Below are 48707 nucleotides of genomic sequence, written 5' to 3'. Positions count from 1 at the left end.
TTGGGTGCCGCGACGACCACGCCCGCCCCCGACGACTTTGAGGACCTCGAGGCGAGCCAGATCGAAGGCGAGCTGCAGCGCACGGCAGGCTCCTACAGTTACCGCGTCGCTGCAGGTCCGAGCGATGCCGGCTTCTATCCGGCGACATTTAACGGCGACACCTTCCTGACGTCGACGATGGCAAGCGATGTGCTCACTTTCCGCGAATTTGCGCCGAATGTCTTCGGCTTCGGGGGCAGCTTCTTTGCAACCGACGCCTACGGTGCGTTCGTGCCCGGCCGCACCATCGAGCTTACAGCCGCCAGCGGCGCCGATAGGATCGCTTACACCCTCGACGGCTCGGCCCTGAGCGCGTTCTTCGGATTCATTTCGACCACGGCGCTCACCGAAATCACACTGCGTACGATCAGCGAGCAAGGCAACGTCTACTGGGCGACGGCAAACAATGTCGTCCTGGCGACCCGTGACAGTGTCGTGCCAGTCCCCGAACCATCCTCCCACGCGATCCTGCTGACAGGTTTGGCTGCAGCAGCGTTTGCGCGCCGGGCGCGGCGGTACCGCGCATGAGCAAGACCCCGATAGACCACTTCACCACTATCAAGGAGCATGACATGAAAGCACAGACCCTGAAACTGAACCGTTTTTCCTTTACGGCACAATCGCGTGCCCTGGCTCGCCGCGTCGCGCTCGGCCTGGGTATTCTTGCCGTCTCGGCCGGCACGGCACATGCGGATGGCCCTGGCAGGGGCAACACCGCCCAGTTCGAGAAGAACTACCTCGTCTTCATCGTCAACCACCATTACTCGGCGCTTCGCATCACCGAGCTTGCCGCAGGCACGGATCCGATGCGCGATCCGCCGGTCGTCGCGCCGCAGGAAGGGACATCGGCCACACCGGGCTTTGGGGCAACGCCGGCGAAGGCGAGCGACGACGAGATCAGGTCGATGGCCCGGATGGGCAACCGGGAGCAGCGCGAAGAAATCGGCCGCGCTCTGCGCATGCTCAGGGAGTGGTACGGTATCCAATACCAGCCCCAGCTAACGCCGGACGGGCGGCGCATGATCGCCATGCTCGAGGCTACCCCGGCAGGAGCCCAATTCAATCAGGTATTCCTGCGCACGTTCAGCAATCACCATCTGAGCGCCCTTGCGCCCAGCCTGCATTGCACGGTCAAGAGCGATCTCAACCATGACGGCTTGCAGCGCTACTGCGAAAACATCGTGATTGTCCAGAAGAACGGCATCAACGATATGCGCGAGATGTTGTGCAAGAAATATTCGGACTGCGGCTTCATTCCGATGACGGGTGACAAGCGGAAGGACTACGAGTTCTAAGCGACGGTCCTTACGTTGATGACTTTCCAGCGCCGCCGCATCGCCAAGCCGTGCGGCGGCAATGAAGGTCTGGCGAAAACGACCGACGATCGCCGCTCATGGCGCTTGACCTTCCGATGATGGGAAGGTTTACAGTACCTACAGACTTATCAAACAGGAGGTACGCTATGCATACGCTGAAGGTGGAAAAGATGTCATGCGGTGGTTGCGCCGCCCGGGTTACCCGTGCCGTGCAGGCACTGGATCCCGAGGCAAAAGTCGAGGTATTGCTCAAAGACCGCCTGGTTCAGGTGGAAAGTGGGGAATCGGCGGATGCAATCGCAGAAGCCGTCACCGCTGCCGGATATCCGGCGAGTCAAGCCCCGCGGTCCTGAGCAAGAATGTGTGCCGAAGAAATCCCGGCACACACAGACTTCGCGGTAGAAGCAAGTTTCGATGTACGAGACCAGGAAAGATTCCAATATGAACGACCTGTCGCATCACGATCACGAGGGACACAAACATCATCACGACCATGGCTCAGGGCACGGCGCCCACCATGGGAACGGGGGCGACGAGAAGCCATTCACCGACCCGGTCTGCGGAATGAAAGTCGGCGCCGACCCAGCCAAAGAAATCCGGTACGAAGAGGCGACCTATCACTTCTGCAGCACGAAATGCATGGACAAGTTCCGAACGGCGCCCCAGCAGTACACCGGCGGCGCCAAGCCTGAGCCGGCGCCTGCCGCACCGGAAGGTACGATCTACACCTGCCCGATGCACCCGGAAGTCCGGCAGCCCCAGCCCGGCAACTGTCCGATCTGCGGCATGGCGCTCGAGCCTATGCTGCCGTCGCTGGATGAAGAAGAAAACCCGGAGCTGGTGGATTTCAGGCGCCGTTTCTGGTGGACCCTGCCGCTGACAGTCATCGTGACGGTGCTTGCGATGGCCGGACACCGAATCTTCCAGGCTGGCCTGCCGGGACAGAGCTGGATCGAGCTCGTCCTGAGTACGCCGGTCGTGCTGTGGGCCGGGTGGCCGTTCTTCGCTCGGGGCGTGCAGTCGCTGCGCAATCGCAGCCCCAATATGTGGACGCTGATCGGACTCGGCGTCGCAGCAGCCTACGGCTACAGCGTGGTCGCGACCGTGGCACCGGGGCTCTTTCCGCGTACTTTCCTGATGCACGGGCGTATCGGGGTCTACTACGAGGCGGCCGCAGTCATCATTTCGTTGACCCTGCTGGGCCAGATTCTGGAACTGCGTGCGCGCTCCCAGACATCTGCGGCGATCAAATCTCTGCTTGGCCTGGCGCCGAAGACGGCGCGCCGCATTAATGCCGACGGCAGCGAAGAAGACATTCCACTGACCCATGTCCACGTCGGGGACGCGCTGCGCGTGCGTCCCGGGGAAAAGGTCCCTGTCGACGGCGTCGTCCTTGAAGGCGAAAGCGCAGTCGATGAATCCATGCTGACCGGCGAGCCGCTGCCCGTTACCAAGCGACCAGGCGACAAGGCGATCGGCGCCACCATCAATACCAGCGGCAGCCTGGTCATCCGCTCGGAAAAGGTGGGGGCGCAGACGATGCTGTCGCAAATCGTCCAGATGGTGGCGCAGGCACAGCGCTCACGTGCACCAATGCAGCGCCTGGCGGACGTGGTTGCCGGCTACTTCGTGACGATCGTGGTGGCCATCGCCGTGCTGACGCTGCTTGGCTGGGGTTTTTTCGGGCCGGAACCGAGCTGGGTATACGGCTTCGTCAACGCGGTCTCCGTGCTGATCATCGCCTGTCCATGCGCACTCGGGTTGGCGACGCCAATGTCGATCATGGCAGCGACTGGCCGTGGGGCCACGCAGGGCATCCTGTTCCGTGATGCGGCCGCCATCGAGGGCCTGCGCAAGGTCGATACGCTGATCGTCGACAAGACCGGCACGCTCACCGAAGGCAAGCCCGCGTTTCACTCCGCTGCCGCAGCCCCGGGCGTGAACGAGCAGGAAGTTCTGCGGATTGCCGCCAGCATCGACCAGGGCAGCGAACACCCGCTGGCCCACGCGATCGTCACCGAGGCGCGCAACCGCGGACTGGCTCTGGCAAAGCCGGAGACCTTCGAGTCCTCCAGCGGCATCGGCGTGCGCGGAGTGGTCGAAGGTAAGCATATCGCCTTGGGCAACACCGCGCTCATGGATATCGAAAAGGTCGCATGGCAACCGCTCGCAGACCAGGCGGAAAGCTTGCGTCTCGAAGGCGCAAGCGTCATGTACCTGGCGGCGGACCGCCAGCTCCTGGGACTTGTCGCCGTATCCGATCCGATCAAGCAGACTACCCCGGAAGCGCTGGCTACATTGAAGGAGGCCGGGATCACGGTCGTGATGGCGACCGGCGACGGCCTCACTACCGCGAAATCGGTGGGCACAAAACTGGGCATCGCGGAAGTCTATGGCGAGGTCAAGCCGCAGGACAAACTGGCGTTGGTCGAACGCCTGCAGGCGCAAGGCAAGACGGTCGCGATGGCCGGTGACGGCATCAACGACGCCCCGGCGCTGGCCAAGGCCAACGTCGGTATTGCGATGGGGACAGGCACCGACGTTGCCATCAACTCCGCGCACGTCACGCTGGTGAAGGGCGACCTGCGCGGCATCGCGCGGGCGCGCCTGCTGTCGCTACAGACGGTACGCAACATGCGGCAGAACCTGGCCTTCGCATTTGTCTATAACGCGCTCGGGATTCCTCTGGCTGCTGGATTGCTGTATCCGTTTACCGGCCGCCTACTGTCGCCGATGATTGCGGCGCTGGCGATGAGCCTGAGTTCGGTTTCCGTTATCACCAACGCGCTTCGTCTGCGTGGAACAGCGAAGTAACAGGAATCGCGGAGGAGGAGGGAAGATAGGCGTTTAGTGCCGCAGTACAAGGACATGCATCGCGGCATCGCGTTTTTGGGTGCTTGGCTCTGCCAAAGGCCTGCAGCTTGGGACGGCGCAGAATATCAACATCGGTTGGGTTATATCGTCACTCCGAACCTGTTTACTAAGGAGCGGCGACCATGCCGAAAATCACGATCTTGAAGAAGACAAATCTGCAGGAAGACAACTGGCACTCGGTGTTGATCTCACTGTTCAGGGGATTGGCGGCGCTGGTGGTGGCCTGGGCGCACCTGCGTGCCGCGACGTTTCCTGCCTTCGGCGACGTGACGAATCCGTCCTTGCTGTTCCAGGGGCTGGCGTTCAGCTCGGGTTTCGCCTACCTAGCCGTGATGGTGTTCTTCGTCCTCAGTGGCTGGCTCGTCGGCGGAAGTTTCCTCAACAAGATGAACTTGGATCGCGCGTTGCAGCATTACACGGTCGATCGGCTCTCGCGCCTGTGGTTGGTGCTTGTGCCGACCTTCCTGGTCGCGCTGCTTGCCGGCGCCGTGATCGGAGCGATCGATCCGGCCCGTGTCTCATTTTCGGCAGACGATCCGTATTCGGTGACCGCCTTCATCGGCAACATGTTCGGGCTGCAGACCATCCTCGTCCCCTCGTTCGGCGGGAACTTCCCCTTGTGGAGCCTGGCCAACGAGACCTGGTACTACATACTGTTCCCGTTGCTCGTGCTAGTGTTGCGCGGCAGGTCGATCGCGTGGCGGATCGGGGCGCTGCTGGCCATCGGTGCCATCATCCAGCTAATCACGCCTGCCATCGTCCTGTACTTCTCGATCTGGCTGATCGGCACCGCCTTTTCGCGTGTGAAGATCGAGGTGGGGCCAGTCCTGCGCTGGGCATTGCTAATCATCATCGTCGGCACCGCCGTCCTCATCCGCCTCAAGGGCAAGAACGAGATATCTACGGAAAGCTATCCCCAGTTTCTGGTGTTTAGCTTGCTCTTCGCGCTGTTCCTGTCCAGCACGCAATTCAAGCGCCTACCTTCGCCCATGCTGGATCGGCTGGACCGCACCGGGCGATTCTTTTCCAGTTTCTCCTTTACCTTGTATGTGCTGCACGTGCCGCTGATTTTCGTGATGGTGTACCTGATGCCGTCGCTGCTCGGTACCAGCCAGCTCTCGCCCCACATCCTGTCCCATTACCTCATCTTCGTGGGGATGTTCCTGGTGCTCGTGGTCGGCGGCTACTACGTCCATCTGCCGTTCGAGGCCAATACGTGGCGCGTGCGCCGATGGGTGAGGTGGCACCTATTCACGCGGGTCGACACGGTTCGGACTTGATGGCAGGGCGGCCGGGGGGGAGGGATTGAAGCGCTCGCATCGGTGCGCCTACTTGGATTAACCAGTGGGGTGTTACCAAGATTGCTGGAGCTTAGCTCGGTGGCGCGCTGTCGTAGCAGTCACGCACGTTGTACCATTCTTGAGGAATGTCGGAGAAGGTAACGGTCATCGCAGCTAGTTCTTCTGCTGAGACGGACCTAGGTGTTTGCTTCAGAGGGGAGCTGAACTCGACGGCAAACCATGCCAGGGACTGGAACTCGAGCGCAATGCGACCGAACAGGCTTTCGGAAATCCGAAACACTCCTTTCATGAGGTCAGCTGGGTCGTGGCAAATCTGGATCGCGGACATCCCGTCAAGCAGCATGGTTGCGTGAATGCCTTGTTGTGCGAACAGCGTCTTGAGCTGAGCGAGATCGATCAGCACCAGAATAAAAATCTCCTCCCGCAAAAAGCGAAGTAAATGCAAAGAGGTCAGCGAAAGCGTGAAGGGATAGTAATGCAGCCAGGTTTCGTCGGGTACGAGCCGGACGGCCAGCGTCGTTGGCGTGAACACGTGCGACAGTTCGGCGAATCGCTCCGTCTTTCGGCTTGCGATGTAGTGAAGACCTGGTTCGGGAGACGCGATGGCAAGCCCGGTTTGTAAGGCCTCGGCAATGCAGGCATTGGCCACCTCCTGGAACCTGACTTCAGAGTTCAGCAGAGCAACCCGCTCGACGCTTGGTATGCCCCTGAATACTGCCGCGCCGTCGTTGGCGTAGAAGTCGGTGATCGCACGAAGGTTCTCGGCCTGTCGAATGGTACGGGCATTCTGGTTGGTCGAAGACTTGATTTCGAGGGGTAGGGGATCTGGGCCGGCGAGTGCGCACAGGTCGCCGTGACGCACGATATTCGTCAAGTCAGCCATTACGACGGGGACGTTCATGCGGATCCCCATTTTCAGATACTTGTACTCCTGCCGAAAGCCCGGCTTCAGGCGCCCATTTACGGTGAGGAAGCCGGCATCTTCCTTGACCTGATATTGCGCGTCGTAGTACAGGTGCTTCAGGCTGTATTTGTCTTGGTACGTGAACGCGATGCCATCGCCGAAGCAACGCCAGAGGAACATCAAGTGACGCTGCTCGGCGACGGCCCGCTCGCCCCGCGCGATATCGTCCTTGATCGACTTCGCCTGGTCTCTCGTCGGGCGTGGAACTGCAGACAGCCGCTTCTTTCGAGCGGCACCCAGTGCCTTCAGCCGCCGTACCCTGCCTTCCGCCGCAGTAATGCGGCGGATCAGGAACCGCTGCAGCTCGAGGACCAAGTCGAGGCGCTCCTTGTCCTCGTAAATCGTGTGCAGCAAGAGTGTCGCCTGCGTGAGCCTCCAGGTGTAACTTTCCAACATCTTTAGAAATCCTTCTATTGCACGGCGACGAACGGCGGCTTGGCGAGCGAGTCCTTTGACTGCACGAGGACTAGGCAGCGCGACTTTGCGCGGGTCGTCGCGTTGTAGAGGAGCCGTCGTTTGTGTTCCGCATCCCCCTTGACTGCGGCGGGCCACAGTACAATGACATTGTCGAACTCCCTGTTTTTCGCGCCGTGAACAGTCATTGCCCGAAAGCCCCGTGCGTTGTCAAAGGCGTACCGGCGCCGGTTGGCGAACGACTGGCGGATCACGAATTCCATTTCCTGCGCCGCGAACAGGTGGCGTCCCTTTGCGCGGCGCTGCCGGTCCAGGTAGTCGGCCACGTCGCTGAGGATGCGGCCGTCGCCGGCATTGCCGATCATGGCCTTCGCCTCGATCGCCGACAGGTCCCGGTCGAGCTTAAGCTGCTCCAGGTACTCGGTCTGCATTTTGTCTTCCGAACGTTCCCAAGGAATCGTATAGGGGCCATTGTTCTGCTTCGTAGTGCGTTCGGCGACCCAATCGACGACCGCGGTAGCGAACTGCCCGCCCGAAGGCGTGATCACAGCGACGCTCTTGTGGCGTGCATACCAGCCGAGCTCGTTGGCGAGAAAGGTCCCGGCCAGCGCCGTATTGAATGCGGATTTGATCGCAAACACGCCTGCCGAGAGCGGAGCCGCTCCCGCGCGCAGCGCCGCCGCTGCTGCAAGCAGGGCCGGAACGGTCGTGCGTCGAGGCAGCTTAAGCTCGATTTTCTGGTCTGCCTGCGCAAGCCAGGCAGCGGCGGGGCTCGGTCGCAAAGCCTCGTCGAGGCACTGGAACTCGTCGGCGGCGACGAACATGCAGACGTGGGGAGCGAGTGCGCCCAGGATAGCGAGCCGATCCTGGTTCAGGTCCTGGGCCTCGTCGAGAAGAATGACCGGAAAGGACCTGGCGACCCAGCCGGCAACGCCGTCTTGCCCCAACAGGACTGCTGCAGCGGCGCAGATGCCGGCGTAGTCGCCGACGGCGGGAGCGCGGATGCCGAGTGCGCCCAGCAGTGACTGCCAACGGTGCGCGATACGCCAGGCGAAGCTGTCGATCGTCGCGGATTCGTATGCGCGACCCGGTATCGCAGCGGACGCCAGCCGCTCGTCAAGGCGGCGCCGCGATCCGTGCATGAAGGTCAGGGCCAGAACCTTCTGCCCATCGCTTAGCGGGTGCTCGTGAAGGTGCTCCTTCAACCGGGCCATCAGCTGATGGGTTTTCCCGCAGCCAGCAGCGCCGGTAAAAGCGTGAATGCTCATGGCCGGAACACCCAGGTGCCGCCGGCGTCGCGTACGAAGCGGCCTGTCTCGATATCGGCGCAAGCGCAGGCTATAGCGTTGAACAATTCGACCGCGCGGTTCCGGCAGGCCGGAATATTGACGATGGCGTCAGCGACCATCTCATAAGCGACGATATCCATCTTGCGCACCTTGAGCCGCGCCACGACATCGGCTACGCTGGCCGGCACGTTTCCGCCGATGTCGGCCAGCAGCGGAACACATCCCGCCTCGTCGGCAGAAAGAATCCATCCGACTGCATCTTCGACCATTGCGCCGTCGTTCCAACGAATGACCGACGGCGGAGGCGAGGGTAGCGCCTGCAGCCCGGCGATATAACGCAATCCGTCCTGGTCACCGTCGACCAGGCAACATGCGCGCGGATGCACCGGGTACAGGATCTGATAGGTTTCCACCACCTTTGCATCCTCGGTTGGCAAGATACCGACCTCAAGGCCGAACGGTCGGTCCATGTCCGCAACCCATCCCTCTGTGAGCAGAAGCGGGCGCAGGATCGTACGCAATAGGTGGTAGTCTGCTTTCCCCTCCGGAATCAAGAGGGCGGGGTGCATCATCGCCGACAGTACCTCGGCGCGATTTTGCTGGTAAAACTTGCGCTTCCAGTTAGGGGCGTCGCCGGCGAGGGGGGCTGCCAGGAATGGGCTGACGCTCAAGAGGCCGTCCTGATTCTGCAGCACCAGCACCTCGGTCGGATCGGCCAACGCGGCGACCGTAGGCGAATGGGTAGTGATGAACGTCTGCGTGGAGAGTCCCTGTATTCGGTGCACCAGCTGCAGTTGGGTTGCCGGTGACAAGTGCAGTTCAGGATGCTCGAGCGCCATAGCAAATCCCTCGCCCTGTTCGGCTCGAGTCCGCCCAAGCTCAAGCAACAGAAGAATACCCTGCAGTGACACAAGCCCCGCGCCATGGCGGCCTGCTGGTATGGCAACGCCTCTTGTCGTGAAATGCGCGGAAACGGCATCGAGTACGGAACGGCTGTCGGTGCCGGTAATGCGCAGCTGAACCTCTGGCGCACCTGGAATGCAACGTGCGAGCTCGGCATTGACGCGCTGGAGCAGGGGAGCGATACGCGCATCGGATTCGATAGGGTGGCCAGGTACGCGCAGCCGGTCGCGCTCGGCCAGGATCGCATCCGCAGGCTGGGCGGCGGCAACATCGACCGCGCGCCTAAATAACTCGCTGCCCCAGGACAATGTCTTGTCCCATGCTCGGTTCGACCGCACCACGAACAGTCCCAGCTGCTGAATAAGCCTGTTGGGCACGGTGACAGGCGCATCCTCGGCGAATGGATCGATTTGATGATCGTGATCGTGGAAATATCGAGCGATGTCAACCGAAAGCGTATCGCGGTCGAAGTATGCCTGGCACCAATTTGGCAGCACAGCCGCCACGCGGGATCGGTTCGTACCGGGTGTACGAGCCCGGTGTTTTCGTCGAACCACTTCGGTATCGCGCGGCCATCCCTGAACCAATCGATATTTTGCTCGGGATCATCGCCAGGATATCCCGTGATGGTCGCGACGAGCTCGATGCGGTCTTGTGGCTGAGGGTCCGACCCGTAGAAGTCATGTTCGGTCAGCTCGCGCACTAGCCGGTCCCGTCCGAACAGCAAGGTCAAGGCCTCGATGATCGTGCTCTTGCCGAAGTTGCTTCCACCGACGAGCATCGAGTGCTTGCGGAAAAAGATGAAGCCCTCGCGAATCCCGCGGAAATTCTTGATCTTGAGGGTGACGATGTGCATGGCGACGTCGGTTGACAAGAAGCAATCACTTTACTCCATCCAAAGACGAAGTGAAAGGTATGGCAACACGACGCTATTTGACATTATAAGAATAATGTCATATTTCCGGAGTGGGGCGTCATATTCCGTACGTATTACGTAGTAATATTCACTACGAAGGAGGCTGCCATGCTTGAGCACAACGATCTGGATGCTGCATTACAAGTGGATGTCGAAAAGCTGCGGGCAGAGTATCCCCGGACACTCGACCTCTATAGAGAGGTGTGCGTCGTCATGTTTTTTCGGTATGGCATCACGCCAACCGCAAATAAGCTGTATCAGCTAGTCCGTAAAGGCAGCATGTCGGCCCCGACCGAGGCGTTGCGCGCTTTCTGGGCCGACCTACGCCGGTCTGGCAAGGTGAAGGTCGGCCAACCCGACCTGCCTGACAATCTGGCACAGGCTGCCGGCGATCTCGTATCGAAGCTCTGGAACTCGGCTCAGGCCGCGGCGAACAGGTCTCTCGAAGAGTTTCGGCTAACTGCAGGCCAAGAACGTGATGCGGCACTCCAGGAAAAACGAACGGTTCAGGACCTGCTCGAGAATGCGAATCGAGATCTGCAGGTACTAGTCGACAAGCTAGAGGCTGCCTCTCGCGAAAACGCGACTTTGCGTGAACAAGCGGCCGTTAGCGCAGCGACAGCTGCCGAGATGAACGCCAAGCTTACTGATGCTCGCCAAGCCGCCTCAGAGGCGGACCGGCGGCTCGAGGTCATCCGAACCGAACATGCCGCCGAGATCGAGAGAGTCACGGCACGGATTACCCAGGCCGAGGAGCGCTACAGGGCGTCAGAACAACGTGCCCTGGTCGAAATCGATCGAGAACGTACCGCCGTGTCCAAACTAGAAAAGGCTCTCGAGTCAGAGCGGACCGTATCCGCAGCATCGCTGCAAAGACTTCAGTCGGAGTTGACGCATATGCAGATCGAGGCGGCAAAACAGGCAAGAGACTTTGCTGCCCTCGAAGAAGAGTTGAAAAACGCCTTCGAAGAGAGAGGCATCGCCCGAGACAAGGCAGCGCAGTTGCAAGCCATGACGTCAGACTTAACAGGCCAGATCGTAGCCGAGCGGGCCCGCGTGGAGGTGCTTCGAGAACAGCTCCACCGTCGCGCACCCATGCAGACGCGCGTGGCGAAACAAGGTCAACGCGGCAAGACTCTCACCGCACGCCGCTCTAAGACAAAGCCCGCTGAGTGATCACGGGGGAGGACGACAGAAGGTATGGAACTGCAAGCCGCCTTGTTCGCCTGCTTTTCAGAAGGCCAGGCCTGTGGGCCGTCCTAAAATCGACGGATTTTGCGTCACAAAACTGGCCATTTAGCTCTGAGTCAGCGTTATTATATGGTTAAGGTCAAGCAGCACAGGAATCCGCTTCATTTAATCTTCTGAGAGGGAAGGCTATGGCTATTTCGAAGGGTAACAACGGCTGCGGCGCTGCCCAGCCATACTCGTCAGAACCTGGAGCGGGCTCGACAATTCGTCCGGTCGATTTTGATAGTCATCCTGTCGTTCGTCGCACTTACAACTGTTCTACGATACAGTTGGAGGAATTAGCTCGCCGTGTCGCCTCGTGGATTAACGCAGGCGTACAACAAGCGGTCATATTCGCACCAGCAGGCACTGGCAAGACCCAGGGCATCCGGTTCCTGAACATACATCTCTCAACGCAATTCCCAGAAGTCGGATTTGTTGAAATGCCGGCTGGCTCTGTCCTCGGCGCACATGGACGAGACCGCTCCTTCCTTGAAAAACACGTCATGGAGCTTGTGCTGAGGACGGGGCAGCGCTCCGTGGTTCTCTGGATAGATGACTCACAGTTGCTGGATCCGCCTGCGGAAAACAGTTTGCGCCGGCTGCAAGACCAGCTCAAGGGATCGGGGATTCGGCTACTCACGGTACTGCTTGGTCACCCGCGAGTACGAATCCTGAACCAAAAGTGGGTTCCATACGCCAGCGACTCCCCCGCGTTCGTTCCAAGCGTACCAAAGGAAGAGTTCGAGCTACACGGCATACGGTCGGCAACCGAACTCGAACACTGCCTCAAGACTTTCGATAACGACTGCTTTCCGAGTGATAGCGGCTGGTCTTATACCCGGTTTTCCCTACCCAGAGCTTATCTGAACGGCTTGCGCCTGGCGGCACACGCAGGTGACCTCTGGCAGGTGTTCGTCGACGCTGACCGCGCGACTGGTATGGACACGACGACAGAGGTACCAATGTTGTATTTTGCCCGGACAATCGAATATGCCCTGATAGAAGGCTCTACTCGGGATGGCGAAAACATGTCCATGGATCGAGAATTTTGGGAAAGGGCTGTGCTGCAGTCCGGTTGGGTTGAAGGACAGGGGCTGAGAAATTTGACACGCGCCTCCTGTCGCGCAGAGGCACTTTGCTAGAGGCGGCAATTTTTAAGTCGGGGCTCAAAAATCGACGCCCTGCGAACTCGACATTAGGTTTTATATTGTCGAGTTCGGCATTTTCCAAACTTTATTCGGCGTCGGAGCAGTAGCCCCTGCTGGGTAATGATATTTTGGCCACTTGACTGCTTTTGGATTTAGTCACTCACCAAGCAGGTCATCAGAATCACTCGCAAAACATTGCGCATCGCGTATAGCGCTCGCCTTGACCATACAACCGATAGCATCGCAGCCGACCCAATCACACTCCTTTGGTCCGGAGGAAATCATGCTAGAGAGACCGTTAGGTGTGCCCGCTGAGTCAAATTCGGAGCTTGAAGTCGTTGTCGAGCAGAAGATAGTTCGAGGCGATGCTGCGAAAGGCATGCGACCTTACGTATGCATCGATCGGGTCAAATATACTAATGAGTCGCTTGGGCGCAAGCCTGAAGCGATCGGTCAAAAACTGATTGTCCAGATCGACGCGCGTGACATGCGAACGGTGCGCGGACACCTCGAATCTGGCGAAGATGTTGGGATCCTTACAGCGAGCAAGGCGTGGTCGGGGCATTGCCACTCCCGGACGGTAGGAAGGGCAATGAATTCGATACTTGCCGCTCGAGCCCTGGAAATCCCGAAGTCGGAAGATCCAATAGAGGCACTCGTCCTGTACAAGCGAGAGCAACTGGCCAAGTGAGCCACTACGTTTTCACGCGTGGAAGGCCCCACCGCGACCCGCGATTTTACGGAGAACTGCCGCCGCAATTCACTGCTAACTCATGGCCGCAGCTTAGAAGACGCAAGTTTGCGTATCCCGAGTGTCCCTCACATCGAGTGCAGGACGGCCTGAACTGTCCTAGACGCTAACGACTTACTATTGCGCCATGTCTGAATCTGACGTCGTTTACGACCCGATGTCGGTTTCGCTCGTCCTAGTATCCAAATTGCCGGCGCTGCGAGGCGGAAACCTCATGCGCCAACATCCCATGCTCGAGCGACAAAACGCTGAGCCGCACGATCCACACCTTTAGCCGCCAACCACTGGACATTGCAGCGTCCGGGCCCAACGTCGCTTGCGGAGCGCCGTCAGCCTCGATCGTCCTCGTGTCCACGTTGCCAGCGCGCCTGGCTAATACCTTGGCGCGCTGGCAGCGATCCTCAAGCCAGCAGTGCGGGTGACGTCGGCGACTGACCGCCACGTTTTAGTGTATCTTTTCGAACCTGGGGATTTAACACTGGGTTTTGCACGATTTTTCGGGACCCCCATGTCGTTTCTCATAGGGAGAATTGGACCCGGTGTCTCAAATTTACTGTCTCTCATTCGGCGAGTTTCAAATTTACTTCGCTTAAGTGACCACTTTTACTTCGCCGAACGTCCTACACTGCGGAAGAGGCGTGCCAGTTGGCCGGTCCAGAGAGCGCATTTGACATAATATAGATTATGCGCATTCCACAGCCATCAACCGTGCCCTGCGAATCCGGCTATCTGTACTGCGTATCGGCTGCTGTTCAGGCATTTGCACTCAACGTCTTCAGCTAACCTCTTAGGGACGTTCATTGGCGCCGGCATCGCAGCATAATCCTGATGCGCCGGCTGAAGACACGCTCGCACTCTTGCCTGCCTAATCGTCAAGCCGACGCGCCTTATCGCTAGCGTTTGCGCGTTTGAATGCGATCGACTGGGCCTCATTACGTGGCAAGTCCCGTGTTTCAGCGCGCGATTCGACTTATCGGGAAGCTGTGACCGTGTACTGTTCGATCCCCCCGAGGATTCCAACCTCCCGCCCGAGGCGCTCCGCTTCAACCTGCATCTCATCGGTCCAGTCTTCTCCGTCCATGACCTGGTATATACGCGAAACGCGATTGCAGTCGCGATTCGGCAAGCAAATACCGAATACACGCTCAGCCTGCGGAAACTTAGCACGAGCAACCATCATATATTTACATAGTTCGTTATGGATATACGTTTCAAAGATCTCTACCTCTAACTCGTCGGGCGGCTCTGGATATAGCAGCCAGACGTAGTAAACCCGAGGTGAATCAATTGACGCTAGAACAGTACTCCAGAATGTGCCTGTGCTCTCTTGATAGATCCCGTAGAACGCCTCCCCGAGCAGCTGGCGACCTAGACGCGATTCACTAGCCAACAGTCGAAATCCCTGCTCATGGTAGGAAATGCTTTGATCCTGGCCGATCACCATTCGTTCATGAGCATACTCCTCGGCCACGTCTTCGATCAGTTGATCGATGATGTAGGAAAGCTTCCGTGATTGTTGGCGATATTCTTGAGCCGAGGAATCCAAATACAACGACCAATCTCCCGCCCGAACTCTTCGAACGCCTGACTCAACAGGAAACCTTGAAAGCGGAATCGAAAAAGGACGATTTCCAGGTTGACTCATCATATACGCTGCGACAAGGTTCTCTTCGCCTTCAATTACCCAATCTTCACGCAAAAGCGCTTCTTTCTTCCTCTCCAGATAATCGATAAAGTCGCGAGCAGTATCAAAGCAGTGAAAAATTGCATCGAGCGCCGGCGTACTAATTACATGAACGAAATCGCCGTCGTCGGTGGCGGTGCCAACTGAGAATGCTTCGCTACCGTCCCTTTGTCGGGTGTCTATACGCAGGCTCGACCGACCGGACGCTAGGAAGCATGCATCGTGGCAGCCATTAGCTACTGCGATAAGGTGAATCCGCATTCGGTCCACTGGGGGCAAGCGAAGTGGTAACGGAGAAGATACTTGGGCATTGGCGTAAATCTCATTCGGCGCCCTTCTGATATGATTCCGAGCCCCACAAAGCTGACGGACACTGCCTGCGACAGCTTTTTTATACCAGCGATTCCAGTTGATTCGATTATCTGGATGCGTTCCGAACGCATTGAGCTTGTCCGAAATAACAATGACATCATCGCCGAAAATCACAAGGACGTCGCATAGCTCTTTGCCTTGCTCGTAAAACGGGTTTTCATAACTCCACATCGACAGAAACGTTTTGCGTGCTAGCGCACTTAAGCGCTCTTCAGACTGGTTGAGACTCATGGTAAGGTGTCCAGATCAAAAATTACTCAAAAGCAATGGTGACATGAGGACGTCGGTAAATCAACCAACTATTCGGATTCGTCTCAGTAATTAGAACTGCTACGGCACCATCACCGTCCCCTGCCCCGGCGCCAGGATCTGGATCACGCCACCCCAACTGCACATCAATTTGCTGCTATTGTTCAGGGTCGGCATATTCCCGATCAGAACCGTCGGCGCGCCGACGATCCAGGTCCCGGCCGGCACCGGCACGCACGGCATCGGCGTCAATACGCCGAGCGCCGCCGCGGTCGCCGCCGCCACCGCCGGATTCGACGGGCTCATGCACACGCCGAATGGCGGCACATTCACGATCGGCGCGCAATCCATGATGGTCGCCGCCGGCACGCCACCGACCATGGTGCGGTTCGCCGGCAACACGATCAGCGAACTCGGCGCCGCGCCAAAACTGCATTGCAGCGACGCCCCCATGCAGGTGCAAATGCCCATGCGCGTCCTCAGCCCTTGACCGGCCGGCCGCGTTCGTCGAAGCGCTCCGGCGCGCCGGTCATCACGCCGGCGCTGTAGCTGCGCCGTTCCGCCAGCCCACCGCCGGTATGAAAACGCCGCCACAGTCCATCCGGCAGGCCGCGCACATACCGGGTTTCCTCGAACAGCGTCCCGTCGGCATAGAAATCCTGCTGCAGCCCATGTACCAGGCCGCGCCGGTAATGGGTCTTGCGCACCGTGACGCCTTGCAGCGAATAGAACTCGGCCGGCCCGTCGAGCTGGCCGTCCACGAAGAACAGGCGCGCCGAAGGCCGGTGCGGCGCGTGCAGGATCACGCACTCGCCCTGCTGCACGCCGTCCGCGAAACGCATCGCCGCCTGCGGCGCCCCGTCCTGGCGAATCTGCAGCAGCCCTTCCAGTTTGCCGTCGCTTAGCATGCCCTGCATCTGCACGGCGCCGCCCTTGTCGACGATCTCGAACGCCCCGGTTTCCATCGTCTTCCGTTCCCTCCTAATTGATCTTCACCAGGCCGCCCTTCAGGGTCAGCATGCCGCCGCCATCCACCGTCTGGCTGGCGCTGGCCTTGTTCGTCAGGCTCAGGCCCGCGTCGTTGGTCAGCGACGTGCCCGCCTTGTTGGTCAGTTCGGTCCCGGCCTGGCTGGTGAGCGACGTCCCGGCCTTGTTCGTCAGCGCCGTCCCGGCCTCGGCATCGAACGAGGTGCCGGCCTTGATCATTACCGATCCCGTGACGTCGATGCTCAGGTTGCCCTTGATCGTCAGCGTGTAGTTGGCGCCGGCGTCGTGGGTAAAATCGGCCTTGTTGGTGTGGGTCTCGGCGCCGTCCACCGTCACGCCGCGCGTGCCCTTTACCGTCAGGGTCTCGTTGCCGGTGTCGACCGCCGTGTTCAGGTTGCCCTTGGCGACGGTCACCGTGCGATTCCCCTCCTGCACCTCGACCGTCTGGTTCTGCTTCACCTGCAGGCTGGCGTCGTTCAGGACCTCGGTCTTCATGTCCTTCTGGGCGTGCAGGTACAGTTCTTCGGCGTCCTTCTTGTCCTCGAAACGGATCTCGTTGAAGCCGGCGCCGCCCTTCGACGACTCGGTCTTCACGCCGCTTTGGGTCTGCGAGGCCGGCACCGTGTAGGGCAAGGCGTTCGCGCCGTTGTACACGCTGCCCGTGACCAGCGGGCGGTCCGGGTCGCCGTCGAGGAAGCTGACCACCACTTCCTGGCCGACGCGCGGGATGAACTGGGCGCCGAAGCCTTTCCCGGCCCAGGCCTGGGCCACCCGCACCCAGCACGACGAGTTCTCGTCGCTCTTGCCCACGCGATCCCAGTGGAACTGCACCTTGACGCGGCCGTATTCGTCGGTCCAGATCTCTTCGCCGCTCTTTCCCACCACGATCGCCGTCTGGCTGCCGTGGATGCGCGCACGCGGCGTCAGTCGCGCCGGGCGGGTCGTCGCATCTTTCGGAAAAGCGACGAAACGGTTGCCGTAGCGCGTGTGGTCGGCTTCGTGGCTGACTTCCCGCAGCACCCAGTCGGCATTCGCATCGCTGCGTGCATGGCCTGCCAGCGTGAAGCTGTGGCCGGGCGCCAGGCCACGGTGGTCGCTTTCGCCACGCAGGGTGCGCGCGCCCGAGCCGAGTGCGTCGGCGCGGATCTTGGCCAGGGCGTCGCCGGCGCTCTTGGTGCTCCAGCCGCCGGGATACTCCACCATCGCCGGCTGGGCGGCGTCGGCTTCGGCCGTGGCCAGCAGCGAGGTCGCCGGCGTGGCAAAGGCGAAATCGGTACCGGTAAACGCCGCGCTGGCGGCTTCCTGCACCACTTCGCCCGAACGGATCGCCTGCAGCTCGCGCGCGCCCAGGCCGGCCGGAGCAAAGGCGACGCTGGCCGCGCCGGGACAGGCGGCATACGCGTCGCTCGAATCGGCCAGGACCAGGGTGTGGCTGCCCGCCTCGTGCCGGAAGAAATAATGGATGCCTTCTTCTTCCAGCAAGCGCGATACGAAGGCGAAGTCGGTTTCGCCGTACTGCACGCAATAGTCGCGCGCCGTATAGCTGGCGCTCAGCTGCAGTTCATAGTCGGTGTAGCCGCCGCCGTCGAACACGGCTTCCACGATGTCTGGCACGCTCTTGTTCTGGAAGATGCGGTTGTCCGAGGACAGGGTCAGCCACCACAGCCAGGGCCGCAGCTCGACCAGGTAGACGGCGAAGCCGGCCTCGGCCGGGCGCTGGCGGATCCGCGCGCACATGCCATCCAAGGGACGCACCGCGGCGTCGGCGCCCAGCGTCACGGTCAGGTGCTTGCCCAGTGCGGCCTTCAGGTCGAGCGCGTCGTCGTTCGAGCGGCAGGACAGCTCGAAGTGGAACAGCATGTCCATGCCTTCGCTGCCGCACAGGGCCTGGACGAACAGGCCGTCGAGCGGCGCCGCCGCGCTCAGCGCGAGCGTGGTGCTGGTGGAGTCGGCATGGCCGGGCATCGCGTCCTGTCCTCCCTCAGAGCGGCGCCGCGCCGAGGATGTCGTCGGCCAGGCCGACCACCAGTTCGTCCATGATCACGCGGTCGATCTCGCGCGCGCCGCTGGCGCTGCATTGCGCCACCACCCAGTCGACCGTGCTGTCGTCGAAGCCGGGGAAGTCCGGGTCGGCCGCCAGCACGCGCGCGGCGACCTTCTCGAGCTTGAGCTTGGCAATGCGGCGGATGCCCTCGATGCGCAGCGGCAGGTAGGGCGTGACCGCCACCCGGGCCAGCAGGGCCGGCCGGAAGATGTCCGCGAGCAGCGGCTGCAGGCGCGCGGCCACCGCGCGTACCGCCACCGGACTCTCCCCGGCGGCGGCCTCCTCGACCAGCTCGGCCCCGGCGTTCGAGGTGGCGAGGATCACGGTGTTGCGGAAGTCGACCAGCAGGCCGGTGCCGTCTTCCATCATGCCCTTGTCGAACACGTTGTACAGGGCTTCGCGCACGTCGGGATGGGCCTTTTCGAATTCGTCGAGCAGGACCACGCTGTATGGGCGGCGCCGCACGGCCTCGGTCAGCACGCCGCCGCTGCCATAGCCGACGTAGCCGGGCGGTGCGCCCTTCAATTGCGACACCGTGTGCGCCTCCTGGTACTCCGACATGTTGATCGCCACCAGGTTGCGCTCGCCACCGTACAGCGCATCGGCCAGGGCGTAGGCGGTCTCGGTCTTGCCGACGCCGGAGGGGCCGACCAGCAGGAACACGCCGACCGGCTTGCCTGGGTCGAGCAGCCCGGCGCGGTAGGCCTTGATGCGATTCGCGATCAGGGCCAGGGCGCCGTCCTGGCCGATCACGCGCGCGGCCAGGCGCCCCTGCAGCGTGCGCACGGCGTGGCTTTCGTCGGCCAGCATCTTGCCGACCGGGATACCGGTCCAGGCCGCGACCACGGACGCTACGGTCTTCGAGTCGACGCAGACCGGCACCATGGCGTCGTCCTGGCGGATCGCTTCCAGCCCGGCCTCGAGCCGCTGCAGCTGGGCCGCCAGCAGGTCGGGGGCGCCGTCCTCGTCGTCCTCGGCCGGATCGGCAACGGGCGCCCTGCCGGCAATGCGGCCGCGCAGGCGCAGGATTTCCTGCACCGCGCTGCGTTCCTCCTCCCAGCGCGCCTGCAAGCCACCCAGGCCCGTTTCAAGTGCCGCCAGTTCATCCGCCAGGCGCGCGATCGCCTCCGTGTGCGCGGCGCCGGTGGCCTGCTCGGCGCGCAGGCGCGCCAGTTCTTCGGCGCCGGCTGCGATGCGGCGCCGCGCCGCTTCCACTTGCGGCGGCGTGTCGTGCTGGCCCAGGGCCACGCGTGCGCAGGCCGTGTCGAGCACCGAGATCGCCTTGTCCGGCAGCTGGCGCCCGGGCAGGTAGCGGTGGGTCAGCTTGACGGCGTCGTGCACCGCGCTTTCCAGGATGCTCACGCCATGGTGCTGCTCAAGCTTGACCGCGATCCCGCGCAGCATGTCGGCGGCCGCCGCCTCGCCCGGTTCCTCGACCTGCACCAGCTGGAAGCGGCGCGCCAGGGCCGGGTCCTTTTCGATGTATTTCTTGTATTCGAGCCAGGTGGTGGCGGCCAGGGTGCGCAATTCGCCGCGCGCCAGGGCGGGCTTCAGCAGGTTGGCGGCGTCGCCCTGCCCGGCCGCGCCGCCGGCGCCGATCAGGGTGTGGGCTTCGTCGATGAACAGGATCACCGGCGGCGCGGCCTTGCGCACCTCCTCGATCACATCCTTCAGGCGCTGTTCGAACTCGCCCTTGACGCCGGCGCCGGCCTGCAGCAGGGCCAGGTCGAGCACGCGCAGGCCGACCCCGCGCAGCGGCGGCGGCACGTCGCCCTCGGCGATGCGGCGCGCCAGGCCTTCCACCACGGCGGTCTTGCCGACGCCGGGCGCGCCGACCAGGATCGGGTTGTTCTGGCGCCGCCGCAGCAGGATGTCGACCACTTGCCGGATCTCGGCGTCGCGTCCGACGATGGGATCGATGCGGCCGGCGCGGGCATCGGCCGTCAGGTCCTGGGTGAACTGGTCGAGGGCCGGTGTCGGGCCGCCCGGCGCGGCCGACGCCGGAACCTTCGTCCCCGCGCCGCCCGATGCAGGCGGCGTCTCGATCGAGCCGGCCGTCCATTCGGCGATCGAGGCGCGCAGGCTGTCGCGGCCGACCCGCAGCAGCGAGGAGTGCGCGCCGATCAGGGTCGCGCGCGATGGCTCGTGCTCCAGCAGCGCGAGCAGGATCGCCGCCGAACGCACCTGGGCCAGGCCCAGGTCCAGGCTGCACAGCAGCCAGGCCTGCTGCAGCAGCGCGATCAGTCCCATGCCGAAGGCCGGCTCGCGCACGTGGCCGCGCCGGACGCCTTCCAGCACGCGGGCCAGTTCCTGCTCGACCAGCACCGGCTCGACCCCGCAGCGCGCCAGCACCGCGGCAATGTCGTTCGCCGGGCTGCCGAGCAGTTCCAGCAGCAGGTGCTCGATCTCGACATGGTAGTGCTGCTGCGCCATGCAGCGGCCCACGGCGCGCTTCAGGGCGCCCGCGCAATGCGGGTTCAGGGTATTCACCAGCGCGCGGTAGTCGACGCTCATCGTGGTTCTCCGGTTCTATCTCCAGTCGCGCTGCCGGGTTGCAGCGTGGGCAGCGGATCGAGGATCAGGGTGATGCCGCGTTCCTCGCGGTGCGGCCGCTCGCCGACCCAGCTGCTATAGCCGAGCAAGAACGCCTCGCCGCCGAAGGCGATGCCGAGCGTGTCGCGGGTCGCCTCCGGCTCCGGCGCGAGGGTCAATTCGCAGCGCAGGTGCGGCCCCAGGTACCAGGCGCACAGCGCGGCCAGTTCGCCGTGGCGACTGCCGCCCGGCAGCAAGGCGCGGAACAGCGCGGTCGGCACGGCGCCGAAGTCGACCCGCACCAGGCCGCCGGCGTCGAGCACGCGCTCGCCGATCACCGCGCCCGCGACCGCGCCGGGATCGAGCAGGTCGTTGCGCTCGCCCAGCACCGTTTGCAGTTCCGGGTCCAGCTCCAGCCAGCGGCGCCCGCCTTCGCTGCCGGTAGCGGGCACGCCGAAGCGGCTGCGCAGCAAGGCCAGGAAGCCGTGCATGGAATGGCGCTGCTGTACCGCCGCCGGCAGGTTCGGCAGCAGCGCCTGGGCCAGGGCGCGCGCCGGCGCGCTGGCGCCGAGGCCGGTCAGGGCGCGCAGCGCCGGGGCCAGGGGCGCCGCTCCGGGCGCCTGGAACGGCGCCGCGGCGCGCAGCGCATCCGCCGCCCGGTACAGCAGCGACAGCAGGCGATGCTGGAAGATGCCGAGGAAGTCGGCGGCGGCGCTGTCGCGCTCCAGCAGCTGGGTGCGCAGCAGCTCGATGTAGGCGTCGGGCAGCGGACCGTCGGCGCTGGCCAGGCCGAAGAAGTTCACGCGCATCCGCCAGCGGCCGGGGGCGCCGTGCGGATCGTCCGGATCCGGCGCTGCGCCGGGTTCCAGCCGGGCCAGCGGCGCCGTGCGAAAGCCGAAGGCGAATGCCGCAGTCAGGGACAGCGCTTCGCGGCGCGGATCGGTGCCGCGTCCGAGCGGCGCCGGCGCCAGGGCGCCGGTGTGCCGCAAGGCGGCCAGGCGCTCGATCAGGTCGACCGCCTGGACGAAATCGAAGCTGCCGGGCGCGGCCTGCAAGAGCGCCTGCACGCTGGGGGAGTGGACCGCGCCGCTCATCGGCTACAGCTGCAGCTGCGCGCTGGCGCGCGCCGGCCAGGCGTACAGTGCGCGGCCGTCGTCCTGCTCGATGCGCAGCTCGACGAAGGTGTTGATGCCGGCATAGCCGGCGAGGAAGCGCTGCAGCACCGCCCCGAACAGCAGCACGCTGCCGCGCATGCCGGAGGGCTCCACCTGCAGGGTCAGCGCATACCCGCGCCGGTAACCCTGCCAGGGATCGTCGGCGATGTAGCGCGTCACCGCCTGGCAGCGCAGCGCCTGCAGGGCGCCGATCTGGCTGTCGGCGCGCGGACTGCCGGTGAGATTGTTCAGGGCCAGCAGTTCCTTCAGGCTGGCCAGGGCCTCGGCGCCGTCGACCAGCGACAGGTGGTTCAGCGACAGCTGCGACACCAGCTTCCAGCGCGCCGCGCCGTCGGGCGCCGCCATCGACTGGACGCTCGGCTTGTGCAGGGCGCGGATGTCCAATGCGTCGCCGGCGTCTTCCATGTGCAGGGCGGCGCCGGCGTGCAGGCCGGCGGCAGCCGCGCGGCTGGTGCACAGCAGGCGCGCCGTCAGCGTGCGCGCCTCCGGCGTGGCCGGATCGAAGGCCGGGTCGACGAAGGTGAGCAGCAAGTCGCTCCCCGCCAGCCCCGCCTTGAAGGCCGGCCCGCGCCGCGCATGCCAGTACACCTGCGGCCCGGCGCCCGGCAGGCCATGGAAGCCATAATATGGCGCCACCGGCACGGCGCGCTGGCCGGGAGCGCTGCTGGCCACTTCCTCGATGCTGTAGATCTCGGTGGTGCGCTCGCGGTGGCTGTCGGCGACCAGCTTGTATTCGCTGCGCATGCCATTCATGCGCAGCGGTTCCGAGGTGCGCCGGAACAGGTTGACGGCCGGGGTGCAGCCCAGTTCGATGGCGTCCGGTTCCAGTTCCAGCGCGGCGCTGGGCCGGGCGTCGAACACGAATTCCAGCGTGCCCCAGCCGGCTGCCGGGGCGCCGGGATGCGGCGTACGGCCCAGCGCCGACAGATCGAGGTCGAAGAACTGGAACTTCAGCGGGAAGGCGAAGTATTCGAGCAGCAGGCGCAGGCCCGGGTGGGTGTCGCCACGCTCGGGCAACATCGCATCGGCGCCTTCCAGGCCGGCGAAGCGCGGCAGCACGCCCGCCAGCGGGATGCCGGGCCGCCGTTCCCAGCCGGGCGGGCGCCAGCGCACCTCCAGCGTGTGGCCGTACAGCAGGTCGCACAGGCGGGCGGCGTGCTCGCCGGCGCCTTTCACATAACAGCGCAAGGTATCGAGTCCGGCCGCGCCGGGCAGGAACGCGGGATGGTCCGGCGCCGCGCGCAACGTCAGGGCCAGCACGCTGCGCTTGGCCGGATGGCTGCTGTAGCGCTCCAGCTTCTCGGTCTCCAGGCGCGGCGGGCAGACCAGGTCCAGCGGCCACAGGGTGACCGGGTAGCAGGTACGGAAGTACACGCTGTCGCCGCCCGGAAGAGTGCCGTAGAGCGGCGTGTCCGGTGCGATCCGATACCCGCCCGTGAGGTCGACCTTGCCGCCGGCGCCGGCGAAGCGCACCACGGTGGCCGAGGGCAGCGGCCGCGTCGCGTGCGGACAGAGCTGCTCGAGCAGGTTGGCGGCCAGTTCCGACACGCTGTCGTCGATCTTGCGGTGCAGGCGCGCGGCCAGGAAGGCGAAGCTTTCGATCAGGCGCTCGACGTGGGGATCGGCGCTGCCGTCGGCCGACAATTCGATGCGCGCCGCCACCGCCGGGTTGGCGCGCGCGAATTCGGCGCCGGCGCTGCGCAGGTAGCGCAGCTCGCGTTCGTAGTCCTCGCGTTCGCGCTCGGCGGCGTTCATCGGTCGTCCTCGATGGCGACCAGCCTGGCGCCGTCGCTGCCCAGGGTGATGGCATAGGTAACGGCCTGGCCGCCGCCGATCTGCAGCCGCCCGCGCAGGCGCACCAGCAGCAGGCGCAGGCCGGCCGGATGCAGCAGCACCTCGGCCTGCGGCGCCCGCAGGCGCGGTTCGAAGGCGCGCACCGCACGCGCGACGCCGTTCGCCAGGCGCTGGCGGTCGTCGGCATTTGCGGCGTACAGGGCGGTCCAGTCGGGGATGCCGTAGTCGGGCACGCTCAGGCCCTCGCTGCGGCCGCTGGCGCTGCGCCCGTTCAGCAGGCGCAACAGCTCGGCGCCGACCGAGGCGCGCAGCCCGTCCGCATCGAGGACGCCGCCTTGGCCCTTGCGCCCGAGGCGCTCGAGCAGCGGCAGGCGCGCCGGATCGGTGTGTGGACGGGCGCCGCGCATCGCCGGTCCGGCTTACTTCTCGACCTTGTTGGCCGCCATGTCCCAGGTGGTGGCCGCGGTGCCTTCCTTGGTGCCGTCGTCCTTCTGCGAGGTCAGCTCCCACTTGATCTTGGTGAAGTTCAGCGACAGCGTCTCGACCGGCTTGCCGCCGGCGCCGCCGCTGACGCTGACGTTCGAGATCACCACGTTCGACAGGGTGTAGACGATCAGCGGCATGGCGATGCCGTCGTCGACGCCCGAGTTGCGGCCGACGCTGATGATGGCCGAGGGGATGCCCTTGCCGGCGCAGCAGTATTCGTTCAGCGTCGGCGTGGCGCCGTCGACGAACTTGGTGAGCGTGAATTCGCCCACGTGCGGGCGTCCCGACGTGCGTTCCTTGTTGCTGACGTCGTTGGTCACCTGCATCGCCACGTTGTGGCTGTAGGACATGAGTTCGATCTTGTCGACGAAGCCTTCCAGCATCGAGTCGCCCTTGATGGTCTCGCCCAGGTCGAGAATGATTGCATCCATGTGTGTCTCCGCTCGTTCGTGTGGTGGCGCCGGACCGGCGGTCCGGCGGCGCTATCGGTTCAGCCCTTGGCCGGCGGCGGCAGTTCCGCCACCAGCCGGATCGAGGTGGTCAGCTCCTCGAGCTGGAAGTGCGGCTTGAGGAAGACCGTGGCGCGGTAGGCGCCGACCTTGCCCGGCACGCTGACCACGTCCACGCGCGCCTCGCGCAGCGGATACTGGGCCTTGATCGCCTGGGCCGCGTTGTCGTTCACCAGCACGTAGTCGGCGATCCAGTTGTTCAGGTAGCGCTCGACCTGCTCGCGGGTGGCGAAGGAGCCGATCTTGTCGCGCATGATCACCTTCAGGTAGTGGGCGAAGCGCGAGGCCGCCAGCACATAGGGCAGCATGGCCGAGATACCGGCATTCGCGTTCGCCAGGTCCTTGTTGTACTTCTTCGGCCGCGCCGCGGTCTGGCCGCCGAAGAACACCGCCATGTCGTCGTTCTTCTTGTGGCACAGGGCGATGAAGCCGAGATCGCTGAGCTCCTTCTCGCGGCGGTCGGTGATCGTTACCTCGGTCGGGCATTGCAGGGTCTTCAGCTTGCCGCTGGCCTCGGTCGGGAAGTTAAACAGCGGCAGGTTGGTGACGGCGCCGCCGCCTTCCACCCCGCGGATCGCCGCGCACCAGCCGTACTGGGCGTAGGCATTCGTGATGCGCTGGGCCAGCGCGTAGGCCGCGTTCCCCCATAGGTACTTGTCGTGGGTGGCCTCGGCGCCGTACAGGAACTTCTCGGCCGGGACGCCGGTCTCGGCGTTCAGGTAGGTGCGGGTGTCGCCGAACACGTTTTCTTCGTAGCCGAGGCCATCGACCGGGTTGTTCTCGTCGCCGTACGGCAGGCGCAGCAGCATGCGCGGAAGGACCATGGTCACGTAGCGGGCATCGTCGCTGTCGCGGAAGTTGCTCCACTTCTTGGCGTCCAGGCCCTCGAAGATCTTGGCCAGGTCGTGCGGATTGGCCAGCTCGGTAAACGAGTCCAGCCCGAACAGGCCGTGCTCGGCGCCGGTAATCAGCGGCGCATGGGCGGCGGCGGCGACGCTGGCCAGGCGGCTCAGGAAGCCGACCTCGTTCGCCTTGCGGCCGAAGTGGTAGTCCGCCACCAGCAGGCTGAAGGGATTGCCGCCGAAGGTGCCGTATTCTTCTTCGTAGATCTTCTTGAACAGGGCCGACTGGTCGAACGACGCCGCCTTGGCCAGGTCGTCGGCCAGGTTCTTGCTGGCCACGTTCATCACCTTCAGCTTCAGGCGGGTGCTGGTTTCGGTGCCGTAGACCAGGTAGTGCAGGCCGCGCCAGGCCGATTCCAGGGCCTGGAAGCCCTTGTCGTGCAGGATGGTGTCGAGACGTTCGCTGATCAGGGCGTCGATTTGCCGGATGCGTTCGTTGATCACCTGGACCGGCTTGTCGGCCTGGGCGCTGCTGGCCCTGGCGACGCTGAGCGCCGTCTGCAGTACGCGCGCCGCGGTTTCCTTCTGGCTGCTGTCGTAGGTGTTCTTGATGACCATGGCGAGCAGCTGCTCGTCGTCACAGTCGAGGTTAGCTTTTTCTGCGGCTAGTTTCTGTTCGTGGTTCAGCTCGATGTCCGCTTGCATGTTCGGCTCCAGGAAAACAATGGATGAGGTGGCCGCGCCGCGGCCCGGGTCAGGCGACGGGCGTGGGACTCAGGACGCGGCCTTGCCGTCCGCGGCGCCGTCCGTGCCGCCGTCCGCGCCGCCGCCGTTTCCTTTCTCGCCCTCGCCCGCGGGCTTGCCGCGCGCCGCCGAGAAGGCGCTGCCCAGCCGGTCCTCGAGGCGGACGTTGCCGTCCAGGCGGGCCAGCATGTCGCGCAGGCGGCCGCGTTCCTCGTACAGCTCGCGCAGGGTGTCGTCCATCTTCAGCAGGGCCACCGGGTCGAAGTCGGCGAACTTCTCGAAGGTGAAGGTGGCCGCGAATGCGGCGGCCGCGTTCTCGCCCTGCAGGCGGGTGCTGGCCGGCAGGTTGACGGTCACGGTGGGCGCGATGTCCTTCATGATCTCGTCGAAGTTGCCGCCGTCGATCTCGCGGAAAGCCTGGTCGGCCACCACCTTGTCTTCCTTGCCGTCGAGGTTGGCGAAGATGCCCACCACGAGGGGCAGTTCCTTTTTCTGGACGGCGTCGCCGATCTCCACGTCATACGTAATCTGCACCCGCGGCGGACGGTTGCGGTCGAGCCAATGCTGGCCATTCTCGATATCGGGCATCGCTACTCCTGGTACGCAGTGCGCAACGGCGCCTTGCCATGCGCGGTGGATAGGACCGACGGGGACGCGCGCATGCCGGGAAATACAGCCTTATGCATGATGCGTAATCGACTGTCGGTTGCAAAAAACACCGACCAGATTACGCCCGAAACGGGAGCCCTGGGAAGCCCCGTGTTGCAGAAATAAAAATTTTTTACAACGCAATTTGTTGCGCGTTGGCGGTGCTATATTTCGATCCATTTCGCCGGCGGCAAGCACTGCCGGCGCGGCCACCAGGCAGTTCGCACAGGAGAAATCCGTTTGCCCAGCTCCCTTCGCCCCTCCCCCCGAAACCGTCTTGACGCGCACCGTTCGCGTTCGCTGATCCCTGTGCTGGCATGCCTGCTGGCGCTGGGGGGCTGCTCCAGCGTGCGCGCCCTCTGGCCGTCGAAAATCGCGCTGTCCGACCTGAGTTTCGAGGTGGCCCGCCAGGCCAACGGCGGCATGCCCTTCGCGGTCGAACTGGTGGCCGCCGGCGACGACGAACTGGTGACGCACCTGCAAACCCTGCGCGCCGACCAGTGGTTCGATCCGGCCTCGAACCTGAAGGCCGATTATCCGAAGACCCTGCGGAGCTGGTACTACGAGCTGACGCCGGGCCTGCAGCTGCGCGAACGGCCCACGCCGTTTGCCGGGGCCCGCGCGCGCGGCCTGTTCCTGTTCGCCCATTACGAGGGCAAGGGCGCCTACCGCCTGCGGCTCGACAGCTACGCGCGCGCCACGGTCCGCTTCGTCGAAAAGGAGATCGTGCTGGAGGGGACGCCGTGAACGGCCTCCACCCGCCGCGCGATGTGGCGCCGTCTGTGGCGCCGTCCGACGCCGGCCTGGCCGCCATTCCCGACGCGGTGCGCTGGTACCAGGGCATGCGCCTGGCGCCCCAGCATTTCCAGCTGCAGGCGGCGCGCCAGGAGATGCTGGCGCCGGCCCTGCTGCGCGCAGTCGAACCCCTGCACTGGGGCCTGCTGCGCCTGGCCGTGCGCCAGGACGGCCGCTGCGTGATCGTCGACGCGATCGAGGCGATCATGCCCGACGGCTTGCCGGTCGCGGCCGGTCCCGAGGCCAGGCTGCGCATCGAACTGAAGGACACACCGGACGACGCCGACAAGACCTGGCGCGTGTCGCTCGCCGTGCCCGGCCGCGCGCTTGCGGGAAGCAGGCGCTACCTGCCCGACGGCCAGGGCGAGATCCCCGACCAGAACGGCGAAGCCGGGCCGCTGCAGGTGTCGCGCCTGAAGCCGAACCTGATGCTGGTGGGCGGCAGCGGCGAAGGCTACGCGCCCGGCGAGCTGCTGCCGCTGCTGCGCTTTCGCGACATCGGCGGCCTGCCCTCGCGCATGGCCTACATCGCGCCCTGGCTGCGGGTCGGCCCGCAGCTCGGCCTGTACCGCCGCATCGAGGCCCTCTGCGCGCGCCTGCGGGCCAGCTACGCGACCCTGTCCGACGCCTTCGACAGCGAGCAGGCCGGCGCCGGCGCCGAACCCGGCATCGACGACTTGCGCCGGCTGGCGCTGCTGCCCGCGCTGGGCGCGCGCGTGCTCGAACTCGAGGCGGCCTATGCCGGCGGCCAGGCGCATCCGCGCCAGCTGCACGCGCTGCTGGCCGGCCTGCTCGGGGTGCTGGCGGCCGGTATGCCGCAGCCGGTCCTGCCGCGCTTGCCCGCCTTCGATTACCGCGACATCGGCGCATCGATGATGCCCTTGCTGGCCCAGCTCGAGACGGCGCGCCGGCTGCTGGCGCCGCAGCTGCACCGGGTGCTGTTCCGGCCACGCGAGGATGGCGTGCTGGCGGCGACGCTGCCGCCGGGCGCCGCAACGCCCCTGGTCCTGGCCCTGCGCAAGCCGGCCGCCACAAGCGACGCCGCGATGCGCCACTGGCTGCTGGAAGCGGCCATCGCCTCGGCAAACCGGCTGGACGAAGCCCTGCACCGGCGCTCGCCCGGCATGGCGGTGCGCCTGCTCGAAGGCCGCGAGGCGCTGCGCATGGGTGGCGACAGCGGGCACGCCGTGTTCCAGCTGAAGCCGGAAAGCGACGGCGGCGTCTGGTACACCCAGGGCGAAGCGCTGTGCATTCGCAGTCCCGGCGGCAGCGCCGAGGGCTACGCCGAACCGCTGCAGGTGGAACTGCTGCTGCGCCGGGCCGGCGGCCCCGGCGAAACCAGGGGAGCGCGCTAGATGGACCGGCCACGCTGGGCGCTCGACGCCAATCCCCTCGGCCTGCTGTTTCGCGACGCCTACGCCGAACTGCGCCGCCTGCTGGGCGAACAGCGTCCCGCCGGCCCCGAGACCCCGGCGCCGCTGGCCGAACTGGCCGCGGCGCGCATGGACGCGGCCCTGGCCGACGTCTGCCACGAGCTGGAAAGCCGGGTCGGGCGGCGCACGCCGCAGAATGGCCATGATGGCCTCGACGCCCTGCTGTTCGCGTTCGCGGTGGTGACCGACGAAACCCTGCTCAACGAAGACTGGCCCGGCCGTGGGTCCTGGCGCAGCCACCTGCTGGAGCGGCGCCTGTTCAAGACCAGCAGCGGCGGCGCGCGCCTGATCGAGCGCATCGACGCCGTGACGCGCCAGGGCGACCGCGCCAGCCGCGAAATCGCCGAAGTCTACCTGCACTGCCTGACCCTGGGCTTCGCCGGGCGCCTGCGCGGGCGCGAAGGCAGCCTGCCGGAACTGGCCAGCCGCCGCCACCAGCTGTTCGCCTACCTCTACCCGGACCAGGCGACGCTGGGCGAGTCCGGCTTCGTGCTCACCGAAGGGCGCGAGGAAAACCTGGTGCGCAGCACGCCCGGCCAGCGCGGTGTCGCGGCCCAGGCGCGGGTCTGGCTGCTGGCGGCGGCGATCCTGGCGCTGCCGCTGCTCGTGTCGATCGGCGCATGGCTGGCGCTGCGCGCCATCCTCGGCGACGCGCTGAAGCTGACGGGGGCCGCATGAACCTGCCGTCCTCCACGTTCGTGCTGCTGGCCGTGCTGCTGGTGCTCGTGCTGGTACTGCTGGCCGTCGCGTTCTGGCTGTGGCGCCGGCGCCGCCCGCGCGAGGCCGCGCCCGCGCCGCTGCGCGATGCCGCCCTCGACCCGGCCATCTTCGAGGCGGCGCTGCGCAAGCTGTATCCGCGCGACGCACGTGGGCGCTACGAACGGCCCTGCGTGCTGGTCTGCGGCCCCGGCGGCGCCGGCAAGAGCGAACTGCTGCGCGGCGCCGGGCTGGCGCCGGTGCTTGCCCTCGCGGGCAAGGACAGCGGCTGGTGGCGCAGCACCGAGGGCGACGCCTTCGAGCTGCCGGCATCGGCCTGGGAAGACGAACTCGATGGCGGACCCTGGCACAACTTCCTGCGTTTGCTGAACCGCCACCGACCGGGCCGCGCGCTCGACGCCATCGTCTGGGTCATCCCGTTCGCCACCCTCGACAGCGGCGCCGCCGAGGCCGAGGGCGAGCGCATGTACCGCAAGCTGGCCGGCATCCAGGATTACCTGGGCCTGAGCCTGCCGGTGTACGTCGTGGTCGGCGGCTGCGACGCCGTGCCGGGCTTTTCCCCCTGGGCCGGGGCGCTGCCGCCGGCTGTCCGGGTGCAGCCCCTGGGCTGGTCGAACCCGGCCTCGCTCGACCAGGCCTGGCGCCTGGCCCTGGGCGAACAGGGCGTGGCGCGCCTGGCGAACCGGCTGCGCGTGCTGGTCAGCTCGCTGAGCGAATGGCGCGACCCGAAGGCCGACGCCGCCGACATCTTCCTGATGCCCGAGCGGATCGCGGCGGCGCTGGCGCAGCTGCCCCAGGCCCTGCACGCGGCCATGCGCGAGAGTGCCATCATGGTGCCCTTCGAGCTGCGCGGCTTTTATCTTAGCGGACGCGCAACGCCCCAGGCCACGGCACGCGCCGCCGAATCTGCCGCCGACCATGCCGCGCCGGCCGCCACCGCCGAAGCCGACCCGTTCGCACCGCTGCCCGACAGGCAGCAGGCGCCGCCGCAAGCGCCGGTGTTTTGCCGCGAGCTGTTCGCGCAGCGTATCTTCGACGAATTCGGCCTGGGCCGGGTGATCGCGCGCCGCACCGATGCGCAGCGCCGCCAGCGGCGCCTGGTGCTGGGCGCGGCCGGGGCGGTGGCCGCGCTCTGGCTGGTCGCGATCGTGCCCACCTACTTCTCGACCCGCGAGCAGTTCGAGGCGATGCGCGTTCCCCTGGCCAGCATGCGCGAGGCCACGAACGCCGCGCTGGCGCGCGCAAACGGCGCCGGTGCGCGCATCGACGCCGCCTCGACCCAGGTCCTGGTGACCCAGCTCGACCGCGTGCCGCACTGGACGCCCTGGAAGCTGGCCCTGCCGCTCTCGTGGGCATCGTGCTGCGGCGGCATCGACGGCCAGCTCGACCGCGCCTTGCGCGCCTACTACGAGAACGTGCTGTTCGAGGGCATCGACCAGGCCATGCACGCGCGCGCCGACAAACTGGTGCGGCAAGGCGGCGCCGCCCACCGTCCAGGCGGTCCCCAGGATGGCCCCGGCCGCAGCACCGCCTTTGCGGCGCTGCGCGGCTTCGTCGACGATACGGTGGAATTCGAACGCCAGCTGGGCAAGTACCGTGCCCTCAGCACCCTGCACGGCGGCAGCTGGCGCGACACGCGCGAACTGCTCGCCTACCTGTTCGACCTGCAGCTGGCGCCGGGCAGCGAGTCCACCTCGGCGCGCTTCGACCTCACGCTGCGCGAAAGCGCCTTCCAGCCGCACGGCGACGTGCACGCATCCTACGCGCCCGGCCTGCGCAGGCGCCTGGAAGACCTGCACGAGGCCTGGCTCGGCGACCTGTTCGGCGACAACCAGATGAATGTCCTGCGCGAGAAGGTGATCCGCGAGACCGGCGAACTGGCCGCCGCCCGCCTCGACGAACCCGCCCGGCTGGCCCAGCTGCAGCAGGACATCGGCCACCTGCGCATCCTGCTGGCCCAGACCGAGACCGCCTGGCTGGCCGACGGCACCCTGGCCGCCGACGACGTCTACCGCAAGCTGGAAACCCGGATCCGCAATTCCTCGCTGCTGGGCGAAGACCTGGCCACGCGCCTGCAGGCCGAGGTTTCGGCGCGCCAGGGCCGGTTCCGCCTGCGCGTAATGGAAAACAGCAGCGGCAGCGCGCCGGTGCTGGCCTACACCAAGGGCAAGGAACTGCTGGTCAGTCCCGGCCTGGGCGAACTCGAGGCGGCGCTCGGCCAGCTGCTGCGCCACCCGTTCGCGCAGGGCGGCGCCCAGGCCGGCCCGGTCCTGCTCGCCGGCGCCGGGCCGCTGTCCTGGGACCCGCAAGGCCTGGGCGACGCCCGCGAGCTGCTGGCCGACCTCGAAGCCTACGAGAAAGCCGAGCTGGCCAAGGCGCCGCCCGCCTATGCGGCCACGCTCACCCGGCTGGCGCGGCTGCAGGCCGGGGCCGCGCTCGAGCGCACCCTGGCCGGCGCGGCCAGTCCGGCGGCCTGCGATCCGGCCTGGCGCTGCGCCAACTTCGAGGCCGCGCGCCAGTCGATCGGCGCGATGCTGCCGGCGCTGCGCAAGCTGGGCATGCCTGACGCCGCCGGACTGGCCCAGCAAGTGCTCGACGAACAGGCCCTGTTCCTGTTGCGCGAACTGCGCGACGCCCTGGAAAACGGCCCACTCTACCTGCCGTCCTCGAGCGCGCTGGCCGAATGGAACGGGCCCGGCGCCGGCGCCGCCTACGGCGCCCGCTCCGCGGCCGACATGCAGGACTACCTGCAAACCCAGCTGGAACTGGTCACCGAACTCAGTGCCGCCAGCAAGGGCCCGCGCGCCTGGCTGGCGCAGCCCGGAACGCCCGCCGGTCGCGATGCGGCAGCCTGGCTGGCCGACTGGAACCGCATCGACGCCGACCTGGCGCGCTACGCCGCGAAAAGCCCGGACGGCTCGCTGCGCCGCCTCGAGCAATTCCTCACCGCCGGCCTCGACGAACTCGACAGCCTGAACTGCGGCGCCCGGCTCGCGGCCGCGGGCAGTGCGCGCGGCGACTTCTTCCAGCGGCGCCTGGCGCGGATCGCGGCCAGCTACCGTCCGCGCTGCCTGGTCCTGGCCGGCCAGGCAGGCCGCAGCGCCTATGCCGCCATCGCCAGCCACTACAATGCCCAGCTGGCCGAGCGCTATCCGTTCTCCGCCGCTCCCGGCGCGCTCGACGCCGAACCCGAGCAGGTGCGGCGCCTGCTCGTGCTGCTCGACACGCGGCTGGCCGCGGCGCGCGCGGCGCCGGCGGCCTTGTCCGCGCGCGGCGACCCGAAGGCGCTGGCGGCGCAGGACTTCCTCGACCGCCTGGCGGCCCTGAAGCCGCTGCTGGCCGCCGTGCTGGCCGAGGACGCCGGCGGCGGCCCGGCGGCGCTCGACCTGTGGCCGCAGTTCCGCATCAACCGCCCGCGCGAACGCGGCGCCGACCAGGTCATCGAATGGAAGCTCGAAGCCGGCGACGCGCTGCCGCCGGGGCCGGACGGGGCCGTGGGGATGGCCTGGCGCCTGGGCGACCCGGTGACGCTGCGCCTGCGCTGGGCCAGGAACAGCCCGTTGACGCCGGCGCCCGACCCGGCGCGCCCGAGGCTGGACGTGGTCGAACGTGAAGCCAGCTGGGACTACCGTGGCCCCTGGGCGCTGCTGCGCCTGCTGGGCGACCACAGCGCGCCGCTGGCCGAGCTGAGCGAGCGCGATGCCGCGGCGCCGGTGGTGCTGCGCCTGGTTGTGCCGACCCGCGACGCCACCGGCGCGGCGGGGCCGGATGCCGTCGGCTATGTCCGCGTCGGGGTGATGGCGCACGGCAAGCGCGACCGCCTGGCGCTGGCTCCTTTCCCGACCCGGCCGGCGCCCGCCCTGCCGGACCCGAACCCCGGCGGCGCCCTGGTGGCCACCGGAGGTGGCCAATGACGATGATGCAGCCATGACCATTGCAGCCCTGCTCGAACCGATTGCCGAACACGGCCCCTGCGGCGTCCCGCTGCTGGACGAACCGGAATACGATGCGATCGCCCTGGCGCGCCACGAAGACGACCCGACCCTGCCGCTCGGGGTCTGGACGAAGGCGCTGAAACGCGCAGACTGGCAGGAAAGCGCGCGCCTGTGCCGGCAAGCCCTGGTCGAACGCAGCAAGGACCTGAACCTGGCCGCCTGGCTGGGCGAAGCCTGGATCAACATCGACGGCCTGGAAGGCGGCGCGCGCGCCACCCTGCTGCTGCAGGGCCTGTGCGAGCGCTACTGGGACGACCTGCACCCGCTGATGCACAAGGGCGAAATCGATTACCGCACCAAGCCGCTGGACTGGATCGACGAGCACTGGAGCATGGCCCTGCTGCTGCGCGTGCCGCTGATCCACGGCAGCGGCGCCGACGCGCGCACGGTGACGCTGGCGCAATGGAAGGACAGCCTGGCGCGCGAGAACGACGAACGCAAGGTCAAGAAGCCCGGCAAGGACGGCGACCCGGCCGACCTGCTGACCCGCAACCGCGCCCTGGCCCAGCTGGCCAGCATGCCCTTGGCCCGGCTGCAGACGCTGCTTGGCGCCGTGCGCGACTGGTCGGGCGCACTGCACGACCTGCATGCCACGCTCGATCGCCTGATGGCGGCGCAGGCGCCGCGCCTGCGCAAGCTGGCCGCCACGCTGGAGGAAACCGAGCGCGTGCTCGGCACCTGGCTGGAGGCGCATCCCGCGCACGTGGCCGCGCCTGTCGCGCCCGCGCCGGCGGCGCCGGCTGGGGCGCCGCCGGTCGTCGCGCCGGAACCGGCCGCCAGCGGGGATGAAGCGCCCCTTGCGCCAACGCCTGCGGCAGCCGGTCCAGCGGGGCGCGCGGATGCCTACCGTCGACTGGAAAGCCTGGCCGATTACCTGGAAACCCTGGAGCCGCACAGCCCGGTGCCACGCCTGGTGCGGCGTGCCGTCGCCTGGGGGAATCTGTCCTTCGACCAGTTGCTGGTCGAGCTCACCCATAACAATAACGAGATGCAGAAGCTGCTGGTGCGCGGACCGGTCGGCAGCTGAACGAGCCGTTCCGGGCGTCGTCGCGCCAGTGGCCTCTTTCACCCGGGCAGCCGCGCACGCTGTGCTGCCTGCTGCCGCCTTCGCCATTTCCCGCGGTTTTGTTCTCAGCCTGGACAACGGGCTGCCCCCCTCTCCCTGGCGGCTTGTTTGTCTCGTGTTTGTTTATCCGTAGTCCGGAACGTGTAATCGGCCGGTTTGTTTGAAAACCACTGTTGGTTAGTTACGTTTTTATGATAAGGTAAGCGCATGCCAATCCGATGCGCTTCGCCATGCACAGCCTGAGCTCCTGGAATACCGACCCGGTCCGCGCCTTCAAGGCCTTCATTTCCAGCACCGCGTTCGCCGAAACCGGGCGCCGCCAGCGCGCCGACGGCACCCTGCGGGTCCTGTCGGCGGAGTCCGCCAAGATCTATGTCTTCATGTTCCAGAACCTGGCCAGTTGGCTGCTGGAACAAGGACTCACCTTCTCCACCGTCACGCAGGCCGACCTGCTGCGCTTCATCGAACGCACCGTGAAGGGCAAGCGCGTCCTGAACAGCAAGATCGCCTACCGCTACCTGCGCCTGCTGGAACGCTGCTACGAACACCTGGGCGTCACGCCGAACCCGGCGCAGCAGGCCATCCTCGGCGTCGACCGCGCCCACATCGCCAGGGACGAGGCCGGGCGCAGCCTGTCCGAGGAACAGCTGGCGCGCTTCTTCGCCGCCCTCCCCGCCGACTCCCCGCGCAAGCGCCGCAACACGCCCTTCGACGGCTGGAAGCGCCGCCGCGACCGCGCCATGCAGGTGGTCATCGCGCTGGCCGGCCTGCGGGTGTCGGAAGCGGTCGGCCTGCTCATCCCGGAACTCGGGCGCCAGGCCGGCATCGACGGCTCGCTCGTGCTGACCATCACCCCCGACGAGAAGCACGACACCAGCCACGAGCACACGGTCACCCTGCCCCGCGAAGGCGTCGACGAGCTGCTGCCCTGGCTGGAAGAGCGGGAAGCGATGGCGATCCCGGGCCAGTTCGTCTTCCCGGCCAACCTGACCGGCGCCCGGCTGACCCGCAAGACCGTCTACGTGCAGATGCGCGCCACCTTCGAACGCGCCGGGATGGACCTGTCGCGCTCGGGCGGGCGCACCCTGCGCAATACCTTCGCCAAACGCCAGCTCGACAACGGCGCCCAGCCGGACGAACTCAAGGATGTGCTGGGCCTGGCGCTGGAACGGTCGGCCGCCGACTACAAGCTGACGCGCGTGACGCCCGATCCGGGCGAGTGACAGCGCCGGCGCGCGATTGAGCCGGATCAAACCTGACGCGGCCTCGAACGGCAGACTAACCTTGAGCGCGCCGTCACCGCGTCTATTCGAGGAGCGATCATGTTCAAGCAGATCCTGTTGCCCACCGACGGCTCCGAGCTGTCGGAGCGCGCCGTGCTGGCCGGCGTCAGCTTTGCGAAAGAGGCCGGCGCCCAGGTCGTCGCGTTGACCGCCCTGCCCGATTTCCGCACCTTCACGGCCGATGCCGAGATGCTGGCCGCCACCGAAGACGAATACCTGGCCACCAGCGAACAGCGCGGGGCGACCATCCTGGCGGTAGCCGAGTCGGCCGCACGCAGCGCCGGCGTACCCTGCACCAGCCTGGTCGTGCGTTCGCGCCAACCCTACGAGGCCATCCTGCAGGCGGCGCGCGAGCGCAAGTGCGACCTGATCATCATGGCCTCGCACGGCCGCCACGGCATCACCGGCATGCTGCTGGGGAGCGAAACGCAGAAGGTGCTGGTCCACAGCGCCATTCCGGTGCTGGTCTACCGCTGAAGCGGCAGCCGGCAAGCGACGAAAAAAAAGCGCCGCTATCGAAGCGGCGCTTTTCGCGCATCAAGCAAGTTCGCAAGCCTGCCAGCCCGGATGCCCGCATGCCCGCATGCCGGGCTGGCGACCATCAGATCCAGTAGATCAGCGCAGCCACGCCGACGATCAGCGCCACCTTGGTGATCTTGTACGCGGTCTTGTTCCAGGCTTTATAACGGCGGCGGTACCCGCCCATCACGTGCGAGATGCGGAACAGTTTGCTGACCAGGCCGGTCTGGTCGCCGGTTTCGTTCGGCGAGCTGGCGGCGGTCATCATGGTGCGGCCGAGCCAGCGGTTGATCGCCTGCATCCAGCGGTAGCGCATCGGACGCTCGACGTCGCAGAACAGGATCACGCGGTCGCTTTCGCTGCCGTTGATGGCCCAGTGGATATAGGTTTCGTCGAAGATCACGCCTTCGCCGTCGCGCCAGCTATGGCGCTGGCCGTCGACGTCGATGAAGCAGCGGTCGTCGTTCGGCGTGGCCAGGCCCAGGTGGAAACGCATCGAGCCGGCAAACGGATCGCGGTGCGGATTCAGCTTGGCGCCCGGCGGCAGTTCGGCGAACATCGCGGCTTTCACCGAGGGAATCGATTGCAGCAGCGCGTAGGTTTGCGGGCACAGGCGCTGGGCCGACGGGTGGCTGGCGTCGTACCATTTCAGGTAGAAGCGCTTCCAGCCGGTCTTGAAGAAGGAGTTGAAACCGGCGTCGTCGTTCTGCTCGGCGGCCTTGATCTTTTTCAGGGCGAGCATGTTTTCCGCTTCGGCGCGGATAATTTGCCAGTTCTGCTGCAGCGGGGCCAGGTCGGGGAAATCGCTGACCGGGATGTAGGGCGTGCTCGGCACTTTCGAGAAAAAGTGCATGAAGATGTTAATCGGGGCCATGAACGACGAATGGTCGAACAGCTGGCGTCCGAACGGCAGGCGCACCTTGCCGCGGAAATGAATGTGGAGAATCGAGAGGAAATAAAAACCGACTACCACCCACTTCATCATGCACTCCCAGAACTGACCACATGGTCAGCATCGAATTAAACAGGGCGCAAGAATAGCATATCCGCCGGGGGACCGTCCGGGCCCCGGCGAAATCGACAGCGGACTGTCGCGTTCATGACGAAGCGTGTACCGGAGCGGGCGAAAATCCGCCGAAGCGAACGACGCTGCCCGGTACGCGCGCCTGCCGAACTCAGTGCAGAGCAGTCATCGCATAGCCCTTTTCGGAGAGCTGGCCATGCAGGTTGTCGATGTCGTAGTCCGGCAGTTGCTCGGCATTGTCGTCGACTTCGAAGGCGCGGGCCTCCACTTCCCAATCGGTATTGGTGGCTTCTTCGGGGATGTTGCGGGTTTCCGGCACGGCCAAGTAGGAGAACTTGCCGTCGCTTTCGGCTCTGCGGTAAATGTCCAGGCGCATAATCGTTTCCTTACAGTGAAAAGCTCGCTTTCGGATGAAAGCGGACGACTCCACAGTAACGAAGCCCGCCACGCGCGTCTGTTAATTGCCCCACACTCTGCCGGACCGGGGTGCGATCAGCGCCCGGGCGACAAGCCGAGTATGCGCGCCGGCAATAACACGACCGCGCGCAGCAGCGCGAACACGGCCTCGACGCCGATGCCGAGCAGGCGGAAAGGCAGGAGCAGCAGCCACACCAGCGGATAGGCCACCAGCGCCAGCAAGGCCAGCGGCCAGCACAGGAAGAGTAAAAGCAGCCACAGCAGGAAGCCCATCATTGCGCACCCGTTCAGGTTGAGGAAACCGCAGTGTAGGCAGGCGCCAGGGCCGTATCAAGCGGCCCTGGGACGAACGGCGCGGCGGCGGGGTCGAACTGCCGCCTGCGCCGACGAACGGGTGGCCAGGATGAGACGAGCGGCGGCCGGGCGCTCAGGCAAAGGCGGCGATACGACACGGTACGACGGCCGGCACAGCGTCATCGGCACCGGCATCCGCATCGGCGGCCAGCGTGACGCGCAGCGCGGCCTGCAGCGAAGGAATCGAGGCGCCGGCGCGGTACTGGAAGGACACCTGCACCACGTCGCCGGCGATCACGTCGAGCGGACGCGCCAGCGGCAGCGTCATGTAGTGGTTCAGCCAGTCGATGGTGCCGCCGCTTTCCTGCACGATGGACAGCACGTTCTTGGTGACGAAGCGCAGCGCGTTCAGGGCGCCGTCCTGCTCGACAGTAAAACTGCCTTGCCAGGCGATCAGCTTGTCGACCGGTCCGGCAAAGTCGAGCACGCTGTACACGGCCGGCTGGGCCAGCTCGGCCGTGCCCGGGTAGGCGGCGCTGGTTTCCTGGAACTGCACGATCGGCGCGTAATAACCATGGAAGCTGTAGTCCTGCTGCAGCGGCTGCACCGCCATCACCACCGCTTCGGGCATGAAGACCGGCAGCGGGCCGCCGAAGCGCTCCAGGTAGCGCGCCTTGAAGGCCTCGATCACGTCGACCTGCTTTTCGCGCAGCATGGCAACGTGGATCATTTCGCAGATCACCACGTCCACCGGCTCCGGCGGCAGGTAATCGAAGGCGTCGGCGTGGACCACCTCGACCTTGTGGCCGTTCGGGTTCTGCGCCAGGAAGCGGCGCGCCTCGCGCACCAGGTCGGGGTTGAATTCGACGCAATACACCTTCTCGGCCTGCTGGGCCGCGAAGAACGACAGCACGCCGGTGCCGCCGCCCAGTTCCAGCACCTTCATGCCGGGACGAACGGCATGCGCGATCGCATCACGGAAAGCGCCCATGCGGTTCCCGTCCATCAGCATGTTGTGATGGTAGTGGACAGGAATGAATTGGCCGAGGTAGCAGCTCTCGATTTCGCGTTCGTTCAGCATGGGATCCTTGTAGTCGGCGACGGCGTACGCTGCCGCATGGGTCGATGGAATACGAGGAGTATGCCTGCGGCGGGTGCGCGGCAAAGGCGGGAGCTGATGCGGGATGACCCTTTAATTCCGGATAAGCAGGTCAAGCGCCGGCCCGGCAGGCGCCGCTCAGCGCAGGCCCTGGCGGATCGCCTTGGCCACGCGCGGCTTGCCGGCGCGTTCGGCCAGCTGCTCGGGCGTCAGGCCTTCGCTGTTCTTCAGCGCCGCGTTGGCGCCATGCTTCATCAACAGCAGCGCGGTATCGTCCTTGCCTTCGCGCGCCGCCATCATCAGCGGCGTGTAGGCGCCGGTCTTCAGCGGCGACACCGCATCGATCCTGGCGCCGCGCTTCAGCAGGATGTCGACGATCTCGTTGTCCCCCGCCGCCGCCGCATAATGCAGCGCCGTCCAGCCGGGCTGGTTCACCTTCGCGCCCTTGGCCAGCAAGGCCTCGACGGCCGCGCGGTTGCGCTTGAAAGCGGCCATCATCAGGGCCGTATTGCCGTTCACGGCCGCCGTGTCGGGCTGCGTGCCCGGGTGGGCGAGGAAGACCTCCAGCACGCGCATCGCATCTTCGCGCACCGCCAGCACCAGGCCCGGCTCGCCGCCGAGGGGATTCAACTGGTTGGCGTTGACGACCGAGCCGATCATCGCCTTGACGGTCCTGTCGTCGTCGAGCTGGACGGCGCGGAAGAAGGCGGTCAGCTGGCGCCCGTCGGGCGGCGACGTCGCCACGGGCGCGGCGTGGACCAGGCCGGCGCCGGCACACATCGCGAACAGGATACTGCGCAGGACGGTGCGGCGCTTTGGGGTCATGTCAGGCCTTGGCGTGCTGGAACAGGTTGAAGAAGTTGTCGCTGGTGCGGTCCGCCACCTCGCGCAGCGGCAGGCCTTTCAAATTGGCGATGAACTCGGCCACATGCGGCACATAGCCGGGCTCGTTCACCTTGCCGCGGTAGGGCACCGGGGCCAGGTAGGGCGAATCGGTCTCGATCAGGATGCGCTCCAGCGGAATCGTGCGCGCCACTTCCTGCAAGTCCCTGGCGCTCTTGAAGGTCACGATGCCGGAGAAGGAAATATAAAAGCCCATCTCGATGGCCGCCTCGGCCACTTCCAGCGACTCGGTAAAGCAGTGCATCACCCCGGCCACGCCGCCGGCCTGGACCGCCGCGCCCTCTTCCTGCAGGATGCGGATGGTATCGGCGCTGGCTGAGCGGGTATGGATGATCAGCGGCTTGCGGGTCGCGCGCGAGGCCCGGATATGCGTGCGGAAGCGCGCGCGCTGCCATTCGAGGTCGCCCTCCAGGCGGTAGTAGTCGAGGCCGGTCTCGCCGATGGCGATGATCTTCGGGTGGTCGGCCAGCGCCACCAGCTGCTCGACGCTCGGCTCGGGCGTGTCTTCGTAGTCCGGGTGGACGCCAACCGAGGCGAAGATATGCGGATATTGCTCGGCCAGGGCGAGCACCGAGGGAAATTCCGGCAGGTTGACCGACACGCACATGGCATGCGTGACATGGTTCTCGGCCATCTTGGCCAGGATCTCGGGCATCCGGGCGGCCAGCTCGGGGAAATTGATGTGGCAGTGGGAATCGATGTACATGCCGCCATTGTAAAGGCAGCCGCCCGCGCGTGCCACGCCGCGCCGCGCCAGCCGGCCCGGCGGCTATGCCCGCGGGCCGTGGGAGCGCCAGCGCTGCACCAGCGCCACCGCCAGCCAGCACAGCGTGCCGGCCGTGAAACCCGCGCCGGCACTGAACAGGCCGCCCAGCAGCGACCTGGCGCCTTCGGCGTCGAAAGCCAGGCCCAGGACCAGGTAGGCGCAAGCGGCAAGCAGCGCCCCTGCCAGCCCGGCCCCGGCCATCCGGCGCACGAGCGGGCGCCGGTGCCGCCGATACCAGGCAAGGGCCATGCCGGCCAGCAACAAGGGGCTGGCGAATCCACACAGCAAATAGGCTAGCAGCAGGAGCAAGCCGGGAAGCATGTGCTATGTACGCCTTAGGCGACGACCCGCTTGCCGAGGATGATCAGGTCGCGTTCGACGCCATCGAGATTCGCCACGCGCGGGAAGTTGGCCCAGGTATCGAAGCCGAACTTGCGGAACAGCGCCAGGCTCGGCGCGTTGTGGCCGAAGATGAAGCCGAGCAGCGTATGCACCTTGATCTCCGGTGCGAAAGCGATCGCCTGTTCCAGGCAATACTTGCCGAGTCCCTTGCCGCGCCAGGCTTCGGCGATGTAGATCGACAGCTCGGCCGTGCCCGAGTAGGCGGGGCGGCCATAGAAATTCGAGTACGACATCCAGCCGATCACTTCCGGGTTCGCCGAGGAGTCGTTGGCATCATGGATGACCCACAACGGCCGGCGCTCCGGCGTGTGGTCGTTGAACCAGCCGACGCGCGACTCGACCGACACCGGTTCGGTATCGGCGGTGACTTCGCGCGAGGCGATCGTGGAATTGTAGATATCGACGATGACAGGCAAGTCATCGCGGCGGGCAAGGCGGTGAACGTAGGACGGCATGAAGGAAAAAGAGAGTTACAGGGTATGGGTGGCGCGCGAGGAACGCAGGGCGGCGCCGAGGATTTCTTCGATGCGGGCCTTGGCGCGCTGGCCGGTTTCGTCGGCCGGGAAATGCACGCCGACGCCTTGCGCCTTGCTGTTGTTGGCGCCGGCCGGCGTCATCCAGACCACCTTGCCGGCGATCGGGTACTTGGCCGCATCTTCCATCAGCGACAAAATCAGGTAGATCTCGTCGCCGATCTTGTAGGGTTTGTTGGTCGGCACGAACAGGCCGCCGTTCTTCAGGAAAGGCATGTAGGCGGCGTACAGGGCCGCCTTTTCCTTGATGGCCAGCGACAGCACCGCAGGCCGGGGCAGCGACGCGTTCGGGTCGGTGGTGTTGCCACCCATGTTGCCGCTCATATTGCCGCTCATCGCTTTCCTCTAAGTAAAACTCAAACGGGACTGCAGCACGAGGTGTAATCGAGCAGCATGTCTTCGACGAACAGTTTAGCCGACAACGGGTGATCCGCCACCGCGCGCCGTTCGTTTGCGGACTTAACGGCACGCAACAGATTCGCCGTATGAACGCTGCCGGCCAGGCTCGCGAGTTCCTTCTGGTAGCGCGGATAATAACGTACCACGCCCGACAGCTTCACCGACAGCAGGTCGTACAGCCAGCGCTGTTGCCAGGCCACCAGCGAGGACAGCGGCGTCTTGCTCAGCTTTTCCGCATTGCGCAGGGCGCCGTCGGCGCTCGGCCGGGCCAGGAAATGCAGCAGCGCGTCGAGTTCCTCGCGGTTGCCGGTCTCGGCCTGGTCGCGCGCGGCCAGCGGGGCGCCGCCTTCTTCGCGCAGCCAGCTGTCGGCGTCCGGCACGCCCTGCTCCTTCAGCCAGGCCAGCGCGGCCGGGTGGTCCGGCATCGGCAGGGCGAACTTGCGGCAGCGCGACAGGATCGTCGGCAACAGGCGGTCGAGGCCGTTCGAGGCGAGCAAAAAAACGGTGCCCGGCGGCGGCTCTTCCAGCGTCTTCAGCAGGGCGTTCGAGGCCGGCATGTTCAGCGCCTCGGCCGGGTACAGCACCACCACACGCAAGCCTTGCCTGTGGGTCGAGATATTCATGAAGTCCGCCAGGTTGCGGATCTGCTCGATCTTGATCTCTTTCGAGGGCGCCTTGGTCGACTTGGATTTTTTCTCGCTGTCCGCGCCCTCTTCGCCTTCACTCGACGGCTCGTCTTCCAGCGCCTCGGGACGCACGCGGCGGTAGTCCGGGTGGTTGTGCTGGACGAACCAGCCGCAGGAGGCGCAGGCGCCGCAGGCCTGGCCGTCGGGCTGGACGTTTTCGCACAGCAAGGCCTGCGCAAACGTTTCAATGAAATCGGCCTTGCCGATGCCGGCCGGGCCATGGAACAGGATGGCGTGCGGCAGGCGCTCGCGCATCTGCTGCAGCTGGGTCCAGGCGGTTTGCTGCCAGGGGTAGATCACAAAAATTTCTCCAGGGCCTCGCGGAGAGTCTGCTGCGTGGCCTCGATGCTGCGGGTCGAATCGACGACCACGAAACGTTCAGGGTATTGCGCCGCGCGGCGCAGGTACTCGGCGCGGCAGCGGGCAAAGAATTCGCCTTGTTCCTTCTCGAACTTGTCCAGGGTGCGGGTGGCATCCAGGCGTTCGCGCGCCACTTCGAGTGGGACGTCGAACAGCAGGGTCAGGTCGGGTTGCAGCTGCGGATGGACCCAGGCTTCCAGCGCCTCCATCTTGGCGCGGTCGAGGCCGCGTCCGCCGCTCTGGTAGGCGAAGCTGGCATCGCTGAAGCGGTCCGACAAGACCCAGGCGCCCGAGGCCAGGCCCGGTTCGATGACTTGCGCGATGTGCTCGCGGCGGCTGGCGAACATCAGCAGGGCTTCGGTTTCCAGGTGCATCTTTTCGTGCAAGAGCAGGTCGCGCAGCTTTTCGCCCAGCGGCGTGCCGCCCGGTTCGCGCGAGGCGACAACTAGCTTGCCGTGCGACTTGATCAGCTCGGTGACGAAGCCGATGTGGGTCGATTTGCCGGCGCCGTCGATGCCCTCGAAGGTGATGAACTTGCCGCGAGGGGTTGTATCGATGCTGCTCATGGACGGGCTACTCCGCGCTGGTATTGGTTCACGGCCCGGTTATGGTCGTTCAGGTTGTCGGAGAACTGGCTGGTGCCATCGTTGCGCGAGACAAAGTACAAGGCGTCGGTCTTGGCCGGTGCCATCGCCGCCGCCAGCGATTGCACGCCCGGCAGCGAAATCGGCGTCGGCGGCAGGCCGTAGCGGGTATAGGTATTGAATGGGGTATCGGTCAGCAAATCCTTCTTGGCGATCTTGCCCTCGTAGCGCAGGCCCATGCCGTAGATCACGCTCGGGTCGGTCTGCAGCATCATGCCGGTGCGCAGGCGGTTCACGAAGACGCCGGCGATCATGGCGCGTTCGCTCTTCTGGCCGGTTTCCTTTTCCACGATCGAGGCCATGATCAGCGCCTCGTACGGATTCTTGTAGGGCAGGTTCGGGTCGCGCTTTTCCCAGGCCGCGTTCAGGCGATTGAGGAGCATCTGGTGCGCCTGGCGGTAGATCTGCAAATCGCTCGATCCCTTGGCGAACAGATAGGTGTCGGGGAAGAACAGGCCCTCGGGCTGCTTGAACTCCGGCGTGATCTTCGCCATCAGTTCGGTATCCGACATCTGCGCCGTTTCGTGGCGCAGCGTCCTGGTGGCGGCAATCGCTTCGCGCATCTGGCGGAAGGTCCAGCCCTCGATGATGGTCACCGCTTCCTGGGCGAATTCGCCGCGCACCAGTTGCGTAAGCAGGCGGCGCGGCGAGGTGTTCGGCTTCAGCTCGTAGCTGCCGGCCTTGATGCGCGCGCTCTGGCCGGTCACGCGGGCCAGCACCTGGAACAGGAAGGGATTGACCGGCACGCCGGCATTCGCCATCTGCTGGGCGGCCGCATTCACGCCGCTGCCGGGGGTGACGGTGAATTCGATCGGCGCCCCGCCAGTGGTCAGCGGGTGCTTCGACCACCAGGCGAAACCGCCGGCCGCCGCGACTGACACGATCGCGCCGGTAAGGATGAGTTTTTTTATCAGTGCCATTCTGTTTTTAATTTTTAACGGGACCCCGGAAACCGGCGTGTAGCGGGTTGGCGATGTGCCGGTTTTCGCCGTCTCCGGCGCGATTCGCTCGACAACTCTATAATGAGGCCGTAATGATAAAGCCTAATCGCACAGCATATTGCATTTATGAGCAACTGGACAGACTATCTGGCGTCGCACGGCGCCCGCTTCCATATTGACGAAGCAACCCAGGTCGACGACTTCGGCCGCAGCCTGGGCGTGGCCGACCTGGCCGCCGGCTTTGTCGCCCCCGTCACCGACCTCGGCCTGATCGCCGTGGCCGGCGAGGACGCGGCCGGCTTCCTGCACAACCAATTGACCAACGACGTCGAGCATCTCGGCACGGGCGAAGCCCGCCTGGCCGGTTACTGCACGCCGAAGGGGCGTTTGCAGGCGACCTTCCTGTATTGGCGTGACGCCGATGCGGTCTACCTGCAACTGCCGCGCGCCATCCAGGCGCCGCTGCAAAAGCGCCTGACGATGTTCGTGCTGCGCGCCAAAGCCAAGCTGCGCGATGCGACCGACGAGGAAGCGTTCGCGGCGGTCCTCGGCATCGGCGGCGCCAGGGGCGAAGCGGCCCTGCGTGCCCAGGTGGGCGAGCTGCCGGACGCCCCTTACGGCAAGACGGGCGGCGACAAGGGCACCGTGCTCCGCCTGGCCGACGCCTTTGGCGCGCCGCGCTACCTCTGGATCACGTCGGCCGCGACGGCCCAGGCGGCCTTCCCGGCACTGAGCGCGGAACTCGCCCTGGGCGGTAACGCGGCCTGGCACCTGGCCGCGATCCACGCCGGCGTGCCGCAAGTGACCGGGCCGACCCAGGAGCAGTTCGTGCCGCAGATGGTCAACCTGGAACTGCTGGGCGGCGTGAATTTCAAGAAAGGCTGCTATCCGGGCCAGGAAATCGTCGCGCGCAGCCAGTACCTGGGCAAGCTGAAGCGCCGCACGGCACTCGCCACGGTGGAAAATGCCGCGGCCCGCGCCGGCGACGAAGTGTTTTCGACGAGCGATCCGGACCAGCCTTGCGGCATGGTCGTGAACGCCGCGCCGAACGGGACCGGCGGCGCCGACCTGCTGGTCGAGATCAAGCTGGCCGCCCTGGAAGAGGACGTGCGCCACGGCTCGGCCGCCGGCCCGGCCCTGCGCTTCCAGCCCATGCCCTACCCGCTCGACGCGCTCGATCTCTAGCATGGTCGACCTGTACGTCTATTACAAGGTGCCTGAGGCGCGCGCCGCCCAGCTGGAACCGCTGGTGCGCGCCATGCAGGCGCGCCTGACGCAGGACGGCGTCCATGGCCAGCTGCTGCGCCGCCCCGAGAGCAAGAACGGCCTGCAGACCTGGATGGAAGTCTACCCCCGGGCCGACGCGCGCCTGGCCGCCTTGGTCGAAGAGCGCGCCGTGGCCAGCGGCATGGCCGCCCTGATCGACGGCCCGCGCCGCGCCGAAGTTTTTGTGGAGTTCACATGTGCCTGATCGTCTTTGCCTGGCGCGTCATCCCGGGCGTGCCGGTGATTGCCGCCGCCAACCGCGACGAATTCTATGATCGTCCCGCCGCGCCGGCGGCGCCCTGGCCGGAGAACCCGAACGTGATCGCCGGGCGCGACCTGGAACACGGCGGCAGCTGGATGGGCGTCACGCGCGAAGGGCCGAACGGCCCGAAGTTTGCGGCGCTGACCAATATCCGCGCGCCGAACGAGGTGAAGCCGGACGCGCCTTCGCGCGGGGCGCTGGTGGCGGACTTCCTGAAAGGCTCGCTGTCGGCCGCCGACTACCTGGATGTGCTGCGCGAGCGCGGCGACATCTACAACGGCTACAACCTGGTGCTGGGCGACGCCAAGGCGCTGTACTGGTACTCGAACCGGGCCGGCGGCGATGCGCGCAATGGCCAGCCGCTGGAAGAAGGCCGCATCTACGGCATCTCGAACAGCCTGCTGGATGCGCCATGGCCGAAGGTCACGCGCACCAAGGCGCAGTTCGCGAGCCTGCTGTGCCAGGGCGCGCCGGAGGACGCCTATTTCGAGATGCTGGCCGATACCACGCGTGCGCCGGACATGCGTTTGCCCGAGACCGGCGTGTCGCTCGACCTGGAGCGGGTGCTGTCGGCGGTGTGCATCGAGACGGCGGGCTACGGCACGCGCACCTCGACGGTGGTGAAGCTGTACGACAATGCGCCGGCGGAGTTGCACGAGCGGATAGTGCGGCCGTAGGGTGGGCGCCCCGTGCCCACGCGGTGATACGTATCAGCAAGATCATCCGGCCGTATATCGGAGCCGATAACGATCACCGCGTGGGCACAGGGGCCCCCACCCTACGAATCTCAGGAGGCCGCGATGCGTACACCCCTGCTCATCGTTGCTGCGGTCCTCAATGAATCGACGCACAGAGGGGCAGCCGCGACTGCCCCTCTGTTTTTACAGCTTCGCGCGCAGGATCTCGCGCACGTGCGGCGTCGCCGCATACGGATCGGGCGGATTCTTGGCATGCACGATCGCGTCCATGCGCTCGGCCACGCCGCCCAGCGCGTGCGGATGCGAGAAGATGTAGAACTGCCCGTCGCGGATCGCGTCGAAGGTCATGCGCGACACGTCGCGCGCCGAGACCTTGCCCGATTCGACCGCCTTCACCGTCAGCGCCTGCGCCGCGATCTGGCTGTTGGTCGGCCCGCCCTCGGCCTTCAATTCTTCCGGCCGGTTACGGTGCGAATGGCTGATCCCGGTCGGGACGAAATACGGGCACAGCACCGAGGCGCCGATCGGCGCACCGACCAGCTGCAAATCGTGGTACAGCGTCTCCGACAGCGACACCACCGCATGCTTCGACACGTTGTACACGCCCATCGCCGGCGCATTCAGCAGCCCGGCCATCGAGGCCGTGTTCACGATATGCCCCTCGAAGGCCGGGTCCTTCTTCGCGCATTCGAGCATCGCGCGGGTGAACACGCGCACGCCGTGGATCACGCCCCACAGGTTCACGCCGAGCACCCATTCCCAATCCTCGGCGCTGTTTTCCCAGATCAGGCCGCCCGAACCGACGCCGGCATTGTTGAATACCAGGTGGATGCCGTGGAAGCGCGCGAGCGCCGCGTCCGCCAACTCCTCGACGTGGGCACCCTTGCTGACGTCGCAGACCATGGCCAGCACCTCGACACCCTGCGCCAGCAATTCGTCGGTCGCCTTTTCCAGCGCATCGGCCTGGATGTCGGCCAGCACCAGCTTCATG

Annotated in this window: 45 protein-coding genes and 1 pseudogene (1 of these 46 only partly in view); 18 read left to right on the top strand and 28 right to left on the bottom strand. The window is 65.7% G+C overall.

The window, feature by feature from the left end; translation table 11 throughout:
- The 5 genes from QPK31_RS13145 to QPK31_RS13125 all read left to right on the top strand — a co-directional run.
- Window positions 1-567, top strand: a 567-nt coding sequence (locus tag QPK31_RS13145; RefSeq protein WP_290423378.1) for a PEP-CTERM sorting domain-containing protein, incomplete at its 5' end; no start/stop codon positions are given.
- Between the two features lie 44 nt (window positions 568-611).
- A complete protein-coding gene (locus QPK31_RS13140) occupies window positions 612-1334 on the top strand; it encodes a DUF305 domain-containing protein (RefSeq protein WP_290423377.1) in 723 nt (240 codons plus the stop codon).
- Between the two features lie 167 nt (window positions 1335-1501).
- Window positions 1502-1708 (top strand): heavy-metal-associated domain-containing protein, encoded by a 207-nt coding sequence (locus QPK31_RS13135; protein WP_290423376.1) that lies wholly within the window; start codon window positions 1502-1504, stop codon window positions 1706-1708.
- An 88-nt stretch (window positions 1709-1796) separates the two neighbouring features.
- Entirely contained in the window at window positions 1797-4169 is a 2373-nt protein-coding gene (locus tag QPK31_RS13130) for a heavy metal translocating P-type ATPase (protein WP_290423375.1), read from the top strand.
- A 182-nt stretch (window positions 4170-4351) separates the two neighbouring features.
- Window positions 4352-5509, top strand: coding sequence for an acyltransferase (locus QPK31_RS13125; protein ID WP_290423374.1), 1158 nt, complete (start codon window positions 4352-4354; stop codon window positions 5507-5509).
- A 91-nt stretch (window positions 5510-5600) separates the two neighbouring features.
- Here QPK31_RS13125 and QPK31_RS13120 read toward each other — a convergent pair whose 3' ends face one another.
- From QPK31_RS13120 to QPK31_RS26225, 4 genes and pseudogenes are all read right to left on the bottom strand, one after another.
- Window positions 5601-6890 (bottom strand): hypothetical protein, encoded by a 1290-nt coding sequence (locus QPK31_RS13120; protein WP_290423373.1) that lies wholly within the window; start codon window positions 6888-6890, stop codon window positions 5601-5603.
- Between the two features lie 14 nt (window positions 6891-6904).
- Window positions 6905-8176 (bottom strand): ATP-dependent helicase, encoded by a 1272-nt coding sequence (locus QPK31_RS13115; protein ID WP_290423372.1) that lies wholly within the window; start codon window positions 8174-8176, stop codon window positions 6905-6907.
- A complete protein-coding gene (locus tag QPK31_RS13110) occupies window positions 8173-9606 on the bottom strand; it encodes an ATP-dependent endonuclease (protein WP_290423371.1) in 1434 nt (477 codons plus the stop codon). Before QPK31_RS13110 ends, QPK31_RS13115 begins: the two co-directional genes overlap by 4 nt.
- 182 nt (window positions 9607-9788) lie before the next feature.
- Window positions 9789-9956, bottom strand: a pseudogene (locus QPK31_RS26225) (AAA family ATPase); the annotation flags it as partial.
- Window positions 9957-10124: 168 nt separating this feature from the next.
- Between QPK31_RS26225 and QPK31_RS13105 the strand changes: the two are divergent.
- From QPK31_RS13105 to QPK31_RS13095, 3 genes are all read left to right on the top strand, one after another.
- Entirely contained in the window at window positions 10125-11192 is a 1068-nt protein-coding gene (locus QPK31_RS13105) for a DNA-binding protein (protein ID WP_290423370.1), read from the top strand.
- Between the two features lie 203 nt (window positions 11193-11395).
- A complete protein-coding gene (locus QPK31_RS13100) occupies window positions 11396-12391 on the top strand; it encodes an ATP-binding protein (protein ID WP_290423369.1) in 996 nt (331 codons plus the stop codon).
- 289 nt (window positions 12392-12680) lie between these two features.
- Window positions 12681-13088 carry a hypothetical protein gene (locus tag QPK31_RS13095; RefSeq protein WP_290423368.1) on the top strand — a complete coding sequence of 136 codons (408 nt, stop codon included), beginning with the start codon at window positions 12681-12683 and terminating at the stop codon, window positions 13086-13088.
- Between the two features lie 1030 nt (window positions 13089-14118).
- On the opposite strand, the gene QPK31_RS13090 is transcribed toward QPK31_RS13095, so the two are convergent.
- The 11 genes from QPK31_RS13090 to tssB form a co-directional block, all read right to left on the bottom strand.
- Window positions 14119-15435, bottom strand: coding sequence for a hypothetical protein (locus QPK31_RS13090; RefSeq protein ID WP_290423367.1), 1317 nt, complete (start codon window positions 15433-15435; stop codon window positions 14119-14121).
- 99 nt (window positions 15436-15534) lie between these two features.
- Window positions 15535-15924, bottom strand: a complete 390-nt coding sequence (locus tag QPK31_RS13085; protein WP_290423366.1) for a DUF4280 domain-containing protein — start codon at window positions 15922-15924, stop codon at window positions 15535-15537.
- An 8-nt stretch (window positions 15925-15932) separates the two neighbouring features.
- Window positions 15933-16418: a toxin-antitoxin system YwqK family antitoxin gene (locus QPK31_RS13080; RefSeq protein ID WP_290423365.1), complete on the bottom strand. Its 486-nt coding sequence runs from the start codon at window positions 16416-16418 to the stop codon at window positions 15933-15935.
- 16 nt (window positions 16419-16434) lie between these two features.
- A complete protein-coding gene (tssI, locus tag QPK31_RS13075) occupies window positions 16435-18405 on the bottom strand; it encodes a type VI secretion system tip protein VgrG (RefSeq protein WP_290423364.1) in 1971 nt (656 codons plus the stop codon).
- Between the two features lie 16 nt (window positions 18406-18421).
- Window positions 18422-20998, bottom strand: a complete 2577-nt coding sequence (gene tssH / locus QPK31_RS13070; protein ID WP_290423363.1) for a type VI secretion system ATPase TssH — start codon at window positions 20996-20998, stop codon at window positions 18422-18424.
- Window positions 20995-22110: a type VI secretion system baseplate subunit TssG gene (tssG, locus tag QPK31_RS13065; RefSeq protein WP_290423362.1), complete on the bottom strand. Its 1116-nt coding sequence runs from the start codon at window positions 22108-22110 to the stop codon at window positions 20995-20997. Before tssG ends, tssH begins: the two co-directional genes overlap by 4 nt.
- Before the next feature lie 3 nt (window positions 22111-22113).
- Window positions 22114-23946: a type VI secretion system baseplate subunit TssF gene (gene tssF, locus QPK31_RS13060; RefSeq protein WP_290423361.1), complete on the bottom strand. Its 1833-nt coding sequence runs from the start codon at window positions 23944-23946 to the stop codon at window positions 22114-22116.
- Window positions 23943-24392: a type VI secretion system baseplate subunit TssE gene (gene tssE, locus QPK31_RS13055; RefSeq protein ID WP_290423360.1), complete on the bottom strand. Its 450-nt coding sequence runs from the start codon at window positions 24390-24392 to the stop codon at window positions 23943-23945. The genes tssF and tssE overlap by 4 nt, the downstream gene beginning before the upstream one ends.
- Window positions 24393-24404: 12 nt before the next feature.
- Window positions 24405-24902: an Hcp family type VI secretion system effector gene (locus tag QPK31_RS13050; protein ID WP_290423359.1), complete on the bottom strand. Its 498-nt coding sequence runs from the start codon at window positions 24900-24902 to the stop codon at window positions 24405-24407.
- A 59-nt stretch (window positions 24903-24961) separates the two neighbouring features.
- Window positions 24962-26527, bottom strand: a complete 1566-nt coding sequence (tssC, locus tag QPK31_RS13045) for a type VI secretion system contractile sheath large subunit (protein ID WP_290423358.1) — start codon at window positions 26525-26527, stop codon at window positions 24962-24964.
- Window positions 26528-26596: 69 nt separating this feature from the next.
- Window positions 26597-27154, bottom strand: coding sequence for a type VI secretion system contractile sheath small subunit (tssB, locus tag QPK31_RS13040; protein WP_290423357.1), 558 nt, complete (start codon window positions 27152-27154; stop codon window positions 26597-26599).
- A 369-nt stretch (window positions 27155-27523) separates the two neighbouring features.
- Here tssB and QPK31_RS13035 point away from each other — a divergent pair, with 369 nt between their 5' ends.
- The 7 genes from QPK31_RS13035 (at window position 27524) to QPK31_RS13005 (ending at window position 36980) form a co-directional block, all read left to right on the top strand.
- A complete protein-coding gene (locus QPK31_RS13035; protein ID WP_290423356.1) occupies window positions 27524-27961 on the top strand; it encodes a hypothetical protein in 438 nt (145 codons plus the stop codon).
- Window positions 27958-29364, top strand: coding sequence for a type VI secretion system baseplate subunit TssK (gene tssK / locus QPK31_RS13030; RefSeq protein WP_290423355.1), 1407 nt, complete (start codon window positions 27958-27960; stop codon window positions 29362-29364). The genes QPK31_RS13035 and tssK overlap by 4 nt, the downstream gene beginning before the upstream one ends.
- The gene (locus QPK31_RS13025) at window positions 29365-30120 is read left to right on the top strand and encodes a DotU family type IV/VI secretion system protein (protein ID WP_290423354.1); all 756 of its coding nucleotides are present in this window, start codon (window positions 29365-29367) and stop codon (window positions 30118-30120) included.
- Window positions 30117-34073 carry a type VI secretion system protein gene (locus QPK31_RS13020; protein WP_290423353.1) on the top strand — a complete coding sequence of 1319 codons (3957 nt, stop codon included), beginning with the start codon at window positions 30117-30119 and terminating at the stop codon, window positions 34071-34073. Before QPK31_RS13025 ends, QPK31_RS13020 begins: the two co-directional genes overlap by 4 nt.
- A 13-nt stretch (window positions 34074-34086) precedes the next feature.
- Window positions 34087-35181, top strand: a complete 1095-nt coding sequence (tssA, locus tag QPK31_RS13015) for a type VI secretion system protein TssA (protein ID WP_290423352.1) — start codon at window positions 34087-34089, stop codon at window positions 35179-35181.
- A 269-nt stretch (window positions 35182-35450) separates the two neighbouring features.
- A complete protein-coding gene (gene xerC, locus QPK31_RS13010; protein WP_290423351.1) occupies window positions 35451-36443 on the top strand; it encodes a tyrosine recombinase XerC in 993 nt (330 codons plus the stop codon).
- A 99-nt stretch (window positions 36444-36542) separates the two neighbouring features.
- The gene (locus QPK31_RS13005) at window positions 36543-36980 is read left to right on the top strand and encodes a universal stress protein (protein WP_290423350.1); all 438 of its coding nucleotides are present in this window, start codon (window positions 36543-36545) and stop codon (window positions 36978-36980) included.
- A 124-nt stretch (window positions 36981-37104) separates the two neighbouring features.
- Here the strand turns inward: QPK31_RS13005 and lpxO are convergent, their stop codons facing one another.
- From lpxO to mltG, 12 genes are all read right to left on the bottom strand, one after another.
- Entirely contained in the window at window positions 37105-38007 is a 903-nt protein-coding gene (lpxO, locus tag QPK31_RS13000; RefSeq protein ID WP_290423349.1) for a lipid A hydroxylase LpxO, read from the bottom strand.
- 190 nt (window positions 38008-38197) lie between these two features.
- Window positions 38198-38422, bottom strand: a complete 225-nt coding sequence (locus QPK31_RS12995) for a DUF6139 family protein (protein WP_290423348.1) — start codon at window positions 38420-38422, stop codon at window positions 38198-38200.
- Between the two features lie 116 nt (window positions 38423-38538).
- Complete coding sequence (locus QPK31_RS12990) at window positions 38539-38739, bottom strand: hypothetical protein (RefSeq protein ID WP_290423347.1); 201 nt, start codon at window positions 38737-38739, stop codon at window positions 38539-38541.
- Between the two features lie 151 nt (window positions 38740-38890).
- The gene (locus QPK31_RS12985) at window positions 38891-39838 is read right to left on the bottom strand and encodes a methyltransferase domain-containing protein (RefSeq protein WP_290423346.1); all 948 of its coding nucleotides are present in this window, start codon (window positions 39836-39838) and stop codon (window positions 38891-38893) included.
- A gap of 156 nt (window positions 39839-39994) precedes the next feature.
- Window positions 39995-40681 (bottom strand): ankyrin repeat domain-containing protein, encoded by a 687-nt coding sequence (locus QPK31_RS12980; protein ID WP_290423345.1) that lies wholly within the window; start codon window positions 40679-40681, stop codon window positions 39995-39997.
- A gap of 1 nt (window position 40682) precedes the next feature.
- A complete protein-coding gene (locus QPK31_RS12975) occupies window positions 40683-41465 on the bottom strand; it encodes a TatD family hydrolase (protein ID WP_290423344.1) in 783 nt (260 codons plus the stop codon).
- A 63-nt stretch (window positions 41466-41528) separates the two neighbouring features.
- Complete coding sequence (locus QPK31_RS12970; protein WP_290423343.1) at window positions 41529-41846, bottom strand: hypothetical protein; 318 nt, start codon at window positions 41844-41846, stop codon at window positions 41529-41531.
- A 14-nt stretch (window positions 41847-41860) separates the two neighbouring features.
- Window positions 41861-42382, bottom strand: coding sequence for a GNAT family N-acetyltransferase (locus QPK31_RS12965; protein ID WP_290423342.1), 522 nt, complete (start codon window positions 42380-42382; stop codon window positions 41861-41863).
- Between the two features lie 15 nt (window positions 42383-42397).
- Window positions 42398-42772 carry a PilZ domain-containing protein gene (locus QPK31_RS12960; protein ID WP_374045807.1) on the bottom strand — a complete coding sequence of 125 codons (375 nt, stop codon included), beginning with the start codon at window positions 42770-42772 and terminating at the stop codon, window positions 42398-42400.
- A 44-nt stretch (window positions 42773-42816) separates the two neighbouring features.
- On the bottom strand, window positions 42817-43851 hold the full coding sequence (locus QPK31_RS12955; protein ID WP_290423511.1) for a DNA polymerase III subunit delta': 1035 nt from the start codon (window positions 43849-43851) through the stop codon (window positions 42817-42819).
- Window positions 43842-44471: a dTMP kinase gene (gene tmk / locus QPK31_RS12950; RefSeq protein WP_290423340.1), complete on the bottom strand. Its 630-nt coding sequence runs from the start codon at window positions 44469-44471 to the stop codon at window positions 43842-43844. The genes QPK31_RS12955 and tmk overlap by 10 nt, the downstream gene beginning before the upstream one ends.
- On the bottom strand, window positions 44468-45469 hold the full coding sequence (gene mltG, locus QPK31_RS12945; protein ID WP_290423339.1) for an endolytic transglycosylase MltG: 1002 nt from the start codon (window positions 45467-45469) through the stop codon (window positions 44468-44470). The genes tmk and mltG overlap by 4 nt, the downstream gene beginning before the upstream one ends.
- A 147-nt stretch (window positions 45470-45616) precedes the next feature.
- On the opposite strand from mltG, the gene QPK31_RS12940 reads away from it, so the two are divergent.
- From QPK31_RS12940 to QPK31_RS12930, 3 genes are read left to right on the top strand one after another with little or no spacing between them, the layout of a single operon-like run.
- Window positions 45617-46675, top strand: coding sequence for a folate-binding protein YgfZ (locus tag QPK31_RS12940; RefSeq protein ID WP_290423338.1), 1059 nt, complete (start codon window positions 45617-45619; stop codon window positions 46673-46675).
- 1 nt (window position 46676) lies between these two features.
- Window positions 46677-46961 carry a DUF4936 family protein gene (locus QPK31_RS12935; protein WP_290423337.1) on the top strand — a complete coding sequence of 95 codons (285 nt, stop codon included), beginning with the start codon at window positions 46677-46679 and terminating at the stop codon, window positions 46959-46961.
- Entirely contained in the window at window positions 46952-47695 is a 744-nt protein-coding gene (locus QPK31_RS12930) for an NRDE family protein (protein WP_290423336.1), read from the top strand. The genes QPK31_RS12935 and QPK31_RS12930 overlap by 10 nt, the downstream gene beginning before the upstream one ends.
- Before the next feature lie 204 nt (window positions 47696-47899).
- Here the strand turns inward: QPK31_RS12930 and QPK31_RS12925 are convergent, their stop codons facing one another.
- On the bottom strand, window positions 47900-48707 hold the 3' portion of the coding sequence (locus QPK31_RS12925) for an SDR family oxidoreductase (protein WP_290423335.1). It continues 89 nt past the right edge of the window; 808 of the gene's 897 nt are visible here — the last part of the coding sequence; the start codon falls outside the window, past its right edge; the stop codon is at window positions 47900-47902.

It is taken from the genome of Massilia sp. YIM B02769, from assembly GCF_030411995.1.
In the GTDB taxonomy this organism is placed as follows: Bacteria; Pseudomonadota; Gammaproteobacteria; order Burkholderiales; family Burkholderiaceae_D; genus Telluria.
The sequence above is the reverse complement of the archived record's forward strand: the minus strand, read 5'-3'. Positions and strand labels throughout refer to the sequence as shown.

Coding starts and splice junctions, on each gene's coding strand:
- QPK31_RS13140 (WP_290423377.1), top strand. CDS start 612: ATGAAAGCACAGACCCTGAAACTGAACCGTTTTTCCTTTACGGCACAA.
- QPK31_RS13135 (WP_290423376.1), top strand. CDS start 1,502: ATGCATACGCTGAAGGTGGAAAAGATGTCATGCGGTGGTTGCGCCGCC.
- QPK31_RS13130 (WP_290423375.1), top strand. CDS start 1,797: ATGAACGACCTGTCGCATCACGATCACGAGGGACACAAACATCATCAC.
- QPK31_RS13125 (WP_290423374.1), top strand. CDS start 4,352: ATGCCGAAAATCACGATCTTGAAGAAGACAAATCTGCAGGAAGACAAC.
- QPK31_RS13120 (WP_290423373.1), bottom strand. CDS start 6,890: ATGTTGGAAAGTTACACCTGGAGGCTCACGCAGGCGACACTCTTGCTG.
- QPK31_RS13115 (WP_290423372.1), bottom strand. CDS start 8,176: ATGAGCATTCACGCTTTTACCGGCGCTGCTGGCTGCGGGAAAACCCAT.
- QPK31_RS13105 (WP_290423370.1), top strand. CDS start 10,125: ATGCTTGAGCACAACGATCTGGATGCTGCATTACAAGTGGATGTCGAA.
- QPK31_RS13100 (WP_290423369.1), top strand. CDS start 11,396: ATGGCTATTTCGAAGGGTAACAACGGCTGCGGCGCTGCCCAGCCATAC.
- QPK31_RS13095 (WP_290423368.1), top strand. CDS start 12,681: ATGCTAGAGAGACCGTTAGGTGTGCCCGCTGAGTCAAATTCGGAGCTT.
- QPK31_RS13090 (WP_290423367.1), bottom strand. CDS start 15,435: ATGAGTCTCAACCAGTCTGAAGAGCGCTTAAGTGCGCTAGCACGCAAA.
- QPK31_RS13085 (WP_290423366.1), bottom strand. CDS start 15,924: ATGGGCATTTGCACCTGCATGGGGGCGTCGCTGCAATGCAGTTTTGGC.
- QPK31_RS13080 (WP_290423365.1), bottom strand. CDS start 16,418: ATGGAAACCGGGGCGTTCGAGATCGTCGACAAGGGCGGCGCCGTGCAG.
- tssI (WP_290423364.1), bottom strand. CDS start 18,405: ATGCCCGGCCATGCCGACTCCACCAGCACCACGCTCGCGCTGAGCGCG.
- tssH (WP_290423363.1), bottom strand. CDS start 20,998: ATGAGCGTCGACTACCGCGCGCTGGTGAATACCCTGAACCCGCATTGC.
- tssG (WP_290423362.1), bottom strand. CDS start 22,110: ATGAGCGGCGCGGTCCACTCCCCCAGCGTGCAGGCGCTCTTGCAGGCC.
- tssF (WP_290423361.1), bottom strand. CDS start 23,946: ATGAACGCCGCCGAGCGCGAACGCGAGGACTACGAACGCGAGCTGCGC.
- tssE (WP_290423360.1), bottom strand. CDS start 24,392: ATGCGCGGCGCCCGTCCACACACCGATCCGGCGCGCCTGCCGCTGCTC.
- QPK31_RS13050 (WP_290423359.1), bottom strand. CDS start 24,902: ATGGATGCAATCATTCTCGACCTGGGCGAGACCATCAAGGGCGACTCG.
- tssC (WP_290423358.1), bottom strand. CDS start 26,527: ATGCAAGCGGACATCGAGCTGAACCACGAACAGAAACTAGCCGCAGAA.
- tssB (WP_290423357.1), bottom strand. CDS start 27,154: ATGCCCGATATCGAGAATGGCCAGCATTGGCTCGACCGCAACCGTCCG.
- QPK31_RS13025 (WP_290423354.1), top strand. CDS start 29,365: ATGGACCGGCCACGCTGGGCGCTCGACGCCAATCCCCTCGGCCTGCTG.
- QPK31_RS13020 (WP_290423353.1), top strand. CDS start 30,117: ATGAACCTGCCGTCCTCCACGTTCGTGCTGCTGGCCGTGCTGCTGGTG.
- tssA (WP_290423352.1), top strand. CDS start 34,087: ATGACCATTGCAGCCCTGCTCGAACCGATTGCCGAACACGGCCCCTGC.
- xerC (WP_290423351.1), top strand. CDS start 35,451: ATGCACAGCCTGAGCTCCTGGAATACCGACCCGGTCCGCGCCTTCAAG.
- QPK31_RS13005 (WP_290423350.1), top strand. CDS start 36,543: ATGTTCAAGCAGATCCTGTTGCCCACCGACGGCTCCGAGCTGTCGGAG.
- lpxO (WP_290423349.1), bottom strand. CDS start 38,007: ATGATGAAGTGGGTGGTAGTCGGTTTTTATTTCCTCTCGATTCTCCAC.
- QPK31_RS12995 (WP_290423348.1), bottom strand. CDS start 38,422: ATGCGCCTGGACATTTACCGCAGAGCCGAAAGCGACGGCAAGTTCTCC.
- QPK31_RS12990 (WP_290423347.1), bottom strand. CDS start 38,739: ATGATGGGCTTCCTGCTGTGGCTGCTTTTACTCTTCCTGTGCTGGCCG.
- QPK31_RS12985 (WP_290423346.1), bottom strand. CDS start 39,838: ATGCTGAACGAACGCGAAATCGAGAGCTGCTACCTCGGCCAATTCATT.
- QPK31_RS12980 (WP_290423345.1), bottom strand. CDS start 40,681: ATGACCCCAAAGCGCCGCACCGTCCTGCGCAGTATCCTGTTCGCGATG.
- QPK31_RS12975 (WP_290423344.1), bottom strand. CDS start 41,465: ATGTACATCGATTCCCACTGCCACATCAATTTCCCCGAGCTGGCCGCC.
- QPK31_RS12970 (WP_290423343.1), bottom strand. CDS start 41,846: ATGCTTCCCGGCTTGCTCCTGCTGCTAGCCTATTTGCTGTGTGGATTC.
- QPK31_RS12965 (WP_290423342.1), bottom strand. CDS start 42,382: ATGCCGTCCTACGTTCACCGCCTTGCCCGCCGCGATGACTTGCCTGTC.
- QPK31_RS12960 (WP_374045807.1), bottom strand. CDS start 42,772: ATGGGTGGCAACACCACCGACCCGAACGCGTCGCTGCCCCGGCCTGCG.
- tmk (WP_290423340.1), bottom strand. CDS start 44,471: ATGAGCAGCATCGATACAACCCCTCGCGGCAAGTTCATCACCTTCGAG.
- mltG (WP_290423339.1), bottom strand. CDS start 45,469: ATGGCACTGATAAAAAAACTCATCCTTACCGGCGCGATCGTGTCAGTC.
- QPK31_RS12940 (WP_290423338.1), top strand. CDS start 45,617: ATGAGCAACTGGACAGACTATCTGGCGTCGCACGGCGCCCGCTTCCAT.
- QPK31_RS12935 (WP_290423337.1), top strand. CDS start 46,677: ATGGTCGACCTGTACGTCTATTACAAGGTGCCTGAGGCGCGCGCCGCC.
- QPK31_RS12930 (WP_290423336.1), top strand. CDS start 46,952: ATGTGCCTGATCGTCTTTGCCTGGCGCGTCATCCCGGGCGTGCCGGTG.